The sequence below is a fragment of the Caproicibacterium sp. XB2 genome (assembly GCF_044880635.1).
In the GTDB taxonomy this organism is placed as follows: Bacteria; Bacillota; Clostridia; order Oscillospirales; family Acutalibacteraceae; genus Caproicibacterium; species Caproicibacterium lactatifermentans.
This window is the reverse complement of sequence record NZ_CP173227.1, coordinates 1268236-1325625: the sequence shown is the minus strand read 5'-3', so window position 1 is coordinate 1325625 and position 57390 is coordinate 1268236. Positions and strand designations below refer to the sequence as shown.

Annotated in this window: 55 protein-coding genes and 6 tRNA genes (1 of these 61 only partly in view); 44 read left to right on the top strand and 17 right to left on the bottom strand. The window is 48.1% G+C overall.

What is annotated here, in order from left to right; genetic code table 11:
* From ACIHKT_RS06685 to ACIHKT_RS06660, 6 genes are all read left to right on the top strand, one after another.
* Nucleotides 1-24, top strand: the final stretch of a protein-coding gene (locus ACIHKT_RS06685; protein WP_086036060.1) for a DUF5320 domain-containing protein. 180 nt of this gene lie to the left of the window's left edge; the window shows 24 of its 204 coding nt (coding positions 181-204); its start codon lies beyond the left edge, outside the window; it ends in the stop codon at nt 22-24.
* Nucleotides 25-82: 58 nt separating this feature from the next.
* On the top strand, nt 83-460 hold the full coding sequence (locus ACIHKT_RS06680) for a DUF134 domain-containing protein (RefSeq protein ID WP_086036059.1): 378 nt from the start codon (nt 83-85) through the stop codon (nt 458-460).
* A complete protein-coding gene (locus ACIHKT_RS06675; RefSeq protein ID WP_086036058.1) occupies nt 457-819 on the top strand; it encodes a NifB/NifX family molybdenum-iron cluster-binding protein in 363 nt (120 codons plus the stop codon). The genes ACIHKT_RS06680 and ACIHKT_RS06675 overlap by 4 nt, the downstream gene beginning before the upstream one ends.
* Entirely contained in the window at nt 816-1655 is an 840-nt protein-coding gene (locus tag ACIHKT_RS06670) for a 4Fe-4S dicluster domain-containing protein (protein ID WP_086036057.1), read from the top strand. The genes ACIHKT_RS06675 and ACIHKT_RS06670 overlap by 4 nt, the downstream gene beginning before the upstream one ends.
* Complete coding sequence (locus ACIHKT_RS06665) at nt 1652-2539, top strand: ATP-binding protein (protein ID WP_086036056.1); 888 nt, start codon at nt 1652-1654, stop codon at nt 2537-2539. Before ACIHKT_RS06670 ends, ACIHKT_RS06665 begins: the two co-directional genes overlap by 4 nt.
* A 240-nt stretch (nt 2540-2779) precedes the next feature.
* Nucleotides 2780-3154: a NifB/NifX family molybdenum-iron cluster-binding protein gene (locus ACIHKT_RS06660; protein ID WP_086036055.1), complete on the top strand. Its 375-nt coding sequence runs from the start codon at nt 2780-2782 to the stop codon at nt 3152-3154.
* A 310-nt stretch (nt 3155-3464) separates the two neighbouring features.
* Here ACIHKT_RS06660 and ACIHKT_RS06655 read toward each other — a convergent pair whose 3' ends face one another.
* Complete coding sequence (locus tag ACIHKT_RS06655; protein ID WP_174192913.1) at nt 3465-4679, bottom strand: YibE/F family protein; 1215 nt, start codon at nt 4677-4679, stop codon at nt 3465-3467.
* Nucleotides 4680-5185: 506 nt separating this feature from the next.
* Between ACIHKT_RS06655 and ACIHKT_RS06650 the strand changes: the two genes are divergently transcribed.
* The 5 genes from ACIHKT_RS06650 to ACIHKT_RS06630 all read left to right on the top strand — a co-directional run bounded on the left by ACIHKT_RS06650 (nt 5186) and on the right by ACIHKT_RS06630 (nt 8443).
* Nucleotides 5186-5398, top strand: a complete 213-nt coding sequence (locus ACIHKT_RS06650) for a ferrous iron transport protein A (protein ID WP_086036053.1) — start codon at nt 5186-5188, stop codon at nt 5396-5398.
* Nucleotides 5399-5409: 11 nt separating this feature from the next.
* On the top strand, nt 5410-5631 hold the full coding sequence (locus ACIHKT_RS06645) for a ferrous iron transport protein A (protein WP_086036052.1): 222 nt from the start codon (nt 5410-5412) through the stop codon (nt 5629-5631).
* A gap of 81 nt (nt 5632-5712) precedes the next feature.
* Nucleotides 5713-7878, top strand: a complete 2166-nt coding sequence (gene feoB / locus ACIHKT_RS06640; RefSeq protein WP_404352159.1) for a ferrous iron transport protein B — start codon at nt 5713-5715, stop codon at nt 7876-7878.
* Nucleotides 7879-7905: 27 nt separating this feature from the next.
* Complete coding sequence (locus ACIHKT_RS06635) at nt 7906-8058, top strand: FeoB-associated Cys-rich membrane protein (protein WP_086036050.1); 153 nt, start codon at nt 7906-7908, stop codon at nt 8056-8058.
* 46 nt (nt 8059-8104) lie between these two features.
* Complete coding sequence (locus ACIHKT_RS06630; protein WP_086036049.1) at nt 8105-8443, top strand: metal-dependent transcriptional regulator; 339 nt, start codon at nt 8105-8107, stop codon at nt 8441-8443.
* Between the two features lie 392 nt (nt 8444-8835).
* On the opposite strand, the gene ACIHKT_RS06625 is transcribed toward ACIHKT_RS06630, so the two are convergent.
* Nucleotides 8836-8922, bottom strand: a tRNA-Ser gene (locus tag ACIHKT_RS06625).
* A gap of 205 nt (nt 8923-9127) precedes the next feature.
* On the opposite strand from ACIHKT_RS06625, the gene asnS reads away from it, so the two are divergent.
* The 4 genes from asnS (at nt 9128) to secF (ending at nt 14617) form a co-directional block, all read left to right on the top strand.
* Complete coding sequence (asnS, locus tag ACIHKT_RS06620) at nt 9128-10522, top strand: asparagine--tRNA ligase (protein ID WP_086036048.1); 1395 nt, start codon at nt 9128-9130, stop codon at nt 10520-10522.
* A gap of 219 nt (nt 10523-10741) precedes the next feature.
* The gene (locus ACIHKT_RS06615) at nt 10742-12019 is read left to right on the top strand and encodes an aminotransferase class I/II-fold pyridoxal phosphate-dependent enzyme (RefSeq protein ID WP_086036047.1); all 1278 of its coding nucleotides are present in this window, start codon (nt 10742-10744) and stop codon (nt 12017-12019) included.
* 170 nt (nt 12020-12189) lie between these two features.
* A complete protein-coding gene (secD, locus tag ACIHKT_RS06610; protein WP_086036046.1) occupies nt 12190-13635 on the top strand; it encodes a preprotein translocase subunit SecD in 1446 nt (481 codons plus the stop codon).
* Nucleotides 13622-14617 carry a protein translocase subunit SecF gene (secF, locus tag ACIHKT_RS06605; RefSeq protein WP_174192917.1) on the top strand — a complete coding sequence of 332 codons (996 nt, stop codon included), beginning with the start codon at nt 13622-13624 and terminating at the stop codon, nt 14615-14617. The genes secD and secF overlap by 14 nt, the downstream gene beginning before the upstream one ends.
* Before the next feature lie 116 nt (nt 14618-14733).
* Here the strand turns inward: secF and ACIHKT_RS06600 are convergent, their stop codons facing one another.
* Together ACIHKT_RS06600 and ACIHKT_RS06595 are read right to left on the bottom strand one after the other, a co-directional pair.
* The gene (locus tag ACIHKT_RS06600) at nt 14734-15792 is read right to left on the bottom strand and encodes an aldose epimerase family protein (protein ID WP_086036044.1); all 1059 of its coding nucleotides are present in this window, start codon (nt 15790-15792) and stop codon (nt 14734-14736) included.
* A gap of 33 nt (nt 15793-15825) precedes the next feature.
* Nucleotides 15826-16785 (bottom strand): ROK family protein, encoded by a 960-nt coding sequence (locus tag ACIHKT_RS06595; RefSeq protein ID WP_086036043.1) that lies wholly within the window; start codon nt 16783-16785, stop codon nt 15826-15828.
* A gap of 224 nt (nt 16786-17009) precedes the next feature.
* On the opposite strand from ACIHKT_RS06595, the gene ACIHKT_RS06590 reads away from it, so the two are divergent.
* The 5 genes from ACIHKT_RS06590 (at nt 17010) to ACIHKT_RS06570 (ending at nt 20184) form a co-directional block, all read left to right on the top strand.
* Nucleotides 17010-17687, top strand: a complete 678-nt coding sequence (locus ACIHKT_RS06590; RefSeq protein WP_236858919.1) for a sugar transferase — start codon at nt 17010-17012, stop codon at nt 17685-17687.
* Between the two features lie 56 nt (nt 17688-17743).
* On the top strand, nt 17744-18553 hold the full coding sequence (locus ACIHKT_RS06585; protein ID WP_174192919.1) for a polysaccharide deacetylase family protein: 810 nt from the start codon (nt 17744-17746) through the stop codon (nt 18551-18553).
* A gap of 69 nt (nt 18554-18622) precedes the next feature.
* Nucleotides 18623-18709, top strand: a tRNA-Leu gene (locus tag ACIHKT_RS06580).
* 158 nt (nt 18710-18867) lie between these two features.
* Complete coding sequence (locus ACIHKT_RS06575; RefSeq protein WP_236858917.1) at nt 18868-19440, top strand: TetR/AcrR family transcriptional regulator; 573 nt, start codon at nt 18868-18870, stop codon at nt 19438-19440.
* Between the two features lie 69 nt (nt 19441-19509).
* The gene (locus ACIHKT_RS06570) at nt 19510-20184 is read left to right on the top strand and encodes a hypothetical protein (RefSeq protein WP_174192921.1); all 675 of its coding nucleotides are present in this window, start codon (nt 19510-19512) and stop codon (nt 20182-20184) included.
* Nucleotides 20185-20377: 193 nt separating this feature from the next.
* On the opposite strand, the gene ACIHKT_RS06565 is transcribed toward ACIHKT_RS06570, so the two are convergent.
* From ACIHKT_RS06565 to ACIHKT_RS06545, 5 genes are all read right to left on the bottom strand, one after another.
* Entirely contained in the window at nt 20378-22726 is a 2349-nt protein-coding gene (locus tag ACIHKT_RS06565) for a hypothetical protein (protein WP_174192923.1), read from the bottom strand.
* A gap of 445 nt (nt 22727-23171) precedes the next feature.
* Nucleotides 23172-24719, bottom strand: a complete 1548-nt coding sequence (locus ACIHKT_RS06560; RefSeq protein WP_404352149.1) for an alpha-amylase family glycosyl hydrolase — start codon at nt 24717-24719, stop codon at nt 23172-23174.
* 48 nt (nt 24720-24767) lie between these two features.
* Nucleotides 24768-25661 (bottom strand): carbohydrate ABC transporter permease, encoded by an 894-nt coding sequence (locus ACIHKT_RS06555; protein WP_174192925.1) that lies wholly within the window; start codon nt 25659-25661, stop codon nt 24768-24770.
* A gap of 18 nt (nt 25662-25679) precedes the next feature.
* Nucleotides 25680-26564 (bottom strand): sugar ABC transporter permease, encoded by an 885-nt coding sequence (locus tag ACIHKT_RS06550; protein WP_236849747.1) that lies wholly within the window; start codon nt 26562-26564, stop codon nt 25680-25682.
* 108 nt (nt 26565-26672) lie between these two features.
* Entirely contained in the window at nt 26673-28382 is a 1710-nt protein-coding gene (locus ACIHKT_RS06545) for an extracellular solute-binding protein (protein WP_174402990.1), read from the bottom strand.
* Nucleotides 28383-28587: 205 nt separating this feature from the next.
* Between ACIHKT_RS06545 and ACIHKT_RS06540 the strand changes: the two genes are divergently transcribed.
* The 3 genes from ACIHKT_RS06540 (at nt 28588) to ACIHKT_RS06530 (ending at nt 32178) form a co-directional block, all read left to right on the top strand.
* A complete protein-coding gene (locus ACIHKT_RS06540; protein ID WP_174192935.1) occupies nt 28588-30108 on the top strand; it encodes a response regulator in 1521 nt (506 codons plus the stop codon).
* Nucleotides 30109-30126: 18 nt separating this feature from the next.
* A complete protein-coding gene (locus ACIHKT_RS06535) occupies nt 30127-31878 on the top strand; it encodes a sensor histidine kinase (protein WP_174402989.1) in 1752 nt (583 codons plus the stop codon).
* Between the two features lie 114 nt (nt 31879-31992).
* Nucleotides 31993-32178: an IS3 family transposase gene (locus tag ACIHKT_RS06530; RefSeq protein WP_086036033.1), complete on the top strand. Its 186-nt coding sequence runs from the start codon at nt 31993-31995 to the stop codon at nt 32176-32178.
* Nucleotides 32179-32327: 149 nt separating this feature from the next.
* On the opposite strand, the gene ACIHKT_RS06525 is transcribed toward ACIHKT_RS06530, so the two are convergent.
* Nucleotides 32328-32404, bottom strand: a tRNA-Arg gene (locus tag ACIHKT_RS06525).
* A gap of 83 nt (nt 32405-32487) precedes the next feature.
* Nucleotides 32488-32904 carry a helix-turn-helix domain-containing protein gene (locus ACIHKT_RS06520; protein ID WP_086036032.1) on the bottom strand — a complete coding sequence of 139 codons (417 nt, stop codon included), beginning with the start codon at nt 32902-32904 and terminating at the stop codon, nt 32488-32490.
* Between the two features lie 189 nt (nt 32905-33093).
* Here ACIHKT_RS06520 and ACIHKT_RS06515 point away from each other — a divergent pair, with 189 nt between their 5' ends.
* The 6 genes from ACIHKT_RS06515 (at nt 33094) to htpG (ending at nt 39212) form a co-directional block, all read left to right on the top strand.
* Entirely contained in the window at nt 33094-34116 is a 1023-nt protein-coding gene (locus ACIHKT_RS06515) for an ABC transporter substrate-binding protein (protein ID WP_174192939.1), read from the top strand.
* Nucleotides 34117-34209: 93 nt separating this feature from the next.
* Complete coding sequence (locus ACIHKT_RS06510; RefSeq protein WP_086036030.1) at nt 34210-35196, top strand: ABC transporter permease; 987 nt, start codon at nt 34210-34212, stop codon at nt 35194-35196.
* 4 nt (nt 35197-35200) lie between these two features.
* Nucleotides 35201-35995, top strand: a complete 795-nt coding sequence (locus ACIHKT_RS06505; protein ID WP_086036029.1) for an ABC transporter ATP-binding protein — start codon at nt 35201-35203, stop codon at nt 35993-35995.
* A 381-nt stretch (nt 35996-36376) separates the two neighbouring features.
* Nucleotides 36377-36520, top strand: coding sequence for a hypothetical protein (locus ACIHKT_RS06500; RefSeq protein ID WP_157658956.1), 144 nt, complete (start codon nt 36377-36379; stop codon nt 36518-36520).
* 16 nt (nt 36521-36536) lie between these two features.
* Nucleotides 36537-37094 (top strand): GNAT family N-acetyltransferase, encoded by a 558-nt coding sequence (locus ACIHKT_RS06495; RefSeq protein ID WP_174192941.1) that lies wholly within the window; start codon nt 36537-36539, stop codon nt 37092-37094.
* 195 nt (nt 37095-37289) lie between these two features.
* The gene (gene htpG, locus ACIHKT_RS06490; RefSeq protein ID WP_086036862.1) at nt 37290-39212 is read left to right on the top strand and encodes a molecular chaperone HtpG; all 1923 of its coding nucleotides are present in this window, start codon (nt 37290-37292) and stop codon (nt 39210-39212) included.
* A 94-nt stretch (nt 39213-39306) separates the two neighbouring features.
* On the opposite strand, the gene ACIHKT_RS06485 is transcribed toward htpG, so the two are convergent.
* Nucleotides 39307-40689: a glycine--tRNA ligase gene (locus ACIHKT_RS06485; protein ID WP_174192943.1), complete on the bottom strand. Its 1383-nt coding sequence runs from the start codon at nt 40687-40689 to the stop codon at nt 39307-39309.
* 26 nt (nt 40690-40715) lie between these two features.
* Nucleotides 40716-41150 (bottom strand): GtrA family protein, encoded by a 435-nt coding sequence (locus ACIHKT_RS06480; RefSeq protein WP_157658954.1) that lies wholly within the window; start codon nt 41148-41150, stop codon nt 40716-40718.
* 174 nt (nt 41151-41324) lie between these two features.
* Between ACIHKT_RS06480 and ACIHKT_RS06475 the strand changes: the two genes are divergently transcribed.
* Nucleotides 41325-41400 (top strand) — tRNA-Pro (locus ACIHKT_RS06475).
* 193 nt (nt 41401-41593) lie between these two features.
* Nucleotides 41594-42004 (top strand): peptide deformylase, encoded by a 411-nt coding sequence (locus ACIHKT_RS06470; RefSeq protein ID WP_174192945.1) that lies wholly within the window; start codon nt 41594-41596, stop codon nt 42002-42004.
* Nucleotides 42005-42031: 27 nt separating this feature from the next.
* Here ACIHKT_RS06470 and ACIHKT_RS06465 read toward each other — a convergent pair whose 3' ends face one another.
* Nucleotides 42032-42598: a chromate transporter gene (locus ACIHKT_RS06465; RefSeq protein ID WP_086036024.1), complete on the bottom strand. Its 567-nt coding sequence runs from the start codon at nt 42596-42598 to the stop codon at nt 42032-42034.
* Nucleotides 42595-43170 (bottom strand): chromate transporter, encoded by a 576-nt coding sequence (locus tag ACIHKT_RS06460; RefSeq protein WP_086036023.1) that lies wholly within the window; start codon nt 43168-43170, stop codon nt 42595-42597. The genes ACIHKT_RS06465 and ACIHKT_RS06460 overlap by 4 nt, the downstream gene beginning before the upstream one ends.
* Nucleotides 43171-43446: 276 nt before the next feature.
* Here ACIHKT_RS06460 and ACIHKT_RS06455 point away from each other — a divergent pair.
* From ACIHKT_RS06455 to ACIHKT_RS06445, 3 genes are all read left to right on the top strand, one after another.
* Nucleotides 43447-43535 (top strand) — tRNA-Ser (locus tag ACIHKT_RS06455).
* A 48-nt stretch (nt 43536-43583) separates the two neighbouring features.
* Nucleotides 43584-43673, top strand: a tRNA-Ser gene (locus ACIHKT_RS06450).
* A gap of 104 nt (nt 43674-43777) precedes the next feature.
* The gene (locus tag ACIHKT_RS06445) at nt 43778-44884 is read left to right on the top strand and encodes a DUF362 domain-containing protein (RefSeq protein ID WP_086036022.1); all 1107 of its coding nucleotides are present in this window, start codon (nt 43778-43780) and stop codon (nt 44882-44884) included.
* Nucleotides 44885-44898: 14 nt separating this feature from the next.
* On the opposite strand, the gene gluQRS is transcribed toward ACIHKT_RS06445, so the two are convergent.
* Entirely contained in the window at nt 44899-45894 is a 996-nt protein-coding gene (gene gluQRS, locus ACIHKT_RS06440; RefSeq protein ID WP_086036021.1) for a tRNA glutamyl-Q(34) synthetase GluQRS, read from the bottom strand.
* A 184-nt stretch (nt 45895-46078) separates the two neighbouring features.
* Here gluQRS and ACIHKT_RS06435 point away from each other — a divergent pair, with 184 nt between their 5' ends.
* The 5 genes from ACIHKT_RS06435 to ACIHKT_RS06415 all read left to right on the top strand — a co-directional run bounded on the left by ACIHKT_RS06435 (nt 46079) and on the right by ACIHKT_RS06415 (nt 50950).
* Nucleotides 46079-47215 carry an aldo/keto reductase gene (locus ACIHKT_RS06435; RefSeq protein ID WP_086036020.1) on the top strand — a complete coding sequence of 379 codons (1137 nt, stop codon included), beginning with the start codon at nt 46079-46081 and terminating at the stop codon, nt 47213-47215.
* Between the two features lie 29 nt (nt 47216-47244).
* Entirely contained in the window at nt 47245-48735 is a 1491-nt protein-coding gene (locus tag ACIHKT_RS06430) for an NAD(P)/FAD-dependent oxidoreductase (RefSeq protein WP_174192951.1), read from the top strand.
* A 45-nt stretch (nt 48736-48780) separates the two neighbouring features.
* Complete coding sequence (locus ACIHKT_RS06425) at nt 48781-49356, top strand: nitroreductase family protein (protein WP_086036018.1); 576 nt, start codon at nt 48781-48783, stop codon at nt 49354-49356.
* Between the two features lie 290 nt (nt 49357-49646).
* Complete coding sequence (locus ACIHKT_RS06420; RefSeq protein ID WP_174402987.1) at nt 49647-50057, top strand: Hsp20/alpha crystallin family protein; 411 nt, start codon at nt 49647-49649, stop codon at nt 50055-50057.
* Nucleotides 50058-50182: 125 nt separating this feature from the next.
* Nucleotides 50183-50950 (top strand): glycerophosphodiester phosphodiesterase, encoded by a 768-nt coding sequence (locus ACIHKT_RS06415; protein ID WP_086036016.1) that lies wholly within the window; start codon nt 50183-50185, stop codon nt 50948-50950.
* Nucleotides 50951-51011: 61 nt separating this feature from the next.
* Here ACIHKT_RS06415 and rbsD read toward each other — a convergent pair whose 3' ends face one another.
* On the bottom strand, nt 51012-51407 hold the full coding sequence (rbsD, locus tag ACIHKT_RS06410; RefSeq protein WP_086036015.1) for a D-ribose pyranase: 396 nt from the start codon (nt 51405-51407) through the stop codon (nt 51012-51014).
* Nucleotides 51408-51724: 317 nt separating this feature from the next.
* Here rbsD and ACIHKT_RS06405 point away from each other — a divergent pair, with 317 nt between their 5' ends.
* From ACIHKT_RS06405 to ACIHKT_RS06385, 5 genes are read left to right on the top strand one after another with little or no spacing between them, the layout of a single operon-like run.
* Nucleotides 51725-52765 (top strand): LacI family DNA-binding transcriptional regulator, encoded by a 1041-nt coding sequence (locus tag ACIHKT_RS06405; RefSeq protein WP_174192960.1) that lies wholly within the window; start codon nt 51725-51727, stop codon nt 52763-52765.
* 19 nt (nt 52766-52784) lie between these two features.
* Entirely contained in the window at nt 52785-53684 is a 900-nt protein-coding gene (locus ACIHKT_RS06400) for a ribokinase (RefSeq protein ID WP_404352132.1), read from the top strand.
* A gap of 17 nt (nt 53685-53701) precedes the next feature.
* The gene (locus ACIHKT_RS06395) at nt 53702-55216 is read left to right on the top strand and encodes a sugar ABC transporter ATP-binding protein (protein ID WP_086036012.1); all 1515 of its coding nucleotides are present in this window, start codon (nt 53702-53704) and stop codon (nt 55214-55216) included.
* The gene (locus ACIHKT_RS06390) at nt 55213-56163 is read left to right on the top strand and encodes an ABC transporter permease (RefSeq protein WP_174192962.1); all 951 of its coding nucleotides are present in this window, start codon (nt 55213-55215) and stop codon (nt 56161-56163) included. The genes ACIHKT_RS06395 and ACIHKT_RS06390 overlap by 4 nt, the downstream gene beginning before the upstream one ends.
* Nucleotides 56164-56223: 60 nt before the next feature.
* Nucleotides 56224-57165 (top strand): substrate-binding domain-containing protein, encoded by a 942-nt coding sequence (locus ACIHKT_RS06385; protein ID WP_086036011.1) that lies wholly within the window; start codon nt 56224-56226, stop codon nt 57163-57165.
* The last annotated feature ends 225 nt before the right edge of the window (nt 57166-57390 follow it).

The following is a 57390-nucleotide window of genomic DNA, read 5'->3' as shown; positions in this document are numbered from 1 at the left end:
GAAGAACAATTATCAAAGATGTAAGGCAAGCTGGAGGTTTACAAGGATGTTTCTTCGTCCTTGGTTAGCAAGGAGGTAGACAATGCCAAGACCTAAAAAGTGGCGAAAAGTTTGCTGTATGCCACGTAACACTGAGTTTGTGCCGGTTGGAATGAACTTTCAATCTGACGATACGGTAGTGATGACAGTGGATGAATATGAGACAATACGTCTCATTGACCATGAAAACTTTACCCAAGAGGAATGTGCTGGGTATATGAAGATTGCCCGCACCACAGTACAGCAGATTTACAATCATGCCAGACAGAAGCTATCCGTCTTACTAGTAGAGGGCAAGCCACTTGTAATTAGAGGTGGCGAATATCAACTTTGTGATGGTAACGAGCCCTATTGTAGATGTGGCGGTTGCCAACGTAGCCGTCGTGGTTGTAGACAAACGGAGGAAGGAGATAATTCATGAAAATAGCAATTCCTGTAGATGAAAATAAAGCGGAAACATCTGTTTGTGTTTCCTTTGGAAGAGCACCGTATTTTATGCTTTATGATACTGACAATAATCAAATGGACTATATCATTAATACTGCCACCGAGGCACAGGGCGGTGCGGGACTGAAAGCTGCTCAACTATTGGTGGACAACGGTGCCGATATTCTGCTCACTGTTCGTTGTGGACAAAATGCAGCCGATGTACTGAAGGCAGCGAATGTGAAAATTTATAAGACCGAATACTCCGGCTTAAATGAAAATCTTGCTGCATTTTGGGAGGGAAAGCTTACGCTCATGACGCAGTTTCACGCGGGCTTTCATGGAAACCAATGAAGGTAGCAGTTCTGAGTGGGAAAGGCGGTACGGGCAAAACCTTTGTGTCTGTGAATCTAGCAGCAGTAGCGGGTAAATCCACCTATATCGACTGCGATGTTGAGGAACCAAACGGGCGACTGTTTTTTAAGCCGGAGAATGTGACAACGCAAACCGTTAACATTCGGTTGCCCGCTTTTAGTGGTTCAAAATGTACCGGTTGCCGGAAATGTGTGGAATTCTGTCACTTCAATGCGCTGGCCTTCGTAAAGAACAAACCCCTGTTGTTTTCTGAGGTCTGTCATTCCTGTGGCGGATGTGCATTAATATGCCCCGCTAAAGCCATCACTGAAATGGAAAAGTCAGTGGGTATTGTGGAGTGCGGAGAATTCGGCGATATTCACGTAGTTACCGGTTGTATGAATTTGGGTGAAGCATCCGGTATTCCAATTATCAAAGCTGCACTTACCCATGTTGGGGAAATGGACGAGTTGACCGTAATTGACTGTCCTCCGGGCAGTGCTTGCTCGGTTATGGAGAGCGTACAAAATGCTGACTATTGCTTAATCGTTGCAGAGCCAACAGCTTTTGGATTGCACAATTTTAAAATGGTCTACGAGCTTGTACAGCTGCTTCATAAACCCTGCGGAATGGTTATTAACAAGGTGGACAACGAGTTCAATAGGTTGGATGAATTTTGTGCACAAAATGGTATTCCGGTGCTGTGTCGCATTCCATACAGTAAGACGCTTGCGGAGCTTAGTGCTAAGGGAAAGATTGCCTCTTTGCACAGCGATGAAATCGCCACACAGTTTCACACTCTTCTTGCTGATGTGAGGGAGGTGGCTAAGCTATGAAAAAACTGCTGATTCTTAGTGGAAAGGGTGGTACGGGGAAAACTACCGTTACTGCCGCTTTCATCGACTTCCTTCATGTTGCCGCGTTTGCGGATTGTGACGTAGACGCGCCAAACCTGCATCTGGTGACAGGTGTAACTGGAATTCCGGAATGTAAGGATTACTATGGTTCTCAAAAAGCATCTATTGATCAACAAAAATGTATTGGCTGCGGAGCCTGTCGTGCCAAATGTCGCTTTGATGCTATTTCACTCAATAACGGTAAATATAGAATAAGTGAGTATGCCTGTGAGGGCTGTGGAGTTTGCCAGTATGTTTGTCCAGAAAATGCCGTAATAATGAGCAACGACATTGCCGGAGAGCAGATGCTATATCGGGATAATCGCGTTTTTTCCACGGCAAAACTGAAAATGGGTAGGGGAAATTCTGGCAAGCTGGTGACTGAAGTCAAAATGGCACTTTCAAAATCTGCGCATGATGTCGATCTTGCCGTCATAGACGGTTCCCCTGGTATCGGATGTCCAGTAATTGCCTCGGTCAGTGGTGTGGACCTAGTCCTCATCGTAGCGGAACCCTCTATTTCTGGTATCCACGATATGAAGCGTATTTTGAAAACAACGGCCGCACTCCGAGCAAAGACTGCAGTGTGCGTCAATAAATATGATACTTGCCATGAAAACGCAAATGTGATTGAGCAGTATTGCATAGAAAATTCAGTGCCTTTTGTGGGGCGTATTCCATACGACGAGCGTGCATCTGTAGCCATTAATGCAGGACACAGTCTTGCGTCCGTAGATTGCCCGGCAAGAGAGGCATTGAAAAACATGTGCAGGGATGTTATGGCTTTAATGAATTTAGAAAGCTTTGATGAGAAACATACTTGACAGACCTGACGCGTTGCCAAAACATGGTTCGTGGCAGGCTTCGGAGCGGGCACTAAGCGAATTCTCAAATGCTGGAGTATTGGGTGAAATAGGCAAGGCGATTTATGATGATTATGCCCATGGCAATTCCATTTATGACAAGGATATGTCATAAGAGAAGCATAGAGGACAACATACTGCCATTTTATAAAAATTAAAGCCGCAATTCGCGGCACAAATAACATTAATTAAGGAGAATGTATTATGAAAATCGCTGTAGCAAGTATGGGTAACATGGTAGCAGGTCACTTTGGCCACTGCGAAAATTTCAACATCTACGAAAGCACAAACGGTTCAATCACAAAGGTACAAAGCATTCCAAATCCCGGCCACAAGCCCGGATATTTGCCGAATTTCCTTGGAGACATGAATGTAGAGGTCATTATTGCCGGTGGTATGGGCGGTGGTGCCGTTGAAATCTTTAATGAACGCAATATTGAAGTCATTGTTGGTGCAGAGGGGGACGCAAAGGACGCTGCGGTGCGTTATCTGCGAGGCGAGTTGAAATCTACTGGTTCTATTTGCCATGAACATGAGTACGCAGACGAGTGCGGAGAGCATCAATCACAGAAATAAATCGACACTCAAAATTTAGGAAAATATCTCATTAAACTACTGAAAAGGCTTACTGTTTGTAAATTGCAAATGGTAAGCCTTTTTGTTTTGTCATCTACATGACTCTGAAAAGTATTTCCAAGAGGTTACTTTGTTTTAAAACTTACACAATACATATAAATATTGAAATCTGTAATATTGTAATATTTCCATTTATAATGTTGAATATCTAAAATTTCAGTAGTGATTTTATAACAGAAGCCAGTAAGGTTAGAAATCTTCAATGAATGCAATATTGAGATTTTCGTTACCCTGGAGAGGGAGGCTGATTTTACTTATTTATTATTTTTATGGTGGAAATGATATGTGATTTGTTTGGCTTTTCATCTGTGCTTAACTGTGTCTGCAAGTGTTCCTTTTTTTCTAGGTGATTCCCATTAGATGATTTGAATAAGTAAGCCGATATTACGGTTGTAAATGGAATCGTAAACAGCATACCGAGACTTCCAATTAAAGACTGAAGAATCTCTACGATAATTTCTTCTTTATTAAGTAGTTGAAGAATAGGATAATTGGATACGGCATAAATCAATACGGTGATTAAACTGCTGCCAATATACGCAAGAATCAATGTGTTTGTCATCGTTCCCATGATATCTTTGCCAATTGTAAGTCCAGATTGAATTATTTGAATTTTTGTCATGCCAGCTTTATTATTTTGTATTTCTTCCAGTGAAGATGCAATTGACATCGCAACATCCATTGTTGCGCCTAGGGCACCAATGGTAACCATTGCGAAAACGATGGCTTTTAAATCCAATGGACATTCCATAAATGTTTGCTTTAAACGGGAGGTCTGATCATTATAATATCCGGTTAATTTCATAATTCTTTCCATGATGATATAAATGGTTGCTGAGAATGCAACACCACCGGAGCAACCAATGATAGAAGCTAAACTTTTTTTGTTAATACCACCTGTAAGTATGTATGAAACGATTATAATATAAATGCAAATTACAATTGGTGAACAGTAAATATTAAATCCAGCCATAATACATGGAATGAACACCAAAAAGATGGCAAGGCAGGTTAGTGCGAGAGAAAGGATTGTCATTAATCCTTTTTTTCCTCCAAAGATAACAATCAGGCCAACAAAGGCGATTAATAGCCAAATAATTTGTTCCAATCTGTCATAATTTTCAAATGCATATTCAGTAGAACTGCCTGCAGATAGTTTGCCAAGAACTACTTTATCATTTTGATGAACCTGTGGGGGCATTGTATCATTGTGTTTATAAGCGTACTGAGTTGCATGGACAGAAGTTCCTTTACCTTTTCCAGAGGTAATAACACACGTGAATTTTACAACATTGGTGCTGGAATCTGTTTGATTTGGTGTGATAGAATCAAGCTTTATGACTTTTGCAAAGACCTGATCCTTTATCTCTGATTCAGAGTCTGATACGGTGATGTTCAGTGCATGCGAGGTTGCAAATTTGTTACCAATACATAAAAAAAGTATGGAAAATACAGAACAATCCACATCACTTTACTTTGACTAACCTTCATTTTCGTCACATCCTTTTCGTGTAATCCTATGCTTGTACGAAAGGGGATATGCAGTACCAAATTTAAGTCATGATCGGGTTTGCGTATGAAAATGATAAAGCAAGGAGTAGTAACGGTGTAAATCAACGATCACTCGGTTTTGTAACACGTTGTACACGCAGACAAATGGCAGTAGGTAGCACAGACGTTTTCTTGCATATGTCATACTATGACGAATTTGTCGACAAACTTTTAAAAATTGATTTTATGTAGATTTAAAACATCTATGCCAGAAATTTTAGGAAGGAAGAGATTTCCTTTATAAAAGCAGCTTATATTCAAATTAGCATAAACCCGAAATCTTTTAAAAAATTCCAATAAAGTCTTGACAATTTCAGTTAGCGGTGGAAAACTGTTGATGTTCAACGGTTAGTGTACGATAATCTTTATTTTTGATATTCAAGTTAGCTAACGCTAATTTCATAGGGAGGTGTGGTAATAATGATGCCATTATCCATGGCAAAGCCGGGCGAACCGGTGACAATCCGCCGGATTGGCGGCAAAGACGAGGTGCGTCAGCATTTGGCGGAGCTTGGTTTTGTGGTGGGCGGAGAAGTGATGGTGGTTAATGAGCTTGGCGGTAATCTGATTTTACAGGTAAAGGACAGCCGCATTGCGCTGGACAAAACCATGGCAAATCGAATTCAGTTTTAGGGGGTAGAAAAATGAAAACACTAAAAGATGTTAAGGTAGGAGAATCCGCAACTGTGCAAAAACTGCATGGTGAGGGTGCTGTAAAACGTCGCATTATGGACATGGGGCTTACCAAGGGTACGCAGCTGACGGTTCGTAAGGTTGCGCCGCTTGGTGATCCTATGGAACTGCACGTGCGTGGCTATGAGCTTTCCGTACGGAAAGCAGACGCAGAGATGATTGAAGTCGAGTAAAGCATTGTAAAAACAGCGATACGAGTTAGCAAAAGCTAATAAAGCTAGCCTATGCTAAAATATTTTTGAGGAGGAAAGTAAATGGCAGTTACAATTGCGCTGGCAGGCAACCCGAACTGTGGCAAAACAACGCTTTTTAATGACCTGACAGGCTCCAATCAGTATGTCGGCAACTGGCCGGGTGTAACAGTGGAAAAGAAAGAAGGGCACCTAAAAGGGCATAAAGATGTAGTCATTCAGGATTTACCAGGTATCTATTCGCTTTCACCGTACACGTTGGAAGAAGTGGTGGCACGTTTTTACTTGGTCAATGAAAAGCCAAATGTCATTCTCAACATCATTGACGGAACCAACATTGAGCGCAACCTGTACCTGACGACGCAGCTGCTGGAGCTGGGAATTCCGGTGCTGATTGCAGTCAACATGATGGATTTGGTGGAGAAAAGGGGCGACACCATTGATACAGATAAGCTTGGCGCGGAGCTTGGGTGTGAAGTAGTCGAAATCAGCGCGCTGAAAGGCCGCGGCGGAGAAGAAGCCGCTGAAAAAGCAGCTTTCCTGGCACTGAAGAAAGCGGATTTCAACAAAAGACCGCACGTCTTTACCGGCAGCGTGGAACACGCGATTGCACATATTGAGGAATCGATACAGAGCATGGTAAATGACCAGAATCTGCGCTGGTACGCCATCAAAGTTTTTGAACGTGACGAAAAAGTGCTGGCGGAAATGAAATTTGATGGAGAGTTGAAACAGCATCTGGAACAGCACATCAAAGACTGTGAAACGGAAATGGACGATGACTCTGAAAGCATCATTACAAACCAAAGATATGCTTACATAAAAGGCGTTATTGAAAAGTCGGTAAAGAAAAAACCAGTCAAAGGTAACCTAACCATTTCAGATAAAATCGATAAAATCGTTACGAACCGTGTGCTTGGCATTCCGATATTCCTTGGCATCATGCTTCTTGTTTATACCATTTCGATGGGTACCGTCGGCAAGCTAGTTACTGACTGGACAAATGATACCCTGTTTGGCACAATCATTCCTCCAGCGGTGCAGGGATGGCTTACCTCCATTGGCTGTGCTGATTGGTTGAACAGTTTAATTGTTGACGGCATTATTGGTGGTGTTGGTGCGGTGCTTGGCTTTGTTCCGCAAATGCTGATTTTATTCTTAATGCTTGCCATTCTTGAGGATATTGGATATATGTCTCGCGTTGCATTCATTATGGACCGCATTTTCCGCAAGTTTGGTTTAAGCGGAAAAAGCTTTATCCCGATGCTGATTGCTTCCGGCTGTGGTGTGCCGGGTATCATGTCCAGCCGCACCATTGAAAATGACCGTGACCGTAAAATGACCATTATGACGACTACCTTCATTCCGTGTGGCGCAAAAATGCCAATTGTGGGCCTGTTCGCTGGCGCACTGTTTGGCGGCAATCCATTCATTGCCATGTCCGCGTACTTAATTGGTGTTGCTGCAGTTGTCATTTCCGGTATTCTGCTGAAAAAGACAAAGCCCTTCGCGGGCGACCCGGCACCATTTGTTATGGAACTGCCTGCCTACCATGTACCGAGTGCCAAAAACGTTTTGCACGCCATGTGGGAGCGCGGCTGGAGTTTTATCAAGCGTGCCGGTACGGTCATTTTTGCAGCCTCCATTGTGCTTTGGTTCCTGCAGGGTTTTGGCTTCACAAACGGTCAGTTCGGCTTGGTCGAGGACAACAATACTTCTCTGCTGGCTTTAATCGGTCAGGCAATCGCATTTATTTTTGCACCGCTTGGCTTTGATTCCTGGAAAGCGACCGTTGCTACCTTCACGGGCCTGATTGCAAAGGAAGAGGTTGTGGGTACATTCGGGGTTCTGTATGGTGGCATTGACGTCGAAAATGGTACCCAGCCCATTTGGGGTGCGTTAGCTCACGATTTCACGCAGCTTTCTGCGTACAGCTTCCTAATTTTTAACCTGCTGTGCGCGCCGTGCTTTGCAGCGATGGGTGCCATTAAACGTGAAATGAATTCCGCTAAATGGACCATGGGCGCAATCGGTTATATGTGCGGCTTTGCCTATGCCATTTCCTTGATTGTGTATCAGCTTGGGATGTTGTTCTCTGGCGCAGGGTTCTCGGTTGGTACAGTTGCAGCCATTGCTATCCTAGTATTTTTGGTTTATATGGTTGCACGTAAAAATAAATATAATGATAACGTTTTAACAATGAGTTCTGTGGCTGCTGCCGCAAAGTAAGACAACAGAACAAAGGAGGGAGTTTGTATGAATCTTCCTACACTAATCGGGATTCTAATCATCGTGGCGGTGGTTGCTGCCATTGTCGCCAAAGGTGTTTGGAACAAAAAACATCATAAAGGCGGTTGTGGCTGCGGTTGTGACCACTGTCCAAACGGTGGTGCTTGTCACACAAAATAACCAAAGCGGGCTTATGCCCGCTTTCTTTTTAGGAGAGAACTGATTTATGGAAGAACTGACCAGTACTCATCTGCGGTATCTGCTGGCAATTTATCAGATTGCTAAGTTGGAGCGGGATGTCTGTTCCACAAGCATTTCACAGTTTTTAAATGTCAGTGGTCCCTCGGTCTCTCGAATGCTGGGGGTGCTGACACAGAAGAAACTGATTGCAAAAATGCGGTACAGCAAAATTTATCTGACAGACAAAGGCTTTCTGCTGGCGCGTGAATTGGACAAAAAAGTAACCTTGCTCAAGGAACGTATTCCACGAATGGGCATTCCAATGACAGAAGAAGAAATTGAGCAGGTGGCATTTGCACTGGCGGAGCTTATCGCCAACAGATGAGCGCAGACCAGTGCCGTCAGGAAATCCTTAAAAATACGGGCATTATGTATGATCCATCTAATGAATCAAAATAAGTTGAAATGCATAGAGAATAGCTTTGTTTCTCTGATTCATTGACAACTTTATGACATGTAAATTAACTTTAAATGACTAACACTCTGATCAAACAAAAAGCTAGGGAACCCGCAAGTTTCTTAGCTTTTCCTGCTTTTATTATACTATGAATAGAATAAGACGAAACAAATAGATAAAAGCCCTGCGAGTTGATGTGGTTGCTACCGTGATTCAAAAGAGTGGTCTTACTCATACTATCTCTTGCTATCTCTTATTAATAAAAAAATCCAAAACCACTATTCCGTTCGGCAAAAACAAAATAGGGTTTTGGATATGAGTGGCGGAGAGGATGCGACTCGAACGCACAATGCCTTGCGGCACACCACATTTCCAATGTGGCTCCTTACCAATTAGAATACCTCTCCAAGTGGTAAAAATGTTGCTTTTTATCAGTGACTCAATTATTATAGCATACATTTTAAAGAATGCAAGACTTTTTCCGTGGAAAAACAGATTTTTTCTTTTTTTATGTGAAAACTTGCACCGGAGCGCCGCCTGCGGTAAACTGTTTTGTGTAGAAACTAGATTTTATATGCCTGCCTTTTTGGCCGGTACAGGAGGAAACACAAATTGGAACGAGTAAAAACAGCACAACTCTATCAGAATGCGGAGGCGTTCAGCGGCAAGGCCATCACTGTCTGCGGTTGGGTGCGCTCTGTACGGGACAGCAAAACACTTGGTTTTATCGACCTGAATGACGGCAGCTGCTTTAAAGGACTGCAGGTTGTATTTGAAGCGGACAAAGTGGACAACTTTGCGGAAATAGCGAAATTCAATGTTGGCTCGGCGGTCTGTGTGACCGGCCAGCTGCTTTTAACGCCGCAGGCGCGACAGCCTTTTGAGGTGCACGCATCATCGGTTCGGCTGGAGGGTGCCTCCACACCGGAGTATCCGCTGCAGAAAAAGCGCCACAGCGTAGAGTACCTGCGTACAATTGCGCATTTGCGCCCACGTACCAATTTGTTCTCGGCGGCATTTCGCGTGCGTTCCGCTGCCGCGTATGGCATTCACCGCTTTTTCCAGGAGCGTGGATTTGTATATGTGAACACACCGCTGATTACAGCCAGTGACGCAGAGGGTGCGGGTGAAATGTTCCGTGTCACAACACTGGACCAGACCAACCCGCCGCGCACACCGGACGGCAAAATCGACTTCAGCAAGGACTTTTTCGGCACACCGGCTTCTCTGACCGTTTCAGGGCAGCTGGAGGCGGAGTGCATGGCCATGGCGTTTGGTCAGGTTTATACGTTCGGTCCGACTTTCCGTGCGGAAAAATCCTACACACAGCGCCATGCCGCCGAGTTTTGGATGATTGAACCGGAAATTGCTTTTGCCGATTTGGAAGATGTCATGCAGTTGGCAGAAGCCATGATGAAGTATGTCATTCGCTATGTCATGGATACCTGCCCGCAGGACCTTGATTTCTGTAATAAATTTGTAGACAAGGGTCTGCTGGACCGTCTGCAGAATGTACTGGACCATGACTTTGCGCATGTTTCCTACACCGATGCGGTGGAACTGCTGAAAAAGAACAACGACCACTTCGACTACAAAGTAGAGTGGGGCTGTGATCTGCAGACTGAACACGAGCGCTATCTGACCGAAAAAGTTTTTCAGCGTCCGGTCTTTGTCACGGATTATCCGGCGGGCATTAAAGCTTTTTATATGCGCGCAAATCCGGATGGCAAGACAGTGGCGGCTGTGGACCTGCTGGTGCCGGGCATTGGTGAAATCATCGGCGGCAGTCAGCGTGAAGAACGGCTGGACGTGCTGCAGGAGAAGATGCAGGAGCTCGGTATGAACGAGAAGGAATATTGGTGGTATTTGGACCTGCGCCGGTATGGCAGTGCCTGCCACGGCGGCTTCGGCCTTGGTTTCGAGCGCCTGATCATGTACTTGACCGGCATCCAGAATATTCGGGACGTTCTGCCTTTCCCGCGTACACCCGGCAGTGCGGAATTTTAACGGAAAACTTTTTAAGGACCGCTTCGGCGGTCCTTTTTGCTGCCAAGATTTGCATAAATGACAGGCAATATGACCAAAATTGCCGGTTGTACATCCGAACTTTTCCCACCGTTGTGCAGGAATTTGGATTAAGACTTGCATTTTTATTTCGTTTTCGCTACAATAGGAAAGGTTTATGTACCTTTTGCGATAGCTTGTAATGTAGGGAGTGCATTTTGCGTGGAATTTGGGAAATTGTCAAAAACAGAACTGAAGACTTTGCAGGCACAGCTTGCAAAGAAGTTTGATGCCTGTAAGGCGATGGGGCTCAAACTGAACATGGCGCGCGGCAAGCCGAGCGCAGAGCAGCTGGACCTTTCGCTGGATATGCTGGACCAGATTACCTCACGGTCCAATGTGGTGCTGCCGGACGGCACCGACTGCCGAAATTACGGCCTTGCGGATGGCCTGCCGGAAATGCGCGGTATGCTGGGCAAAATGATGGGACTGCCGGCGGAGAACGTGATTGTCGGCGGGAACTCCAGCCTGAACATGATGTTCGACGCGATTTCCTGCTGCATGACGCATGGCCTGCCCGGCGGTAAGCCGTGGTGCCTAGAGGAACACCGGAAGTTCCTTTGCCCCTCTCCGGGATATGACCGTCACTTCGGCGTAACCGAATATTTCGGCTTTGAACTGATTACAGTTCCTATGCTGCCGACCGGGCCGGACATGGATGTTGTGGAAAAGTTGGTTTTCTCGGACCCTGACATCAAGGGTATTTGGTGTGTGCCGAAGTATTCCAACCCAACGGGCATTACTTATTCAGATGAAACCGTACGCCGCTTTGCCGCTTTAAAGCCGGCGGCGCCGGACTTCCGTATTTTCTGGGACAATGCCTACTGTGTGCATGACCTGACCGATACGCCGGATCATCTGCTGAACCTATGGGACGAGTGCCAAAAGGCCGGCAATCCTGACTTGCCTGTCTTCTTTGCATCCACCAGCAAAATTACATTCCCCGGCGCGGGCGTAGCAGCCATGGGCGCCAGTGACAACAACCTGCAGGTCTTTCGGAAACACTATAAATATCAGACGATTGGTCCAGATAAGCTGAACCAACTGCGGCATCTGCTTTTCTTAAAGAAGGTTGGCGGCATTCCGGCACAGATGTGCCGCCAGCGTGCGATTATTGCGCCGAAGTTCGAGGCAGTCGAACAGATTTTTGAGCAGGAGCTTGCGGGCAAGGGCGTTGCCGCGTGGACAAAACCGAACGGCGGCTACTTTATTAGTGTGGATGTCACGCCCGGCTGCGCAAAGCGCACGGTGGCACTGTGCAAAGAGGCGGGCGTCACCCTGACCGGTGCGGGCGCAACGTTCCCGTACCACAAGGACCCACAGGACAGCAATATTCGTGTGGCACCTACTTATCCGCCGCTGGAAGAAGTCAAACAGGCGGCAAAGCTGTTCTGCTTGTGTGCACAAATGGCGGTTTGTGAAAAGCTGCTGGAATCCTGAAATTTTTCTTTCTCCTCATTTTCGGGCCGCTCCGCTGGAGCGGCCCCTTTTGTAGATGGGTATTTTATACTGAAAACGTTGACTTTCCCATATAAAATTACTATAATAAATTTGCTACGTCTGTGAAACTGGCTTTTTCGCAGAAAAAAAGCAAATTGGAGGACTTGCGCATGAAGCGAGCACGAAAACCCATTTTTTTCATCGTCGCAATCCTCATCTTGGCCTTTACGTTCGTTTCCATTTCGGGCGTTTATTCGTACAAAGGCGATACCAAAACGACCTACGTTAAGGGCGTTGGGGATATCAGATGGGGTATTGACATACGGGGCGGTGTAGAAGCAACTTTCGCCCCTGAGTCCAACGGAAAAGCGGTGACGAAGGACCAGATGGATTCTGCAAAATCCGTTATTGAAACACGTATGGTGCAGAACAACATTACGGACTATGAACTGTACGCCGACTACAGTCAAAACCGCATCATTACCCGATTCCCATGGCAGAGCGAAGAAAAGAACTTTGACCCGGAATCGGCACTAAAAGAACTTTCCGCTACTTCGGTTTTGACTTTCCGTGAGGGTAGTGAGTACACAAATACCGCAACCGGCAGTGACGGCAAGGCGGTTTACACAACGCCGAAAGGAACGACTGCAAAAAACATCTTCCTAAAAGGCAGTGATGTCAAGTCCGCCCGGGCGGGCGTGACACAGGACTCCACTTCCGGCCAGTCCTCCTATGTGGTGGAGCTGGAGCTTACCAGCGACGGCGCCAAAAAATTTGCGGACGCGACCAAAAAGGTCGCTAATGAAGAAAGCACTTTGTCTATCTGGATGGACGATACCATGATTTCTTCCGCTTCTGTGGACAAGGCCAAGTTCGGCGCAACCGGTATTACCGGCGGCAAGGCGGAGATTTCCGGCAACTTCACTTCGGAAAGCGCCACTAAGCTGGCAAATCAGATTAACTCCGGTGCGCTTCCCTTTAAGCTGACGGTCAACAGCTTCAGCAGCATCAGCCCAACACTGGGTACCTCTTCGCTGTATGCGATGGCACTGGCAGGCGTTATCGGTTTCCTGCTGGTGGCTCTGTTTATGATTCTGGTATTCCGTCTGCCCGGTTTTGTGGCCGTCATTTCCTTGTGCGGCCAGATGGCACTATGCTTTGCCGCGGTGTCCGGCTTCTTCCCATTTATGAAGAGCTTTACCATGACACTGCCCGGTATTGCCGGTATGATTCTTTCCATCGGCATGGGCGTGGATGCCAACATCATTACGGCAACCCGTATTAAGGAGGAGCTGTACGCTGGCAAGTCGCTGGACGGCGCCATTACCGCCGGCGACAAAAACAGCTTCTGGGCTATTTTCGATGGCAACATTACCACCATTCTGGTCGCTGTCATACTTATGCTGGTGTTTGGACCGACGAATATTTTGTCTGGTTTGTTTGGCGCCAGCACCACCGGTTCCATTTACTCCTTCGGCTATACGCTGCTGATTGGCAATATCGGCAACTTCATCTTCGGCGTGTATACCAGCCGCGCAATGACACGGTCGCTTTCCGCATTCAAACCCCTGCGCAAAAAGTGGCTTTACGGAGGTGCGATGCATGAAGCAGTTTAAGATTCATTTCAGTAAAAACCGCCGGATTTATTACGGCATTTCCATCGGCGTTATCCTGCTGGGTATTATCTGCAACTGCATTTTTGGTGCCCAGCTGGACATTGAGTTCCGCGGCGGTACACAGCTGAAGTATTCCTACACGGATACTTCAGGCGCGGCGCAGCAGGCGGCGGTGGAGAAGGTTGTAAAGGATACGGTCAAGCAGGACGCTTCCGTTCTGCTGAATAAGAATGTAAAGGATTCTTCCGGTACCGGAACAACCAACAATATCACCATTGAGCTTGCCGGCACAAAGGCGATTTCCGTAGAGATGCAGCAGCAGATTGCAAAGAACCTGCAAAGCAAATTTACAAACAGTAAGTTTGCTTTGGTAGAGTCCAGTTCCATTAACCCCTCCATGGGACAAAAATTCTTTGTCAAATGTTTGGTGGCGGTTGCCATTACCATGGCGCTGTTGCTGCTGTACATTACCATTCGGTTTAAAAAGATTGGTGGTACATCAGCCGGTGTTATGGCCATCATTGCGCTGCTGCACGATGTATGTATGGTGTACTTCACCTTTATTTTCTTCCAGATGCCGATTAACGGCAACTTTATCGCCGTTGTGCTGCTGATTCTCGGTTACTCACTGAATGATACGATTATTGTCTACGATCGTATCCGTGAAAATCGCAGCGAAATGCCGGCTAAGACGCCGATTGGCGAACTAGTGGACCTCAGCATTAACCAAACGTTGACGCGCTCCATCTTCACGGCACTGTGCACGGTAATGGTTATCGCATGCCTGTGCGTGGTCGCTGCCTATTATCAGCTGGCCAGCGTCACAACACTTGCACTGCCGATGATGATTGGTGTTATTTCCGGCTGTTATTCCTCCGTGTGCATTGCCGGTCCGCTGTATGTCGGCTGGAATGAGCATAAGGACAAAAAACGGAAAAAAGAGAACGCTGCCAAGGCACAGGCTGCCAAAGCAGAAGAATAAAGAAGCACAGCAACGCATTTTTGCCGTGTATCTCAAAAATCCCGCTGAACAGAAAAGCATCTGTTCGGCGGGATTTTTATATCTCTCTATGTAAAATCATTTAGGGAAAAGCAGTTTTATTTGATAAGTTCAAACTTATAAATGGTACGGCTGCGAAATGTCTTTCCGACCGACAGCAGCGTGGAGGGGAACTCCGGATAATGCGGACTGTCCGGAAAATGCTGTGTTTCCAGACAGAAAGCGGTATGCGGAAGCATTGGCGAGCCGTCGCGGTTCAGCGAACCTTCGTTAAAGCAGTTGGCAGTAAAAAGCTGCATACCGGGCTGATCAGTAAAGACAAGCATACGGTGACCGGAAGAAGTATCGGTGGCCTCGGCGACTCTGCGGAAACCAGTGCCGTTCAGCACAAAGCAGTGGTCGTAGCCGCCGCAGGAACGCAGCTGCGGCTCCTCTCGGTTTATATCCTGCCCGATTGCTTTCCCGCCACGAAAATCCTCTGCGGTGTCCTCTATGGGCAATAACTGACCGGTAGGGAGCAGGTCCTTGTCCACTTCCAGACAAGTGTCAGCGTCTATGATAAGGTCGGTTTTCAGTACATCTTTTTGGCAGCTGCCGCTGAGGTTAAAGTAGCTGTGGTTTGTCAGATTCAGATAAGTAGCACGGCTGCTTTCCGCACGGTAATCAATCATAACGGCGTTGTCGGTTGTCAGACAGTAGGTGACACGGACGTTGCAGGTGCCCGGAAATCCCTGCTCACCGTCGCGACTTTCGTAAGTCAGTGTAATGGAAGGTGCGTCGTCATTCGCTTCTTTGCGGCGGCAGCGCCATACACGGGTTGAAAATCCCTGTGGACCACCGTGCAGCGTTGTGCTGCCCTCATTTTGCGCCAAACGGCTGGCTTTTCCAGCAATGGTAAAGGAGCCGTCCGCAATGCGGTTAGCATAGCGGCCCATCACAGCACCCAGGTAGTCACCGGGCTGTGTGTATTCCTCCAGTGTGCGGTGACCAAGCACCATTTCTTCCGCGTCACCGTTGCGTCCCGGCATTTGCAGGGACTGAATGCGTGCACCATAGGTGAGTACAGTCAAAGAAGCGCCGGATGTATTTTTTAGGGTATAGGCTTTTACCGGTGTATGGTCTGGCAGCACGCCGAAAGGCATATCTGTAATACTCATTTTTAAGATTTCATCCTTTCGCTGCACTGTCTGTCAGGCAGTCCCAAGCAGAGCAGCACCGATAATACCGGCATCGTTACCTAGTTGTGCAATGCACAACTGGGTGTGAGGGCCGTTTGGCACCAGGAAAGTTTCTTTGTTCACAAATGCCTGCAGGGGCTTCAGCAGGTAGTCTTTTTCGTTGCAGATACCGCCGCCGATGCAGACACGGTCCGGCTGAAAAATATTGATGCAGTTGACAAGACCGGTGCCAAGGTCACGGATAAAGCAGTCAACAGCTTTCTGGCCCAGCGGGTCGCCTGCGCGCATGGCGTCAAAGGCGGTGCGGCCGCTTACTTTGTTTAGGTCATTTCCGGCCAGCTGCCAGATAGGGGAGGAGTGGTCGGAAGAAGTCTGCATGATTTCCTGTGTCGTGCGGATAAGACCAGTGGCAGAGGCGTAGGTTTCCCAGCAGCCATGCCGCCCGCAGGTGCAGGACCGGCCATCGGCTTTGATGACTTGGTGGCCAAGTTCACCGGCTGCACCATTGCAGCCAGAGTAAATTTTTCCATCGATCAAAATACCGCCGCCGATGCCGGTGCCCAGCGTGATGGCCAGCGCATTTGCGGCATTCTGCAGTGCGCCCGCTTTATATTCGCCGAAAGCCGCCGCATTGGCGTCGTTTTCCAGCAGGACACGGCGGCCGTTCAGCCGTTGACTGAGCTGGTTTGCCAGTGGGTAGTTGTGCAGGTTCAGATTGCCGGAGAAACCGACAATTCCGTGCATACTGTCAATGCTTCCGGGAGAGCCAACGCCAATCCACGGTACATCTTCCAGCGTCAGGTGTGCGGCCCGCAGGGCCTGCAGCGCTGTGTTGGCCAACTGCTCCGTTAGTTCTTCTTCCGGACAGGGGACACGTGTGTGGCTTTTGGCACTGGCTACCATTTTGTAGTTTTCATCAATGATGCCGACGGCGATATTTGTACCGCCTAGGTCGATTCCCAGATAATACATAAAAAAGTATCCTCCTTACAGCCATGTCATATTCTGCGGCGGGCTGTATTTACTGCCGCGTACTTTACACTAGTATAGTCCGTTGGCGAATGAAAGTAAATATCTATCAGAAAAGCAGCAGAAAAATTGAATCACTGCGGCGCAGTGTGCTATAATATTTTAATGTCTTATTTTTGAGATGATATGGCCAGAGAAAGTAATACTGAACGAAATGAGGGGTTCCTTTGCGCTTTGAAGACCTGCCTGCATGGATGCAGAACGCGGACACAAAAGCCTGTTTTGAAAAGCTGCGGCAGCACCGCGGAACGCTTGCAGCTAAGCGTTTATTTGATATTGTGGTTTCTTTTTTGATACTGGTGATTTTGTCACCGCTGCTGTTGATAACGGCCGCTGCGGTAAAATTGGACTCCAAAGGACCGGTGTTCTATCGGCAGGAGCGTGTTGGCCGCTATGGAAAACCGTTCCGTATCTATAAGTTTCGTACCATGGTGCAGGACGCGGATAAAAAAGGATTGCAGATAACTGTTGGACAGGACCCGCGCATTACGCGCGTTGGCCGCGTTATCCGTAAATGCCGTCTGGACGAGTTTGCACAGGTGCTGAATGTGCTGGACGGCACGATGAGTTTGGTCGGTCCCCGTCCGGAAGTACCGAAGTATGTAAAGGCATATCAGCCGGCCTATCTGTCCACACTGCTGGTACGGCCGGGCGTGACGGCACCCAGCAGCATTCACTTCCGCAATGAAGACGAGATTTTGGCGGAGTCGCCGTTGGACCCCGAAACGACTTATATTGAGAAGATTCTGCCGACCAAAATGCAGCTGAACCTGCAGTATATGGATTCCATTTCGGTAGGAAATGATATTAAAGTCATGGTTCAGACAGTGCGCGCTGTTTTTTGAGTGCATATTTTCTGCTTCCCCCGCATAGAGTTCCTGTATAAAAGGGAGGAGTGGGCGTGTATTTCATCTGGAAAAAGCGAAACATTGTGATTGCCCTGCTTGCGGTTGCGGCAGCAGCTGGCCTGCTTTTTACATGGTACGGCCGGCAGGTCAGCGTGGCCGCAGCGGCAAAGACAAAAACGGTCAATCCCAACTGGGGCCTGTCCTTTCCGCAGCCGGGAAAGCAGCCCGTGGGGAATGCCTCTCCGCAGTTTTTGCGGCAGTATCAGGCTTATTTTCTTGGAAATGACAAGGATAAAACACTGTATCTGACGTTTGACGCAGGGTACGAAGCTGGTTATACGCCAAAAATTTTGGATGCCCTGAAAAAGCATCATGTGCACGCTACTTTTTTCGTTGTGGGAAACTACCTGCAAACGCGGCCGGACCTTGTGAAGCGTATGGCGGCGGAAGGACATACGGTCGGCAATCATACGTGGCACCACTATGATATGTCGAAAATTTCTGACACGGCTGTCTTTGAAAAAGAACTGCGTTCTGTGGAGGAAAAGTATAAAGAGATTACCGGAAAGCCCATGCAGCGCGTGTATCGGCCGCCGCAGGGCCGCTACAGCGTTGCAAACCTGCAGCAGGCGCAGAAGCTCGGCTATAAAACGTTTTTCTGGAGCCTTGCCTATGTAGATTGGTACAAAGATAAACAGCCAACCAAAGAAGAAGCCTTTAAGCGAATTTTGCCGCGGACTCATCCGGGAGCGGTTGTTTTACTGCACCTCACCTCCAAAACAAATGCGGATATTTTAGATGAACTCCTTACCAAATGGGAACAGATGGGGTATCACTTTGGCATGGTTACAGACCTGCACTAAAGTATAGAAATGCTGCCATGAAAAACTTGCGTTTGCTGCTGTTCTGTGATAAAATAAAAATGTTGTTTTGCCGCTGTGGCGGAATTGGCAGACGCAAGGGACTTAAAATCCCTCGATGGAAACATCGTACCGGTTCAACCCCGGTCAGCGGCACCACCCCGAAAAGCTAGTTATTTTAAGGCTTTCCGGGGATTTTTTATGCCGCGGACATGGTGAATTGCGGAAGATAAAAAAGGATTTATTGTTTATCTAAAGAGAAGCAAATTGACAAACGGCGGGCAGTCTATTATAATGAACATTGTTCAAGTTGGGAGGTGCATACAATCAATATCGCTGTAACATCCAAGTCCGCCATTCTCAAAGTCTGTAGGGACATGGTTTCGGAAAAGGGGCTGTCAGCGCTGAATATGCGCTCGGTTGCACAGGCCTGTCATGTGGCGCTGGGGTCACTTTACAACTATTTTTCCAGTAAAGATGATTTGGTTATCGCAACGATTGAGAGTGTCTGGCAGGATATTTTCCACATGGACCATAAATGCACAATGAATTTGCCGTTTCCCGAATACGTCGGCTGGATTTTTGAGAGCGTTCGGCGCGGCAGCAAAGAATACCCAAATTTTTTAACGGCACATTCGCTCAGCTTTGCAAGCACGGGGAAGAACAAGGCGAAGGATACCATGCAGCATTATTTTTCCCACATCAAAATGGGAATGACGGAAGCATTAAATGCGGATACTGCCATTAGAAAAGACGCCTTTACGCCTGCCTTTACCGAATCTGACTTTATTGATTTTGTGCTTACCAATGTTTTAACAATGCTTATGCAGAAAAAAGGTGACTGCGGTGTGCTGCTTGCAATCATTCGCCGCACCATTTATGCTGACTGAGTGCCCGCCAAACGGCGGGCTTTTATACAAACAAATATGAACATCGTTCAAATTGAAAGGAATGGTACCATGCAGGCTATTTTTGAAACACTTTTTGATATTGCTTATTTAACTACTGTTATTATCCTGGGAGTTCTGATGATTCGGGGAAGCGCGGGGAAAAAGCAGTTCTTGCTTTTCGGAATTATGGCGATAACGCTCGGCTGCGGCGATGCCTTCCATTTGGTGCCGCGTGCCATTGCGCTCTGCACCACCGGTCTTGCAAGTTACACGGCTGCGCTGGGCATTGGAAAGCTCATTACTTCCATCACGATGACCATTTTTTATGTTCTGCTCTATTATGTATGGCGTGCACGGTATCAGGTATCCGGCAAAGGCGGGATTACAACGGCGGTTTGGATGCTAGCGCTTTCCCGCATTCTTCTCTGCCTGATGCCGCAAAACGCATGGACAAGCGCCCGTGCGCCGCTTTCTTGGGGGATTTACCGCAACATTCCTTTTGCGCTGTTGGGGGCACTGATTGTTGTGCTGTTCTACCGCAGTGCAAAAGAACAGCGGGACCGTCCATTTCGTTTTTTATGGTTCACTGTGGTGCTGAGCTTTGCCTGCTACATTCCGGTCGTGTTGTTTGCAGATGCGGTTCCGGCTATTGGTGCCCTTATGATTCCGAAAACCTGCGCCTACGTTTGGACAGTTCTTATTGGTTATGAGGCAATGAAAGGGAGTAAAATAGAAAAAATTTAAATTTCTTTGGATTATGCAGTTGCTGCTATGGTGGGCGGCGTGTTTTACCGGCGCGATGGTACTTAGCAAAGTACACATGCACCTGTTTTTGATATCTCTGAAGAATACGGCGAAAGATTGGCACAGACAAAAAAGGGAGCGTAAATCCAGAACTTGGATTTACGCTCCCTTTGGATTATTCAAAATAGATAATTTACTGAACGGTTGTAGAGTATAGGCAGAATTTTGTTCCCACTATGTTTGCGTACAGCCCGGTACGGCCCTGCCTTGCGGCTGTAAAGCCGTAATAATAAATATCTGTTTTGCCGTCTTTACTGACGGTGGGTGCGCCGCCATTTTTTGCCCGTGTCAAGGCAACAGCGCCGTTTCCGGCAGCATAGCCGCCGACCTCGGTGCCGTGTGGAACCGTCAGCTTGGCAAAATAGGTTTGGCCGGATTCTTTCACAACGTCCGAACCGGTGTCACAGGTAAACGGACGATTGAAATCCAGCTTGACCGTGAACAACAGACTGGCGGTCCCGTTTTCTCTGACATAAATGCCGGTTTTATCGCCCGCGTGGTTTTGGCTGTAGGGAATGTACAAACTTTGCTCGGCGGTCTGCGTGTCTGCGGACCACCTTACAAAGGGTGCATTTACGCTGGCGGTTTTGCCGTTTCCCTGCACAATCTGCTGCAGAGGAAATGTACTGAAGGTGCGGAAATTTATAATCTGTCCGGGCCAAACGCTCACGGTTCCCGTGAGGTCCGAGGAAGGGACGGCGGAAACCTTTGCCTCGGAAATGAAAAACTGCCCAAGGGAGGAGGTGCAGAAAGTAAGCTTTCCGTTTTGGATGCGGACATTCTGTATTTGCTGTGCGGTGCCGTCTTCTGCAATGCGCCAGCAGAGTGTCCGCAGCGGCGAAATGCCGGACGGAATCGGAAGGGAGAGGACAGCCGTGTCACCATTTAGGCTTTCCTGTGCGCCGTCTTTTATCATCGAAACGTCGTAACAGACAGCACTGGAGGAAACCGCCTGTGCAGACAGAGAGGAGGGAAAAGTATCCACGGCGGAAGACACATTGGTCTGCAGGACGGAGTGGGCCGCTAAGGACTTCCAAACCATGCTTACACCGGTCTTTTTGTCCGACATGGTGACGGTACCCTGCAGCTGATAGATTCGGCTGCTGCTTTGGCCGTCCTCCTCGTCCGCCCATGTAATTTTCCCGTCATAAAGAATGGGCTGTGAACCGCCGTGGTACATATTGGATGCGCTGCCCGGCCTGCCGATGGAAGACGCCGGTGCAAGCTGCTTTCCACTGGAGTTTATGAGCATATATTTTGTGGTATAAGACGGACTGCCGCCGGAATTTTGTACTTCTGTATACAGAATGAGAAACAGATCGTCGTTGATTTTGACAAGCCGCGGGTCGTCAATGTCTAAACCGGATGCTTTGGGGTTGTTGTTCGTGAGCCATTGGAATGTGGACTGCGTGCCGTCCTTGGAAACTTTAATCAGGTACAGGTTCTGATTTGTTACGCCACTTTTGGACCAGCCGATCACGCCGCAGACAGCCTGATTATGCGGAACTGAGGTGCCGACAATCAGGTCATTATTCCTGCCAAGTTCAAAACCGTTTACCTGTGTATCGGTGCGGCTGATGCTGGTATCGCCCAGAAAAGTAAAAGGTTTTGTAGAGGAGTAGTAGATGGGCTGGCTGGTGGTATTGTTCCAGCGCAGTGCTTCTGTACAGATCGCGCGGGGGGAAGCGTCACCATGGCTGACGAATTTCAGCATGCCATTTGTCTTGTCGTACTGAACAAACTGATTAAAAGAATGGCTGTTGTATGGCTGCTCGGACTGACAGGCTTTCATAGTATTGGTGTCCAGATAGAAAGTAAGGTCACTTTGCTGATGTTCCCCTTCTACAGTGAACATCTCTCCGCTCATATATACTACCAGTGTATGGCTGCCCGCTTTGGTCATTCGGCAGTTTCCTTCGTTGAAGGGCGTGCGGATACCTTGGAAAATATTAGCGAATGAAGCCGGAATTTTCGCGGACGAGAGCAGCTTCCAACTGCTGTTGTATTTATCCACTTCCACCGCTGTGATGGCCTGTGATTCGGAGGAGTTGCTTTGTCCGGTTACAACATACAAGTCACCAGTATCCTCATCATGGTAGAAACCGCCAAAAAGGGGAAGGGGCAAACTGACGAATTCCCGGCTGATTTGCTGACAGGCGGAATTGCAGGTGCGAATATCCAGCTGGGGATTTCCAGTTGCCGGGTCATGTGTATTGATGACAATGCGCAGCTGTCCTGCAGGGTCCGCATAGTAATACACCTGGTCCGAATTTGCGTAATACCCGTAATAAGAGGAGCCGTCCAATCCGGCCGTCCGGACAAGCGGCGTAGAAGAAAGAGAGAGATTAGAGGAAACACTCTGCTCGGTTTGGGAAGTGTCTGTATCTGCGGCACTTGCGGGTACAGCGATACATAAAGACGTTATGACTGTCAGTGCAAGCACGACTGAAAAAATTCGCTGCACGGTTTGTTTTTTCGCCATTGCGTATTTCTCCTTTCGGCGGAACTCTGCCTGTAAAAATGCGGAAACATAGGGAGCCGGTGATGCCGCTGTATATGCCGATACACGGAACCGGACCGGCTGACTGGCAGGACCACATAGGACCGTTTGCAGAAAGTATGAGTTCCCGCAGAATTTCTATTCGCCCTCATTATACTGCTTTTTTGACAAAAAAGAAACATGGATTTCATTGGAGCAGCATGGGAAAGGAGACTATCATGCTGTGCAGAGCGGGGTTGTTTGGGGGACATCCATGGGAGGTGTTCCCCGTTTTTATGTCTTTATGAAACGAGCCTTAGAGAGGGGAACAGGCGGAGGGAGCGCGTGTTTCGGTTGTGCCTACAGCATAAAAGCCGGAAGATGACCATTCTCATGGAAATCTTCCGGCTTTTTTATGCTATGTAGATTTTTGTTTGCAACAGTTCTGTCAAATTGAATTCATATGAAATATTGAAAAAGACTGACCTTTCATAGAAAGGTTACCGTTTTCTAATGTGCTGTGACCAAGCTGGAATATCGATTCACCAAGCAGCTTCATCGGTATTGATACCGACCGCCACGACGGATTGACCGCTATTAAAAACTGACCGCGGCGGAACACAAATGGATATTTTCCTTTTTCTGCATAAACGACTTCAAAATTCGGCTGTGCCTGCAAATCTGGATTTTCGTGGCGTAGTTTTAGAACTTTTCGAACCGTATTCAGCAGAGAATTGGTATCCTTGTTCTGGCTTTCCACTGTCGGTGCACAATCTCTTTCATCCACCGGCAAATACAGTTTTTCTTTTTCTGCGGTGGAAAACCCAAGATTCTTTCCATTTGTCCACTGCATGGGCGTACGCGTCCCGGTACGATGATACCCGCCTTCAACACTGTTAAGCCGAAAATACTGTATGCCGATTTCATCACCGTAGTAAATGAAAGGAACCCCCGGCATGGTCAATAGAAAAGCATAGGCAATTTTACATTCCAATTCATCAAAGCCAAGTGTCATGCGGGGGGTATCATGGTTGCAGGTTATCATACTGACGTAACCTGCTGATTCCTCCACATGATATCGCGGCAGATAATCATCCAGAAACTCCATAATATCGCCATTGCCCTGCTTGCTGAAAAAGTTCTGTTGGCTGCCGTCGCTGCCTGTCTTGCGGAATAGTGCATGGTATCCATTTTCCTGATGGTCCAAATAAAAGTCCATATCAAACTGGGCTTTTCCAATCGCCTTAGCAGGGTCTGACCATTCTGATACCATGGCAGCTTCCGGATACTCCCGGTTAAGCATCCCACGGATGTTTCTCCATACTTCGCAGGTTGCCTCTTTATTATCATCGTTTTTTACCAACGAATCCGCCATATCCACTCGGAAACCGTCGCAGCCCGCATCCAGCCAAAAGCGCATTACATCTTTCAGGGCTTCCCGTGTTGCAACGCAGTCAGGCTGGGTGTAATGCATTTGCCATGGTGCGGTTATTTTATTGAACCCATAGTTGAGCGCCGGCTGGGACGAAAAGAAATTCAGCAAATAGCAGCCGTCCTTTTCGCTGACCCCGCACATACTGTTGAATCCGGCGGGGCGGTTCCACACGGAGTCAGTCCAAATATACCGGTTTGTATATTCATTTTGGCATGCTTTCTGGCTTTCCCGAAACCACTGGTGTTTATCAGAGGTGTGACCGGGCACCAAATCAAGCAGGATATGCATTCCACGTTTGTGTGCTTCGTTAAAGCAGTGCTTTAAGTCATCGTTTGTGCCGTAACGCGGGGCAACCTTTTTATAATCACTTATATCATAGCCCGCGTCCATAAAGGGGGATTCAAAGCAGGGGTTAATCCAGATTGCATTGCATCCCAAAGATTTGATATAATCGAGCTTTTCTGTTATGCCGTTTATATCTCCAATACCATCACCATTTGTGTCATAAAAACTTTGCGGATAAATTTCATAAAATACTGCGTCATTCAGCCATTTGGGCATTGAGATTCCTCCATTTGTTCTTTCAATCACTTAATTACTTCTATAAATTTATTCCTTTACAGCTCCAACTACAATGCCGGTAACAAAATATTTTTGCAGGAAAGGATAAATTACAATGAGCGGAATTGTGGACACTACAATTTTTGCAGCATTCAAATTTTTATTGGTCAGTTCAGCAATATTTGTAAGGGTACTTGAACTGGCTCCGGCTTTTAACAAGTCGGCAATATTGACATTCAAAGACTGAATATATGTCATTAGCGGGAAATTGTTTACTTTGGTGATATAAATCAAACCACTGAAAAAGTCATTCCAGCTTCCAACAATGCTGAACAGCGCAATCGTTGCAAGCACTGGCACTGAACAGGGGAGATAGACTTTCCACAAGACCTGCATAGGATTTGCGCCGTCCATCACCGCGGCTTCCTCCAGCGATTTCGGTACACCGGCAAAGAAGTTCATGACCAGTATTACATTGAAAATCGGAACCGCGCCTGGTAAAACCAGAGCCCAAATCGTATTCAGAAGTCCTAAATCTTTTACAAGGAGATAAGTGGGGATCATGCCGCCGTTAAACAGCATTGCAAAAATCAGAAGTTTCATATATGTACCACGTGCATGGAATTCACGCTTTGATTTAGAAAGTGGATAAGCCATCAGCACAATCAGCACCATATTTAACGCAAGCTGCAGGACAACGCGAACGGCTGAGATGAGAAAAGAACGCCAAAACTGGGAATCAGCCAGCATTTTTTGGTAGGGGGCAAGCGTAAAGTCCACCGGAATGAATCCAACCTGATTTCCTGTAACAGCCGCACTGCCGCTAAAGGAAATTGCCACGATATTAAGCAAAGGCAGCAAGCAGGTAAGTCCCATTAAAATAATAATTACATAAATGATTATTTTTCCTGCTTTTGCCCATCCATTGTTGCATTGTTTCATATACCATTTTCCTCCCTTCTAGAAAATACGGGCATCTGTAAACTTCTTGGAAAGTCCATTGACGAAAAGCATCAAGAACATGCCTACGAAAGACTTGAAAAGGCCGACTGCTGTTGAAAAACTGTATTGATGGTTCAGCAGGCCCATCCTATAAACGTAAGTATCGATAATGTCGCCCGTTTCATAGACCATTGGGCTGTACAAGTTATATACTTGGTCAAAACCCGCATTGAGCACATTGGCAATATTCATTACCGAAATCAGCAGAATAATGCTCAGCATACCGGGCAATGTGACGTGCCACGTCTTTTGCCACCAGTTGGCTCCATCAATCGCAGCTGCCTCATAAAGCCCTGGGTCAATCGAGGTGATAGCTGCCAGAAAAACAATAGAGGAATAGCCGAATTCTTTCCAAACATCGGTCATAATCAGCAGTGGCTGAAACAGCGTATTGCTGCCTAAAAAGTTCATTGAACCGATACCGATTTTATTAAGAATCTGATTTACGGATCCGTCAAGGTTGAACATATTGACCACAACTGTCGCAAGAATAACCCATGAAAGGAAATGTGGGAGGTAAACAACGGTTTGTATGGTTTTCTTCATCCAATTTACGCGAATCTCATTGAGCAGTATAGCAAATATAATGGCAAGCAGTGTGGTAAGAAGCATTTTGCCGATAGCGATACACAGCGTATTTCGAATGATTACCCAAATATCCGGCAGTGAAAACATATACTGAAAGTGTTTTAATCCCACAAACGGCGATCCGAAAATTCCCTTGGCTGCAGTGAAATTTTCAAACGCCATGATGATGCCTACCATAGGAATATAACTGAAAACAATCAGGAATATCATACCTGGCAGCATCATGAAGTGAAACATCGCATTCTGCGAGCGCATTCTGCCGGAAACAGCATTCTGCACTTTGGTTTTATGAAGCAATTCCATCGATATCCTCCTTAATAAAATGGGACCGTGTTTTTTAATGACACAGCCCCACCACTTTTCTTATTTCCCAGAAGCTTGGGATTCTACTTCGCTCGTTATTTGACTGCCGCCCTGTGCCTTCCAGTCGCTAACAAACTTATCAAAGGAGTTTGGCTGAGCTGCTCCTGTTATAATCTTTATAACATTTTCGCTCTCCAGTTTATCCAGATTTGTCCACATGGATTCCATGGAATCGGTTGTTCCTGTAAAGCCCGGCACCTGCCAGTTAAACAGGTTTTTCTCAGTAAGTTTATAGTACAGTCCTAAACCGAACATTCGAGAGGTATAATGTGACCAGTCTTCCACCGGCGCGGACTTCTTGTTTTTGTTATACTCGTTAATCTCGGTGACAATCATACGGTCTTCCGCCATATCAATATCGTTGACTTTGGAGGGATCTTTTACAGCTGCCGAAATCTGTTCGTAACTGCGAAGATTCAATTTTGCGTCCAATATTTCCATATTGACTGGTTTTGTGGCATTGTCCATCTGCATGGCTTTGGATATATTTGGCATGGCTTTGGCTGCATCTTTTCCATTCAGAGTATCATAGAACAAGTTCAAGATTTTCATAACAGCCTCAGGATGCTGATACCCTTTGCGTACCACTAAATACTTGTCCGACGGTGAAACGTGCATAAAATTAACTTTACCGTTTTTGTCGGCGATTGCATAGCATCTGAATTCTGCGTTCGGGTCTTTCTCTTTTACCAGGTTGAAGCACCAGTCGGGCATATGCCATGGTCCAAAAGCGATACCAGACTGATTGTTTACCAAAAGGCCCTGGCAGTCATTCCATGTGCGCGTGCCGGTTTGTGGATCAAGGATTCCTTCCTTAAACCAACTTGCCATGGTAGTAAGGAACTCCTTTGTCTCATTGGTAAGGGAGCCATACACAATTTTCCCATCCTTATCTTTCTGCCAATGTTTCGGGAAAGCATTAAAGGAATTGGCTATGCCGGTTAGAGTGAAGGAACCGCCGTCATTGGAGCCATCAGTCGGGAATTGCTGTACGGGAATGCCAACTGGTTTCCCAGTTTTACCGGGATCCTTCGCAATGAACTGCTTTGCTACATTTTTCAGTTCATCCGGTGTGAGGCACCCATCCCCGTCTGGATCCAACTTAATACCAAGTTTGTCGGCCCAATCTTGACGAATCCAAGCCGCATTGGAACCCGCATCGCCGCCTACGTCCGGCATTGCCATGATTTTTCCGTCAAAAGTGCATTTTTTAAAGGCACCGCCATCGTAAACATCTTTGAACGAATTATAAATTTCTTTTATTTTATCAGAGGCATATTGGTTATAGACATCTGACAAGTCCATAATCTGGTCATTGTCTACCATTTCTTTTAGGTCATTGTGATTAACCAGCATCATGTCCGGCAAGGAACTGCTTGCTACCGCCAGTGAAACCTGACGGTCATAATCCGCACCGTTTGCCTCAAATGCATCTTTAATTACAATATTCAACTTTTCTTTTAAAATCCGTGTGTATTCGTTATTTTCATAAGTATCGCCCTTTGGCAACCGTGCATTGGTAGCCGTTTGCCGTCCCGTGTTGACTACGATTGGTTGATCATACTTAGCCATTGGGTTTGTTACCTTAGATGCGGTAGCTGGCTTAGATGAGGCGCTTGGAGTGGAACCGCCGCAGGCGGATAACCCAACCGCAAGTGATGCTGCCAAAGCAAAAGCTACAGAGCGTTTGACAATATGTTTTCTTTTCATTACTGAACCTCCCATTTGTTTTTGCGTTCCCTAATATTCACAATCTCAGTGAATTTTAAACGCAAATTTAGTATAATCTATCTATACAGTTGCTGTAAATAGCAAAGAATCCAGATATCTGTACAAATATCCTGAATTTTATTGAAAGCATCAAATAAAACAATTATACTTAATTTGACCTTGAATTCTAAGTGGAGGTGCCCTTATGTACCGGATTCTGATTGCGGATGACGAAAAGGATGAGCGGGAAGCAGTAAAATTTCTTTTGAAGAAATATAAATTCGAACTGGACATTGTGGAGTCCGAAAATGGCCATGACGCCCTACAAAAAGCAAAAAAACAAGGAACTGACATCTTGCTTACGGACGTACGAATGCCTTTTTTGTTGGGAACAGAACTTGCATCTCAAACGCGGGAATTGTATCCGAATGTACAAATTATATTTTTCAGTGGCTATAATGACTTTCCCTATGTTAAAAAAGCACTTACTTTGGGGGCTGTCGATTACATACTGAAACCCATTAACCCTGAGGAACTGAGAAAAGTGTTGGAAAAAGCAATTCAAAAACTGAATGCACGAAAGCAAATCATTATGCAGAAGCAATTTGCCGCTGCTTATCTGCAGAATCATGTTTTGTCCCGGCTGCTGTACGGGGCCAAGGCAGAAATGCTTTGCAGTGAATATAGAGATATTGACCTCGCTTTTTTAGAAAAATTCAAACAGCTGCTTCTGCTTCAATTTGATAATCCTATTTTTGGAAGTATCCCTCAGGACCATTTCGAAAAATCCATTGCAGGCGTGCTGAGAGGATGGCCGCATCACTTCCTCAATCTGAACACTTATCAAAGTGTTTTATTCCTGCAAGATACAGAAACAGATTCATCAGTTGCTGCAATGGCACAAATTCTTCAAAAACAAATTTCTGCGGATGCGGGTGAGCCTTGTTACATTTCCATCAGCAGCCCACTAACAGGAGCAGATTCCATTGCAGCGGCATATGCACAGGCAGAAAAAGCACTGGATGACCGATTCTTTTTTAGAAACTGCTATGTATATCCGATTCCTGATAAAATTTCAACCAGCTTGGAATCTTATGAGGATGATGATGCCTTGCTTCGTTCCGCCGCGGATGCCATTCGGTTCAAGGACAGCTACAGTTTGCAGAAAAGCGTTAATATGCTTTTGACAAAGTATCAGCACAAACGCAACCAGTCGCACATCAATGTGAGCTATATCCTGTCTCAGCTGGCTACTATTTTATACAGTGCACTGCCTGCTGACAAAGAAGACCTGCAGGTAGTGATTGAGCGCCTGTATTTCTGTCAGTACTTTGAGGAAAGCAAAGCTCTTATATTGGACGTCACGAAAAGAGTTGTTGCAACTCTTGCCGCTGATACCGAATCCACAGGGCATACGATTCGTATGCTTAAGCAATTTATTCAAAATCATTATGGCGAGGAATTAAGCCTTTCCCGGCTTGCAAAACAGTTTTACCTATCCCCGCATTATTTAAGTGATTTGTTTATTAGTGAAACCGGCTGTGGAATTAATAAGTACATAAAAACCATGCGCATGGAAAAAGCGAAAGAACAATTATTAAATACAAATGAAAAAATCCAGGATATCTGCAAAAGCGTCGGCTACACAAACTTTTCGTACTTCTGCAGAAGTTTTCGGGAAACTTTCGGGCAAACGCCGGAATCCTACCGGCAGTCAGCACACTAGGCCAAAAGGAGAATACCTATGCGGCAGTTAAAGCAAGTTCTATTAAAATGGTATCGTAATATAAATTTTCGTCAAAAAATTTATATGGTATGTATTTTAGCCGGACTGATTCCGGTTCTTGTACTTGGTGTCTTCTGCTACCTACAAATTGATAATCTACTGGTGAACCGTGAAAAACAGGCAGAGCAGGACACCCTCAAACAGGCCGCTATTGTTTTTCAAAACAAACTCGACACATACCGAAACACAGTTTCAAATGTTGCATGGAACAACAGTATCAGACAAGCAGTAACGCGCAATTACACCAATAATTACGAAATGTATCTTGCCTATAGAGATGAAGTTGACCCGCCTTTAGCAGCCATATCTATGCTGAATGGCGACATCAGTTCTGAAACACTGTATATTTCCCGCAATTTATATCCGCATGGAAACACAGTCAAAACCCTGGAAGACGCCAAAAAAGAACCTTGGTATCAGACAGCGGTGCATGCCAGAAAACCATCTTTTTATATCTCAAGGGAAAAAGAAGACATGGCTGTGTGCTGTCCGATTTTTTCCTCATCCTTAAAATCAGAGAATTATATTGCTTTTGACCTTAACTATAAGGGGATTTTCTCACAGTTCAACACGTTATTTGACAATAATTTCGGTGTTTTACTGTTGGACAAGCACGGCACGATTCTGTATTCTTATCAAAACTTCAGAAATCAGATACCGGAGAAACAAATTCAAGCCTTTGCAAAAGACAAAAAGCTGCCGAAAAACTATATCAGCATGGGAAATGTTCTGACAGAGGAAGGCTGGACTTTATTCTTATATCGCCCTATGAGTACCATATGGAAAAACATAGCACCCATTTTGCTGATGGTTGTGTTAGTAGTTCTTGGCTGCGCGTTCCTACTGAACCTGCTCACACGAAATTTATCCTATGTAATTGTACGTCCATTGGAAACACTGACACGCAATATGAAGCTGATTGGGAGCAAGGGACTTTTTGTGGATTTACCGCCGGACGAACCCTGCAATGATGAAATAGGCGTACTGGCCAAGCAGTTCCGCATAATGGTCCGAAAGCTGCAGCGGCTGGTCGATGAAATTTATAAAACCAACATTGAAAAGCAAAAATATGAAATTAAGGCCCTGCAGGCTCAAATAAATCCGCACTTCTTTTATAACAGCCTCTCACTAATCAACAGCAAAGCACTTGTTTCAGGGCAGGAAGATATCAGCGAAATGGCACAGCTGCTTTCCACTTATTATCGTACTACACTAAATCGGGGGAATTCTGAAATATCTGTAGAGGACGAATGGAAAAACACAGTTTCTTACATTAAAATACAAATAATGATGCATAGCCGGTCATTCCAGTTTGTTGAAACTTTGGATCCTTCTGTTTTAAATTATAAAATGCCAAATCTCATTTTGCAGCCTTTAGCGGAAAATGCCATTATTCATGGGATAGACCAGCGGACGATGCCCGGCCCCGGGTTGCTGGAAATTTCTTGTAAAGTAATAAATGACCAGATAGAATTTATAGTTAAGGATAATGGATGCGGAATTGCACCGGATAAGCTCAAAAATATTTTGACTGCTAAGAGCAATGGATATGGCATAAAAAACATACAGCGCCGTATTCAGCTCTATTTTGGAAAAAGTTTCGGCCTGACATTTGCAAGCACTGAAAATAAAGGAACAACCGTAACACTGCGAATCCCTGCACAAGAAACATTAACGAATATTTCTGGCTTTGAACAAATTTCACCTTGAGAAGAATGCTGGATTGTTAAATGAAGTTTCGCATTCAAAACGGAAGTACATGATGAATGTACGGGCGCATACCGGAATTATAGTTGGAAATAAAGCTTTTCACGACTTGGCACTTTGGGAGGTAGTGCCTGGGGTGGAAGCTTTTTTCTATTCTCAAAAAAGAAAATTGTCCACTGGCATGTCTATCCTACGAGAGAAGCTGCCCGCCAAGCCATATTTGAATATATTGAGGTCTTTTACAACCGCCGTCGAGTTCAAAAACGTTTGGGCTATCTTTCCCCAGTTCAATTTTTCTGTTGACGCCCCTTGTTTCCAGGGAACGGTCTTTGCGGCTGCCTGCTGGGGGCATTTTATTTGAAAAGTAGTCAAACTGTAGTCAAACCGCATTATGGGCAAAAAAGCCCGCATGGTCAAACCATAAAAATGGCTTAACCATGCGGGTTTCGTTTTGGTGCGCCTGCCCGGATTCGAACCGGGGGCCTTTGGAGTCGGAGTCCAACGCTCTATCCAGCTGAGCTACAAGCGCATAAAAAAGTTTTCAACAGAGGAATGAAACCTCTGCCAGAACAGCTTTTTTATTATAGCACAAGTTTTAAGCAGTGACAAGTCTTAAATTAAGTCGATTGTGTCACAGTGCAGTACAGCGGCAATTTTTCCAAGAGCCGCTGTGCTCGGCTCCACTTCGTGGTGCTCCATTCTGTAAATATCGTATTGGGTCAGCCCCACCTGGTCCGCCAGCTGCAGGCGTGTCAGGCCGGCGGCTTTGCGCCGCTGCTCCATTTTTCGCTCCTGCTCCAGCAGGAAAGCAAGCTTGTTTGCGTTGTCCACCAGAAGCGGTGCACCGTTATGCATCTGCAGGTAGCAGGTGCTGCCGTTGGGTGCGGAAAACTGGCCTTCCTGCAGCGTGTAGCCCTTCGGCAGGGTGTAGTCACGGCCGCCATCGTCAGCGCCGCTTGGTTCGGGAGTCAGAGAGCACACCGGTTCGTTCTGTCCCTGTGTATCGTAAATATAAATTCTGGCAGTCATAAGCAAGGCACTCCTTATTTTTACGGTATTTTCGGTAATTCTGTTTCTATTATATCGGTATTCCGGCAAAAAAGCAAAGTACCTATGCTTGACATTCTGTGGAATGTTGTGTAATATGTAAATGACTTTATGCCATTGAAACGTTAAAGCGCCTGAAAACGCGGCCAGCAGAAAACTGGAGGTATCATGATGAAAAAGAGAAGAAAAGTTCTTGCGGCCATTTTGGCGGCCGCAGTGCTGACAGGCATGACAGCCTGCGGTGGAAGCAGCTCCGCATCCGGCAGCACGGCAGCATCTGGCAGCACCGCAAAACAGTATACCATTGGTGTGGCACAGTACATGACCCATCCGGCGATGGACGCTTCCCTGAAAGGCTTTAAAGAGGGCATGGAGGCTGCTGGTTTTAAAGAGGGCAGCAACGTTATATATGATGTACAGAACGCACAGGGGGACCAGCCCAACTGCGTTACCGTGGCAAATACCCTGTCCAGCAAGAAACCGGACCTTATCCTCGCCATCGCAACACCGATTGCACAGGCTGTCGCTAAGGCTGTTACAGATACACCGGTTGTTGTCACTGCTGTTACGAACCCAGCAGAGGCCAAATTGGTGGACAGCAACGAAAAGCCCGGCGGCAATATCACCGGCACCAGCGATAAAACGCCGGTTAATGAGCAGATTAAACTGATGAAGCAGGTTGTTCCGAAGGTGCAGACCGTCGGCATTATGTACTGCTCCAGTGAAACCAACTCCAAGCTGCAGGCGGATTGGGCAGAAGCCGCCTGTAAGGCAAATGGTCTGCAGTATAAGGAATTCACTGTTTCTGCGGCGAATGAAATCCAGCAGGTGGCACAGTCCATGGCTGGCAAGGTGCAGGCGGTGTATATTCCGACTGATAATATGCTGGCTTCCGGTATGAAAGTGGTCACCGGCGTAACAACACAGGCTAAGCTGCCGGTCTTCGTTGGAGAAAGCGGCATGGTTTCCAACGGCGGCCTGATGACGATTGGCATTAACTATGAAGCGCTGGGCAAGCAGACCGGTGCCATGGCGGCCAAAATCCTGAAAGGCGAAAGCAAGCCGGCGGATATGCCGATTGAATACCTGAAAAACTATGATATTTCTTATAATTCCGCTGTTGCAAAACAGCTGAATATTACTCTGCCGGACAGCGTGATGAAAACCGGCAAGGACGTAAGCAGCGCTGCATAACTTAGAAAGTCACATAGGGGTGCCCCGCGGCTGCGGCTGCGGGGTATTTCCATTGCCATACAGGAATTTTTACAAAATGAGGAGACCAGTTTTATGGATATTGCAAATTTCTTCGGTGCACTGCACGGCGCAGTGGCGCAGGGCGTCATATGGAGCATTATGACGCTGGGCGTATACATTACCTTCCGAATTCTGGATTTTCCGGATATGACCGTTGACGGCAGCTTCGCCACAGGCGGTTCCGTGGCGGCCATGCTGGTCGGGCTGCATGGTGTCAACCCATTTGTGGCACTGCTGGCGGCGATGGGTGCCGGTATGCTGTGCGGCTTTATTACAGGCTTTTTAACAACAAAAATGAAAATACCGGGCATTCTTGCCGGTATCCTGACAATGACAGCGTTGTATTCCATCAATATCCGCGTTATGGGCGGTGCCATGGTTCCGCTGAACGGTGTAGATACGGTGGATACCATTGTGCGGCACTGGATTCCCAGCCTAAGCCCCAAAAACTGCCAGCTGCTTCTGGGCGGCATTCTGGCGGCAGCCATTATTGTGCTTCTGTACTGGTTCTTCGGTACGGAGCTGGGCAGTTCCATCCGTGCAACGGGCAACAACCCCTACATGGTGCGCTCTCTGGGTGTTAACACTGACAGTATGACGATGATTGCGCTGGTTATCAGCAACGGACTGGTGGCGCTTTCCGGCGGCCTGTTCGCACAGGTACAGGGTTCCGCTTCTGTGGATATGGGCGTTGGCACCATCGTTATCGGCTTGGCGTCCGTCATTATCGGCGAAGTGGTGCTGGGGCGCCGCGTCAGTTTTATGCTGCGGCTGATCTGTATGGTGCTGGGCTCGATTATTTACCGTGCGGTGATTGCCATTGTTCTGTTCTTTGGTCTGCGCAGCACGGACATGAAGCTGATTACCGCTATCATTGTAGCAGTGGCACTGTTTGTGCCGAAAGTGAAAAAGGACGTTACCCGCTGGAATGCTATCCGCAGGGAAAAGCAGGAACCGGTACCCGTGCCGGACGGCACAGACGGCCTGTACAAAGCGAACAAACCGGACGAAAGGGAGTGAGAAGATGCTGCAGCTGACAAATGTATGCAAGACATTTAACAAAGGGACTGTCAATGAAAAGCGTGCGCTTACAAATATTACCCTGCACCTGCAGCCCGGCGATTTTGTGACCATTATTGGCGGCAACGGCGCTGGAAAAAGTACGCTGCTGAACTTAATTGCAGGTGCTTTCCCATGCGACAGCGGCAGCATCGTGCTGGACAGCGTCGATGTTACCCGCCTGCCGGAGCACAAGCGTGCAAAGTATTTGGGGCGCGTGTTCCAGGACCCTATGCGCGGTACAGCCGGAGATATGAATATTGAAGAGAATTTGGCAATGGCCTACCGCCGTGGAAAATCCCGCACCCTGCGCTGGGGCATTACCAGTGAAGAACGCACTTTGTATAAAGAAAGACTGAAAGTTTTGGACCTCGGACTAGAGAATCGCCTAACCAGTAAAGTTGGACTGCTTTCCGGCGGCCAGCGGCAGGCACTGACACTGTTGATGGCAACACTGCAGAAGCCGCAGCTGCTGCTATTGGATGAACACACTGCGGCACTGGACCCGAAAACGGCGGATACGGTGTTGCAGCAGACCAAAAAAATTGTAGAAGAACAGAATTTAACAGCGATGATGGTGACGCACAATATGCGGCAGGCCATTGAACTGGGAAACCGTATCATCATGATGGGCAGCGGACATATTCTGTTCGATATTGGCGGGGAAGAGAAAAAGCATCTGAAAGTGGATGACCTTCTTAAACGCTTTCAGACAGCAGAAGGCCATGAGCTGGACAACGACCGCATGCTGCTTTCCTGATTTTTCTTTCTTGTCTTGTATAGAAAAGGCCGCTGTGACGAGGGAAAAAGTCACAGCGGCCTTTTTTTCTGCGCTGACATCACACATATCATGGGCAGAAAGAAAGTTCCTTTTGGAAATGACTGTGCTGCAGAAGATGCAAAACGAAGCAGACAGTAAAAATGCATTTGTCACCGCCTAACCGGCCGCTGCTACGACCCGGAACTGCCACCGTCCGCACATCGCGTCTTTTAATTCCTATAAGACAATTAAGTAAAAGGTACGAAAGGGGAAATGCTATGAGAGGGGAATTTCCACCAAAATGGCGGTGCGATGCAGACTGTTTGACCTCGGCGATGCGGCCGGCTGACGCGGATAACAACCAATGACAACCTCCATGCCATGTGCTTTTATCAAAAGCGCGGCTTTGACATGGTGCAGATTTTCCGCAATGCCGTGCAGGCATCATGCCGGTTAAAGCCGTCTATTCCACTGACCGGCGACTTTGATATTCCCATTCGTCACGAAATTGAAAAGGTCCTGTAAGAGAGGAGAAATGCCATTGCGGTACAAAAAGGAAATTACTTTAAAAGACGGACAGGACTGCCTTCTGCGCAGCGCTGTTGCAGAAGATGCACAGGAGATTTTAGAGCATCAGCGTATTACTTCCGCAGAAACAGACTTTATGGCGCGTTATCCGGACGAGATATGCGATACACCGGAAAAGGAAGCATACCTTCTGCAAGCCGTGGAGGCAGACCCGCACAGCATTATGCTGTCTGCTTTTGTCAGCGGAAATCTGGCGGGCAGTGCGAGTGTTTTTACGGATAAAGTGCATTCCCGCTGTGGTCACCGCGGTGATTTCGGCATTTCCGTAAAACAGAAATACTGGAATGAGGGCATTGGCTCCGCGCTGCTGCAGGCGTGTTTGGAGGCAGCCCAGAGAGCCGGACTGGAACAGGTGGAGCTGGGTGTGGTGGATACTAACCTGCGCGCTTTTCACCTGTACCGCAGGTTTGGGTTCCAAATTTATGGGATGCTGCCCAATGCATTTCGCTATCGGGACGGCAGCTATGCCGGTGAATATGAGATGGTATGCAAATTTTCCGAACAGAAATAAAATAACAAGGGAACGCTGGTGCGTTTTGTGTTCCGCAGAATGTTCGCGCCGCAGCAAAATGCAGCGGCATAAAAAGGCAAAAATCGTTTTTGACGAAGTATTCACAATTTGTTTATTGAAATTTTCCAGCGAATGGTTTACAATGGATTTAGCACTTGACGAAGCAGAGTGCTAAAAACAAGAATCAGAGGCGGTATTGCAATGAAACAGTTTAAGGCAGAGTCAAAACGTCTTTTGGACTTGATGATTAACTCTATTTACACGCACAAGGAAATCTTCATGCGCGAACTAATCAGCAACGCAAGTGATGCGATAGATAAGATGTATTATCGGTCCCTGCAGGAAAACGACACGGGCCTTTCCCGTGACGATTTCAAAATTCACATTGCACTGGACAAACCGGGCCGCAAAATTATTATTGAGGATAACGGCTGCGGCATGACAAAGGACGACATGGAAAAGGACCTCGGCACTATCGCCAAGTCCGGCTCCCTCGCCTTTAAGCAGGAAAACAAAGACAAAAAGAACGATAATAACATCGATATCATCGGTCAGTTCGGTGTTGGCTTTTATGCGGCCTTTATGGTGGCAAAGCAGGTTACAGTGGAAAGCAAAGCCTACGGCAGCGATGAAGCATGGTGCTGGCAGAGCAGCGGTGCGGAGGGATACACTGTGGACCCCTGTGAAAAAGCAGAGCGCGGCACAAAAATCACACTGGACCTGAAGGACAATACAGACGACGACAATTACGACACATACCTTGACCAGTACACGATTAAGAACCTCATTAAGAAATACAGCGACTATATCCGCTATCCTATTCGCATGGATATGCAGAAGAGCCGCCAAAAACCAAAGCCGGAAAATGCTCCTAAGGACTATAAGCCGGAGTATGAGGACTATACCGAAGTGGAAACACTGAACTCCATGGTCCCCTTATGGCGGAAGAACAAAAACGAGGTAAAGCCGGAAGAGTACAACAGCTTCTATAAAAACAAGTTCGGCGACTATGAGGACCCGCTTAAGGTGATTCACAGCTACAACGAAGGTGTAGCTACTTACACAGCACTGCTGTTTATTCCGGCACGCGCCAGCTATGACTACTACACCCGTGACTATGAAAAGGGATTGCAGCTGTACAGCAACGGCGTGCTCATTATGGACAAATGTTCCGACCTGCTGCCGGACTGCTTCAGCTTTGTACGCGGCCTTGTCGACAGCCAGGACCTGAGCCTCAACATTTCCCGTGAAACGCTGCAGCATGACCACCAGCTGCATATTATTGAGGGCCGTCTGGAAAAGAAGATTAAGTCTGAACTGCTGAATATGCTGAAAAACGACCGCGAAAAGTACGAGCAGTTCTATAAAGCCTTTGGTCTGCAGCTGAAGTACGGTGTTTACAGCGACTTCGGTCAGCACAAAGAACTGCTGCAGGACTTGCTGCTGTTCTACTCCAGCAGTGAAAAGAAACTGGTTACCCTGCAGGAGTATGTGGACCGTATGAAGCCGGACCAGAAGAACATTTACTATGCCTGCGGTGAAACGACCGCCAAAGTGGATATGCTGCCGCAGACCGAGGCGGTTAAGGACAAGGGGTACGAGATTCTGTACCTGACCAGCCCCGTGGACGAGTTTGCTCTGCGTGCTCTGATGAAGTACGACGACAAAGAGTTCAAGTCTGTTTCAGACGATGACCTTGACCTGCAGACCGAAGAGGAAAAAGCGGCCGCTAAGAAGAAAGTGGAAGAAAACAAGGATATGCTTAACTTCATGAAGGACGCCCTGAATGGTGAAGTGAAGGAAGTTATCCTTTCCACAAAGCTCAAGAGCCACCCTGTCTGCCTGTCCACAAATGGTGCCCTGTCCATGGGGATGGAAAAGGTGCTGAATCAGATGCCGAACAATGGTGGGGAAAAGGTCAAGGCACAGCGGGTGCTGGAAATCAACGCAAATCATCCGGTTTTCCAGAAGCTCACAGCGCTGTACAAGCTGGACCAGAATACGCTGAAAAAGTATACGAAGCTGCTGTATACACAGGCACTACTGATTGAGGGCGTACAGATTGAGGACCCGGTTTCTTTCAGCAATGACATCTGCGATTTGATGGTTAAAGCATAAATCGTTCTTATAAAACAGACAGTATGATAAAAGAGGTCGCCGTATCACATTTTGTGGTACAGCGGCCTCTCTGCTTTCTTATTTATGTTGTATTTTAGAAATCAATCTTTTCCTGCAGCCAGTCGGTCAGTTTGTCGATAGAAATGCGCTCCTGATTCATGGAGTCACGGTCACGGATAGTGACGCAGCCGTCATCGCCGCTATCAAAGTCATAGGTAATGCAGTACGGCGTGCCAATTTCGTCCTGACGGCGGTAGCGCTTGCCGATGGAGCCAGTCTCGTCGTAATCCATCATGAAGTGCTTGGACAGGTCCGCATAAATCTTTTGTGCGGGTTCCTTCAGCTTCTTGGAAAGCGGCAGCACAGCAGCTTTAAAGGGGGCCAGTGCCGGGTGCAGATGCAGAACAACACGGGTGTCCTTCTTTTCTGCGTTGACAACTTCTTCGTCGTAGGCGTCGCACAGGAAAGCAAGCGCTACACGGTCCGCACCCAGAGAAGGCTCAATGACATAGGGGATATAGTGCTCATTTGTTTCCGCGTCAAAATAGGTCAGGTCTTTGCCACTATGGTCCTGATGACGAGTCAGGTCATAGTTTGTGCGGTCGGCAACCCCCCACAGTTCGCCCCAGCCGAATGGGAACAGATACTCAATATCGGTCGTTGCCTTGGAGTAGAAGGAGAGTTCTTCTTTCTCATGGTCGCGCAGACGCAGGTTCTCTTTGGTCAGGCCGAGAGAATGCAGCCAGTTTTCGCAGAAGTCTTTCCAGTACTTGAACCATTCGAGATCCGTGTCCGGCTTGCAGAAGAATTCACATTCCATCTGCTCAAATTCACGGGTGCGGAACGTGAAGTTGCCGGGGGTAATTTCGTTGCGGAAGCTCTTGCCAATCTGGCATACGCCGAAAGGCAGCTTTTTGCGTGTGGTGCGCTGAATGTTGGAAAAGTTCACAAAGATACCTTGCGCGGTTTCCGGACGCAGATAAACGGTGTTCTTTGCGTCCTCTGTGACGCCCTGAAAGGTTTTGAACATCAGGTTAAACTGACGAATGTCCGTGAAGTTTTCACTGCCGCAGTTGGGGCATTTGATGTGGTTTTCCTTGATGAACTGCATCATCTTTTCGTTGCTCCAGCCATCGGCCGGCTTGCCGGTGAAGTCCTCAATCAGTTTGTCCGCACGGTGGCGTGTTTTGCAGTCTTTGCAGTCCATCAGCGGGTCGGAAAATCCGCCCACATGGCCGGTAGCCACCCAAACTTCCGGATTCATCAGAATAGCGGAGTCGAGGCCGACATTGTAAGGGCTTTCCTGTACAAATTTTTTCAGCCATGCCTTTTTCACGTTGTTTTTGAATTCCACACCCAGCGGACCGTAGTCCCAGGTGTTGGATAGGCCTCCGTAAATTTCGCTGCCCGGATAGATAAAACCGCGGTTTTTGCACAGGGACACAATTGTGTCCATTGTTTTTTCTGTTGCTTTCATAATGTTCTTATCCTCCAAACCGGACCTCAGTCCGTTTTTTTTCGAAAAGTAATTAGTTTGCTTATCAGCCAGTTACCGGCAATCTCAATAACATTGGTAATCAGTTTCCAAATTAAATTGGACTGTCCCATTTGTTTGACGAAAACGGTGATGAGGATTTCGCCGATTGCGAAAGTGAGGAGCCGCCCGCCGGTAAAGGTGCCCAATTCGTACAGAACGGCCTTCAGCTTCCTTGCTTTGCTTTCAAAGACAAACTTTTTGTTCGTAACAAAGGCAAAGAGCATGGCGATCAGCCACGCGAAAAAGTAGGCCAGTGACTTGTCCATTAGGACAATGTCCGTCAGCACAAAGTAAATGGCAAGGTTCAGTGCGGTTGTTATTAACCCAAAAACGATATACAAAATCATTTCCCGGGAAGTAAGATATTTCCAGACAACCCGGATTTTTTCTTTGGTTGCCATAAGCACAGCATTCCTTTCCCCAATACGTTGAATACAGACGTACAATATTAGTTTACCATTCCAGTGAACACCTTTCAAGAAGTTTATAAGTTTTCGCATGAAAAGTGTGTGAAGAATTTTATATCTTGACATTTGTCTGTTTTTTTTCTATAATAGATATCGTTGTTGTTATATCGAGGTGTAGCGCAGTTGGTAGCGCGCATGGTTTGGGACCATGATGTCGCAGGTTCGAGTCCTGTCACCTCGACCAACAGAAGCCCCGGAATCATGCGATTCCGGGGCTTTCCTATTGTCTGATTCCAAGAAGATTCTTGCCGTTTGGGGCGGTGTGAGATAGAATAGATTTATCCGGCAGGGGAGTTGCGCTGTGCGGACTTAGCAATATTGTGAAAGCGACAAGCTGCCTTTTTGTTGGCAGCCCTACAGCAGATGGGAGAAAACAAATGATTCGGGAAATTATGAAGGACGAAGCGTTTTTGACACAAAGGGCAGAACCGGCCGCGGTAGATGATTTGGGTGTGGCAGCAGATTTACTGGAAACGTTGGAAGCCCATAAGGACATCTGTGTCGGTATGGCGGCCAACATGATTGGAGTGAATAAGCGCATTATTGCCTTCGATAATGGCGGTACATATATGGTGATGTTCAATCCGAAGATTATCAAAAAATCCGAACCATATAAAACCGAGGAAGGCTGTCTGTCCCTTACCGGCATACGCACAACTAAGCGCTGGAAGTCCATTAAGGTACAGTATCAGACTGCGGAGTTCCAGACGCGCTATAAGACCTTTACCGGATGGACGGCGCAAATCATTCAGCATGAAATCAACCACTGCGAGGGAATTTTGATATAATTTTTCACTTTGTGCTGTCAAGTGTGCTTATTTCCACAGATAAAGCAGAACACCAGCTGCACCGGTAGCCAGCATGATGTACACAGGGTTCGGCTTCCACTTGCGCAGAACAAACAGAGAGGCGGCAAAAAGGATGACTGCCCGCCAGTCAATATGCGAAAAAGCGCCGAGAGACAGCGTGCTGGTTCCCAGCAGTGCAAGGAACAAAATGGCCAGCCCGGAGGAAGCGATGAGCGACACGACGGCCGGCCGCAGCCCACTGAATATTCCCTGCACCAGCGTTAGACTGCGGTATTTATAGTAGTAATGGCCGACAATCAGTGCGAGCACGGCAGTGGGGAAGATACACCCAAATGTTGCAAGAATGGCCCCCAAAACGCCGGCCATACGCATACCGACGAAAGTAGAGGCGTTTAGCGCGATAGGTCCCGGCGTCATTTGCGAAATGGTGATGACGTCCGTAAATTCCTGCATCGTAAGCCAGTGGTTCTCTGTAACCACCTGCTGCTGAATGACCGGCAAAATGCCATAGCCGCCGCCAAAGCTAAACAACCCCACCTGCAAAAAACTCCATAAAAGTTTCCAATAAATCATGCCTTTGGCGCCTTCTTCCGTTTCATCTGTACCATGGCCAAAATGCCGCCGAGAGCACCGCACGCGAGAATTACCCAGATAACATTTATGTTTAAGAAATAGATGGCAATAAAAGAGGCCGCCATAATCAGAATGGAAAGTGTCTCTTTGGACCGAGCCGTTTTCACTGCACCGGAAATGACAACATCTGCAATGACTGCGGCGATGCCTGCCTGCATTCCTTTCAAAACCGCGTTCACAATTCGGTTGGACTTAAATGCCTGATAGAACAGGGAAACAACTGACAAAATCACCAGCGGCGGCAGGGCAGTTGCCAGCAGCGCGGTCAGCGCGCCGGGAATTCCAGCCAGCCGATAACCGACCAGCGCGGAGGCATCTACCGCCATTGGCCCGGGCAGTGACTGCGAAATAGCGACGATGTCCAGCATTTCATCTTCGTCAATCCAGTGTAGTGTATCACAGAACTTTTGCTTCATCAGCGGCACAATCACATATCCGCCGCCAAATGTAAAGGCGCTTACGGAAAAAGTGGCCGCAAACAGTTGCCTGTAAAAATGAAAGTCCCTTTTCAAAACAATTCCTCCCGTTGTTTTCTTCACTCACAGCATAACACAAAACAATTATATTGAAAACATCTAATTCATGAGTTATCTATGTGACATTTATATCAATTGAGAGTCTGCAGTGACTTTGTTGAGCTGTACAAAGAATTGACCTTTTGATGGCACCGTTTTTCTGTGGAGGAAATGGCAAAGTACTTCTTTCAGTCTTTTACGGAAAAAAACGAAAAAAGGCTTGACAGAAACCTATGTGATATGGTATTATTTATTACGCACTTGTGATGTTATGGAGAGGTGTCCGAGTGGTTTATGGAGCTGGTCTTGAAAACCAGTGATCCCGCAAGGGACCAAGAGTTCGAATCTCTTCCTCTCCGCCATAGAATTCTTCTGTTATAAATTGAACAGTTTTTAGTGTTTTCACCCATGGAGAAATACCCAAGTGGTGAAGGGGCTCCCCTGCTAAGGGAGTAGGTCGGGAAACTGGCGCGAGGGTTCAAATCCCTCTTTCTCCGCCAAAGTAAAACCCGCATAAGACCGGCTATTTGCCGATTTTATGCGGGCCTTTTTGTACATAAAAATAATATAAAGATGCTTTGAAAAGGAAAGGAGCTTTTGCACCATGGAAAAATCAAAAGTCTATTTTACGGATATGCGCGTAACACTGAGGGAAAATCTGCCGCAGAAGCTGCACCGGCTGCTGAAAACGGCCGGCATTGGAAATATCGACTTTGAAAAGCGGTTTGCCGCGATTAAAATTCACTTTGGCGAGCCCGGAAATTTGGCTTTCCTGCGGCCAAACTATGCAAAAGTGGTGGCCGACACCGTGCGGGAACTGGGCGGCAAGCCTTTTTTAACTGACTGCAATACCCTGTATGTTGGCGGCCGGAAAAATGCGCTGGACCATTTGGACTCGGCCAATGAAAACGGATTTTCCCCAATGACGACTGGCTGCCAGTTAATCATTGCGGATGGCCTGAAGGGAACGGATGAAGAGTTGGTGCCGGTAGAGGGTGGCGAATATGTCAAAGAGGCAAAAATCGGCCGCGCGGTCATGGATGCAGACGTGGTGATTTCACTGTCACACTTCAAGGTACATGAAGCTACCGGCATTGGCGGCGCACTGAAAAATATCGGCATGGGCTGCGGTTCACGCGCGGGAAAAATGGAGATGCACAGCAGCGGCAAGCCCCATGTAGACCAAAGCCTGTGTGTCGGCTGCGGTTCCTGCCAGCGGAACTGCGCACACAGTGCCATTACCATTGCGGACCGCAAGGCGTCCATCGACCACAGCAAATGTGTTGGCTGTGGTCGATGCATTGGTGCCTGCCCGCGGGACGCGGTTCTGCCGGCTTCAGACGAATCCAATGATATTCTAAATAAGAAAATTGTAGAATATTCATGGGCCGTGCTGCACAACCGCCCGCAGTTCCATATCAGTCTGGTTGTGGACGTTTCGCCGAACTGCGATTGTCATGCGGAAAATGACCTGCCTATCGTGCCAAATGTGGGTATGTTTGCATCATTCGACCCGGTGGCGCTGGACCTCGCCTGTGCCCGCGCGGTCAACAGTCAGCCAGTTATCCCCGGCAGCCTGCTGGACCAGAGTGACCGTTCCTGCGGCGATTACTTTACGGCGCTGCACCCCACAACCAACTGGAAAGTGATGATTCAGCATGGCGTAAAAATGGGGCTCGGCAGCAGTGACTATGAACTAATTCGTGTATAAAGAATAAAGATGTACTAACGATTTCGCAGTGCAGAAATGTTCCAGTTTTGCGGCGGCGTCTGGTACCACTGCGCTGGAATACGGATATTTTCCTTTGGTACGTTGTCCCAGCAAAACAGCGGTAGCAGTTCCCGCGGAGAAATTGGCTCCGGCCGGGGCAGCTGACCGCACAAAAAAGCCAGCAGTCCGATGAGCGGGCGAGCGTCCGGCAGACTTTGGCGCAGCACTTCCAAACTCAAATCGTGGTCACGTTTGGAAAGCCGCCGTCCGTCCGGCGCAAGCAGTAGTGGAATATGACGGTAGTGCGGCGGCGGGAATCCCAGCAGTTCAAACAGGTATATCTGCCGTGCCGTGGAAGAGAGCAGATCTTTTCCACGCACGACTTCCGTAACACCCATTCGTGCATCGTCCGCCACCACTGCCAGCTGATAGGCGAATACACCGTCTGAACGCCGCACCAGAAAATCGCCGCATTCCAGCGGCAGGCTTTCGGTGTAAGGCCCCTGACAGCCGTCCACAAAGGTAATGGTTCGGTCCGGTACCCGCAGACGGTCGGCCGGCCGGCGGATTTTGGACAGTTGCGCGGCTTCTTCGGCGGAAAGGGAACGGCAGTGTCCGTTATAAAGAACCTGTCCGTCTGAAAGATGGGGAGCACTGGCCGCGTGCAGCTGTGCACGAGAACAGAAGCAGGGGTACAGCAGCCCTTTTTCCCGCAGCTTTTGCAGCGCTTTTTCATACAGCGGTGCACATTCACTCTGATAATAGGGGCCACGCGGTCCGCCTTTGCTCCCACCCTCGTCCCAGTCAATCCCCAGCCAGAGGATGTCTTCTTCCAGCAAGTCGGCGTACTGCCTGGGACAGCGCATGGCGTCTAAGTCTTCTATGCGCAGCACCATGCGCCCGCCCTGCTGCCGAACAGAAAGCCATGCCAGCAGGGCACACAGCACATTGCCAAGGTGCATTCGTCCGCTGGGGGTAGGGGCAAAACGCCCGCAGATATTTTTTGACAAAATCGTTCACTCCTGTATCTCTAATATTCCTGCTCATTATTATAATGCGGCTGCTTAAAAAAGCAAAGGATTCCGCTTGCAAACAGGGCGGGTGAGCGATACAATACAGTTAAATGGCAGCAAAAGAATGTGGCAGGCACATCAGTCGGCCGCTGTCTGTTCTTGAAGAGAACGGAGGAATTGTATGATTTCCAGAGGATACCGAAATACGGACGCACACCCGTCACTGCTGGGTTTTGGCACTATGCGCCTACCCCGTTTGCAGTCCGACAAACCGGAGATTGACGTGCCGCGTGCACAGGAATTGATTGACTACGCCTATGCCCACGGTGTCAATTATTATGATACGGCTTATATGTACCACGACGGCTTGTCGGAGGAATTTATCGGGCAGGCCCTGCGCAAATACCCGCGGGAAAGCTACTTTCTGGCGGACAAAATGCCCGCATGGAGTATGACGGACCAGTCACAGGTAGACAAAATTTTTCAGACACAGCTTGTGCGCTGCGGCGTCAGCTACTTTGATTTTTACCTTTGTCATGGGTTGGACCGGCATATGCTGGAAAAGTTTCGTAAATTTCATATTCTGGACTATTTGAAGCAGAAAAAGGCGGAGGGTACTATCCGGCAGCTGGGATTTTCTTTTCACGATACGCCGGAGGTATTGGAGCAGATTCTGGAGGCCTACGACTGGGATTTTGCCCAGATACAGCTCAACTATTTTGACTGGATAGCACAGAACGCGGAAAAGCAGTATCGTCTGTTGGCCGAGCGCGGCATTCCTGTGGTCGTTATGGAGCCGGTGCGCGGCGGTGCGCTGGCTGCGCTGTGTCCGGCGGCGGAAAAACTGCTGAAAGCGGCGGAACCGCAGGCGAGCCTGGCTTCCTGGGCAATTCGCTTTGTGGCTTCTCTGCCGGGCGTGATGACCATGCTGAGCGGCATGAACAGTGCGGAACAGGTTCGGGATAATGTGCAGCTTTTGTCCGATTTTCACCCGCTGACCGCGGACGAGCGCCGCACATTGGGACAGGCGGTGGATTTGTATCGGGCGTATTTGACCATTCCCTGTACGGGCTGCCGATACTGCATGGAATGTCCCTCTGGTGTGGAAATTCCGACACTGTTCCGACTGTACAACGAATATAAAGTTTCTCATCGGGAAACTGATTTTCTGACCGCTTACAAAGCGCTGACAGAAAAACAGCGTGCTTCCGCCTGCATCGGCTGTGGGAACTGTGCGCAGCATTGCCCGCAGCATATTGATATTCCGGCAAAGATGAAGGAAATCTGTGCCACCATTGAAAAAATTCTGAACGACTGACCGTATATGGAGAGAGGGGAGAAGCTCTCTTGCAGGGACAAAAGCGAATCGCAATTATCGGTGGCGGAATCGCGGGCCTTTCCACGGGCATTTATGCCCAGAAGCACGGATTTCGTACAACGATTTATGAGGCGCTACCACAGATTGGCGGCGTGTGTGCACCGCTGCGTACCGCCGGTGTATCGCTGGAACCGACACTGCGTTTTTTGAACGGTGTGCGGGAAGATACGCCGCTGTACCGCTGCTGGCAGGAAACCGGCGGTTTGCAGGATACTTTGCCTGTTACACCGGACAGCTTTTTCACGGCGGAAGAGGCCGGTGCCACCGTGAACTTTTGCGGGGACATCAATGAATTTCTGGAAAGCACAGCGGCATGCAGTCCGGAGGACAGGGAACAGCTGAAGCGGTTTTGTACGGCGGTCGAAAAGGCAGGGGCATTCCGCCCGGCAACGGAGTGCCCGCCGGATCTGCTTTCACCTTTGAAAGCATTGGCTGGTGCGGCCGGCACTGAAAGCGGCCGTCTGCTGCTGCGGCTGCGGACAGTTTCTCTGCAGGACTACGCGCAGCAGTTTCATCATCCGGCACTGCGCTGTGCTTTTCGGGAAGTGCTGCCGCCGGGCAGTACATTGGCACAGCTGGTCTTTTCCTATTCTCGTTTTCTCAGCGGCGATTTGGCCGTGCCGGTGGGAGGCTCCGCGGGTATTGTACACCGTATGGCGAAACGCTATTTGGCAGAGGGCGGACAGCTGCGCTGTAAAGACCCCGTGAAAAAAATCATTGCGGCCAACGGCGCGGCACGCGGCATTGTGCTGGCAGGCGGAGAACATATGCTGACGCATTGGGTGATTGCGGCGTGTGACCCGGCCTATGCCTGCCGTGTCCTGCTGCAGGACCGGTACGGTATGGAGAAAAAGCTGCAGGACCGATACTGCATGCCGGAAAAATATACAACCTGCTCCCTGGTGCGCCTATTCTTTTCCGCGCCGGAGGAGTCCCTGCCGATAGAACGGACGCTGTCGTTTCCAACCGATGTCATTCCGGCGGAGGGGGACGGCATCAGCCGCCTGAGGGTGACACAGTTCAGCAATGACCCGACTTTTGTATTCAACGGCCGGGCAGAACTGGCGGTTGATTTCCCCATTGCGGGACGGCAGGCATTCCGCCGTTGGGAGGCACTGGCTGGCCAGCAGGCGGCTTATCGGGAAGAAATCCGCCTGCTGGCAGACAGTACACGGCAGGCGCTGGAAAAACATTTTCCGCAAATGCAGGGGCTGGTACAGTTCCTCGGCTGCCATACACCGGCAGACTATGCCCGGCGGTTCCACAATTTTCACGGCTCCTGTACGGCATTTATTCCAACTGCACAGGCACGTCCAGCACCGCTGACCGGCCGCCTGCCGGGACTTTCTCACCTGCTGCTGACGGGCCAGTGGCTTGGACCAACAGCCGGTATGCATACAGCGCTGCTGCAGGGCAAATTTACCGTACAGCGCATTTGTCGGGACGAACATATACCATGAGAATCCATTTAAGATAATCTATCCAAATAGACAGGAGGAAGCACCATGATTCGAGATTTGGTTGAAAAAAGCAGAAGCTACCGCGGCTATGACCAGAGCCGCCGTGTTTCTCGGGACGAGCTGCTGCAGCTGGTAGACTGCGCCCGGCTGACTCCTTCCAGTGTCAACCGTCAGCCGCTGCGCTATTATCTTGCCTGTACACCAGAGCAGACGGCAAAGATTCAGCCGCTGACGCACTGGGCACGCGCACTGCAGCCCATACAGCTGCCACATCCCGGTCACTGCCCGCCGGCATTTATTATCATTTGTCAGGATACAAATGTTGACAGTTCTCTGCAGCGGTATCAGCGGGATGTCGGAATCGTTGCGCAGACTATGCTGCTGGTGGCTGTGGAAAAGGGACTGGGCGGCTGTATGATTGGCAACTTCAGCCCCGCAGAAGTTGCCAAAGCACTGGACCTCAAACCCAATTTGGTTCCTATGCTGGTTGTTGCCATTGGCAAGCCGGACGAAACGATTATTCTTACCGAAGTCAAGAACGATGACACCAATTATTATCGGGATGAAAACGACGTGCATTACGTCCCGAAGCGCCGCTTAGAGGACCTCATTATCAACTGACTTTACAAAGAAGACTTAAAAACAAACCGGACATACCGCAGAATGTATGTCCGGCTTGTTTTATGCCTTTTTCAATTCGGTCCGGCAGACCCGCAGAAAAGTCGCAAAATATTAGCACTCGTAAATGATGACTGCTAATATTTACAATCGGTTCATAAAATAGAGAAAAAAACTTCACAGTTTCTGCGTATTATAGAAGTTGTCAAAGGGAAAGACCCAAAAGACAAAACAAAATCACTTGTGTCGCCCGCCAGACCGGGCAGACAGAGCAAAAACTGGAGGTTTTCATCATGTTTGACTTAATTCCTTTCGAGCAGCAGTTCTTCCGTCCTTTCGATGACGACTTCTTTGGCGTCCACGCAAACAGCGTCCTGCCGTGCCGCACGGATATCCGTGACGAGGGTAGCCAGTATGTTCTGGAAGCGGAACTGCCTGGTTTCCGCAAGGACGAAATCAAGGTCAACGTCAAGGATAACTGCATGACACTGACCGCACAGCACAAAGAAGAAAATGAACAGAAAAACAACGAGGGCCAGTATGTGCGCCGTGAGCGCCGTGTGACCAGTATGGGCCGTTCGTTCGATGTTTCTGACGTACAGGCAGATAAAATTTCCGCACGCTTTGAGAACGGCGTCTTGACACTGACCATGCCGAAGAAAGAAGCGGCAAAGCCGCTGCCGACCGAAATCACCATTGAATAAACCTGTTTTTCAGCCATGACAGATAGATAAAAGACTCCGCCGCCGAGGGTAACAACAGCCCTTAGCGGCGGTCTTTTTTACCAATTCGTGTTATAATAAAATGAAACGGATAAGGAGGGACAAATTTGGCAGTACAGATTTTTGCACACCGAGGTGCTTCCTTTGCGGCACCGGAGAATACTTTGCCAGCGTTTGAAAAGGCCGCTGCTCTTCACGTGGACGGCGTGGAGCTGGATGTACACTTGACCACCGATGGCCGCTTGGTGGTCATTCACGACGATACTGTGGACCGTACAACCAACGGGCAAGGCAGGGTGAACCGAATGACGCTGGAACAGCTGCGCGCACTGGACGCTTCCGCGGGGCGGCAGGGATATGGTGGTGTACGCATTCCGACACTGGCGGAAGTATACCGTCTGCTGGAGCCTACCCATTTGTTGGTGAATGTGGAGCTGAAAGAAAATCGACGCAGCCGCGACGGCTATGCGGTTATCCCAAAAGTGCTTGCACTGGAGGAATCTGCCGGTATGAGCGGACGCGTCTTCTATTCCTCTTTTAATCCGTTTCTTCTGCGGGAGCTGAAGCGCCGTTCCCCACAGAGCAAAACAGCGTTGCTTTATAAAGTGCCGCTTGCACGCGTCTGGAAGCTGGCCGCACGGCTGGTGGCAGATGCCATTCACCCCAAAGACAGTTTGCTGCGGGATACGGCTTTGGTGTCGCAGTGCCATACCCGCGGTTTGGCGGTGCGCCCATGGACGGCGGATGAACCGGCGGTGATGGAGGAGTTGTTTCGGCAGCAGGTCGATGCGGTTATCACAAACTGTCCGGAACAGGCACTGCATTTGCGTATAGATACGGTTCCCATGGCCGCCTCACATGCCTATTCAAAGTAAATACGGAAATAAAAAATCTCAGCAGTTGTGTAAAATCCGCTGAGATTTTTTGTGTTGTATTTTAGAAATTGACGCCGCAGACAAGAATGACATTGGCAAAAGAAGTAGTTTCTCCCGTGCGAACAACCGCTTTTGCGCGGCGCAGCAGCTGTTTCAGCTCCTCATGCGGAACGTATTTGTGCGGCAGCCCCTGCAAAACGGAGCAGGTTTCGTCGTGCAGCCGAGGGCTGATATTTTTCATTTCTTCCGCCAGTATGTAGGATTCCACAACCAGTTCTCCGGAAACGGCTTTTAAAGTGTCCAGAAAAGAGGGAACGCCGCGCACCAGCGACAGGTCGATGACATTTATGCCTTCCGGAATGGGCAGACCAGGGTCAGCAATCACGAAATAGTCAGTATGTCCGGCACCAGCAATCGCCGAACAAAGCTGTGGGTTTAAAATACCGTTTTTTGTCATGAGAATGAAAACTTTCCTTTCAACAAACAAGATAAAACGTTTTAATAATAAATTTACACCATTATACAGCATTTTCAGCCAAAGGAATATAGGGCATAGATAACAAATTTTCGACTTCAATGTTTTACATAGTGCATAAAAGTACAAACTTCCACAGAAAAATTTATAAAAGATGTTGACAAAACAGCTTGTACGCTGTATTCTTAATTCAAACGTATTACCAAATATATTTTCCGCTGTATTTTAAAATTGTGTAAGTTGGACAGTCGGATATGTCTGCATGGCTGTCTGCTTTGAACAGAGGTGAAACAACGGGTATGCGTGTTACAATTCGGGATATTGCCCGAAAAACGGGGCTGTCGCCCTCTACAGTTTCACTGGTCCTAAACAATAAGTGTGAGCGAATCTCACAGAAAACGCGTGACCTTGTTTTGAAAGTTGCGGCAGAGATGAACTATCACCCCAATCAAATGGCAGTTGGGCTGATTACTCGGCGAACAAAGACGCTGGGGCTGATTATACCGGACATTACCAATACGTTTTTTGCTGAGATTGCCAAAGGTGCCGAGGAGGCATGCCAAAAAAGCGGATACAGTCTGATGCTGTGCAACACTAACGATAACCCACAGAAAGATGCGGATTACATCAATGTGCTGGCCAGCCGCGGCGTGGATGGCATTCTGTTTACCATGTCGGTCAGCTCACAGGTAAGCAAAGACACACAGTGCTTTCGGATTTTGCAGCAGGTAGAAAAGCCGTTTGTGCTGGTTGACCGCACGGTGGAAGCACCTGAGGGCGGTTCTGCCGCTCCAAGTGTGTTGGTGGACAACGAACTGGGCGGCTATTTGGCTACTCGGCACCTGCTGGAACTTGGGCATCGGAGAATCGGCTTTATTTCCGGCCCAATGGGGGAACTTTCCTCACAAAAGCGTCTGTTTGGCTATATCCGTGCTTTGCAGGAGTATGGTATAACGTTTGACCCTATGCTGATGAAAGTGGGCGACTACCATACCTCTACAGGCTATCAGCTTGCGAAGGCACTGTTGGAACAGCATGTAACCGGTATTTTTGCCTGCAACGATATGATGGCGTACGGTGTCTTTCAGCAGGCAGACCAACAGGGCATTCAAATTCCGCGGCAGCTTTCAGTTGTTGGCTTTGATGACCTGCAGTTTTCACAGCTTATGCGGGTGCCGCTGACCACCATGAAACAGCCGGCCTATGATATTGGCGCGGGTGCTGTACAAAAACTCATTCAGATGCTTGATCATCCGGACCAGCCACAAGACAACCTGATTTTTAAACCAGAACTGGTTGTCCGCAGCAGTACGGGTCCGGCACCGAAAGAAAGCACATAAGGGAGGAAATGAGTCGAATATGCGAAAAATACTGAATTTTGGTTCCCTGAATATCGACCATGTTTACCAAGTAGACCATTTCGTTCAGCCGGGCGAAACACTGGCGGCCAAACACTTGGACCTGCTGCCGGGCGGCAAGGGACTGAATCAGTCCGTGGCACTTGCAAGGGCCGGTGCACAGGTCTATCAGGCCGGCAAAATTGGTCCGGACGGTGGGCGGCTTGTGGAACTGCTGGAAAAGGACAGCATACATACGGACTATATTGACCGCACCGGTACAGCAACCGGCATGGCCATGATTCAGGTGAACCCCTCCGGACAGAACTGCATCCTTATCAGTCATGGCGCGAACGGGGAACTGACGGATGCATTTATTGACTCTGTTTTCAGTCATTTTGGTCAAGATGACATCCTTTTGCTGCAGAACGAAACCAATGCTGTTTCACACATCATTGATAAAGCGTTTGAACAAAAAATGAAAATTGCGTTGAATCCTTCTCCGATTGATAATGCTGTTTTGCAGGCACCACTGAACAAAGTCGATTACTTTATTTTGAATGAAATTGAAGGCGGATGTCTTACCGGCGAAAAGGAACCGGAAAAGATAACCGGTGCGCTGCTGAAAAAGTATCCGCGGGCAAAAATCGTTCTGACATTGGGCAAAGGCGGTGCCCTGTATCAGGACCACCAGAAAGCGGTCAAACACAGTGTTTATAAGGTCCCTGTTGTGGATACCACAGGAGCGGGGGACACCTTCACGGGCTTTTTCCTGGCGTGCGTGACCGGCGGCTGTCCAGTGGAAGAATCGCTGCGGCTGGCTTCCGTGGCTTCCTCCATAGCGGTTTCCCGTAAGGGTGCGGCGGTTGCCATACCAACCATCGAAGAAGTCCAGCATACCCGTCTTGCGCTGCAGCGGTAAGGATTTGAGGTGATATTGTGCATATTACAATGACAGGCATCAACAAAAGTTTTTCCGGCAATCAGGTCCTGAAAAATGCAGAGATTGATATTGCAGAAGGCGAGATTCACGCCCTGATGGGCGAAAACGGCGCCGGCAAGTCCACGCTGATGAAAATCCTGACCGGTGTTTATACGCGGGACAGCGGTGAAGTGCTGGTGAATGGCACACCAGTGAATTACACGCACCCAAAACAGGCAGAGGAAGCCGGTATTGTTTTTATTTATCAGGAACTGAACTCCGTACCGGACTTGACTGTGCGTGAAAATTTGTTCCTCGGCAAAGAAATACACGGCAAATTCGGTATTTTGGATAAGGCGGCGATGGACAAGAAGGCACGTCAGGTGCTGGACCGCTTGGGTGTCAGCATACCGGTGGACCGGACTATGTCCGAACTCTCCGTTGGACAGCAGCAAATGATTGAAATAGCAAAGGCACTGCTGGTGGACGCGAAAGTCATCATTATGGACGAACCGACTGCAGCTATGACGCTGGAAGAAACACGCGTTTTGTTCCGTGTCCTGCGTGAACTAAAAGAAAAAGGCGTGTCTACCATTTATATTTCCCACCGAATGGAAGAAATCTTTGAAATTTGTGACCGCGTCACAGTCCTGCGGGACGGACAGTTCATCGGCACCAAAAAAGTCAGCGAAACCGATATGGACAGCTTGATTAAAATGATGATTGGCCGCGAAATCGGCGAGCGGTATCCGGCAAGGCACAGCAAAATTGGCGACACCATGCTGGAGGTCAAGGACTTCACAAAAAAAGGCGTGTTTCAAAACGTTTCCTTCTCGGTCCGAGCCGGAGAGGTGCTGGGCGTTTCCGGCTTGATTGGCGCGGGCCGTACGGAGATTATGCAGTCCATTTTCGGTTATCTGCCGCGGGACGGCGGTACCTTGCTGATAAGAGGCAAAGAGGTTTCCGTACATTCGCCGGAGCAGGCTATTTCTTACGGAATCGGATTCATTACAGAGGACCGTAAAACCGAAGGACTGATGCTGGAAAAAAGCATTCGTGAAAACGTGTCGCTTACAAACCTTGGGCGTATTTCCGACCACAGCGTGATTGACAAGAAAAAGGATATGGAACTTGCCCGCAAAGCTGTGCAGGAACTGACCATTCGCTGTTCCGGTCCGGAGGAGAGCTGTGACAGCCTTTCCGGCGGCAATCAGCAGAAAGTCATTTTTTCCAAATGGATTTTTACAGAACCCAAAATTCTTATTTTGGATGAACCCACCCGCGGCGTAGATGTGGGTGCCAAAAAGGAAATTTACAATATCATTAATACCCTTGCTGAAAAGGGAGTCGCTGTCATTATGGTTTCCTCGGAGCTTTCGGAGATTCTCGGCATGAGCGACCGTGTTATGGTCATTCATGAGGGACATATGGCTGGAATCTTGAACAACAGACCGGAAACAGCTGCTGCCGGCGAAAAAATGGCATCGCAGGAAAATATCATGACACTGGCGACGGGAGGAAAGTTAAAATGAATACAAAAACGCTCAGTCGGCCGCGTATCGGCGACATTCTTCAAAACCTCGGCGCAATGATTGCTCTCATCGTTCTGTTCGTCGCGTTCAGTATCATCAGCGCTGATTTCCGCAGTATGAACAACATCCTTTCACTGCTCAAACAGGCATCTACCAACGGCCTGATTGCTTTCGGTATGACAGGCGTTATTCTGACGGGCGGCATTGACCTTTCCGTTGGTTCACTTCTGGCATTGACCACGGTTGTCGGTGCTCTGATGATCCACGCGGGCACGGCACCGGTAATTGCCATGCTGTGCGTGCTGCTGCTGGGTGTTGTCCTTGGTGCGCTCAATGGTATTCTGATTACAAAGGGTCGTTTGCAGCCGTTCATCGCTACTTTGATTACCATGACTGTTTACCGCGGCCTTACATACATCTTTTCAAACGGCATGCCGATTTCCGGCCTCGGCTCCGACCCGCTGCTTTCCGGTGTAGGCCGCGGCACTATGATGTCCATTCCAGTGCCAGTGTGGATTATGGTGGTCCTGTTTGCGCTGTACTTCTTCATACTGAACAAGACAACCTTCGGCCGCAAGGTTTACGCGACCGGCAGCAATGAAAAAGCGGCCCAGCTGGCCGGTGTGAACACACACAAGACCAAAGTCATTCTGTACACCATTTCCGGTTTTCTGGCATCTGCCGCCGGACTGATTCTCCTCTCCCGGCTGGGTTCCGCACAGCCGACCATTGGCGTGGGATATGAAACTGACGCCATCGCGGCAGTTGCACTGGGCGGCACCAGCATGATGGGCGGCCGCGGCAAGATTTACGGTACCCTTATTGGTGTTTTGATTATCGCAGTTCTGAACAACGGCCTGAATATCATGAATGTTTCCTCTTATTATCAGGATGTTGTTAAAGGCATTGTAATCCTGCTGGCGGTGCTTTCGGACCGGAAGCGCTGAAACAAAAAAGCGGATTTACAAAATATTCACTTACATTTTTTGGGAAGGAAGTTGTAAAAAATGAAGTTAAAGAAAGTAATGGCAGTATTACTGTCCTCTGTAATGCTGCTGTCCGCAGCTGCCTGTACGACCGGCGCGGAGCAGACATCTTCCGGCGCAGCCGCCGGAGCCACGGGTGAACAGTCCACAGGCAAGGCAATCGGTCTTTCTGTTTCCACACTGAACAACCCGTTCTTTGTTACCCTGTCCGACGGCGCCAAAGCAGAAGCCAAAAAGCTGGGTGTGCAGGTAACGGTTGCGGATGCAGGAAACGATACGGCAAAGCAGACCAACGATATTGAGGACCTGATTTCCAAAAATATCGGTGTCCTGATTGTCAATCCGGTTGACTCCGATGCAGTGTCCAACGCGGTAAAAGATGCAAAGAGCAAAGGCATTAAGGTCATTTCTGTGGACCGTGTGGTAAACGGCGTCGATGTGGACTGCAAAATTGCTTCCGACAACGTTTCGGGCGCAAAAATGGCAACAGAGTACCTGATGAGCAAAGTGGGCAAGAACGCAAAGATTGCCCAGCTGGAAGGCACAACCGGTGCTTCCGCAACGATTGACCGTGGCAAAGGCTTCCACCAGGCCGCAGATGGCAAGGCACAAATCGTTGCCAGCCAGACCGCAAAGTTTGACCGTGCAACTGCACTGAACGTTTCCGAAAACATTCTGCAGGCACATGGTGATGTGCAGGGCATTTTCGCGCAGAACGATGAAATGGCACTCGGTGCTGTGGAAGCAGTTGCCGCTGCCAAGAAAAATGTCGTGATTGTCGGTTTCGACGCCACAACAGACGGCCAGAGCGCTGTCAAGTCCGGCAAAATGGCCGCTACCGTACAGCAGAAGCCGGACCTGATGGGTGCCACGGCAATCGATAATGCACAAAAACTGCTGAAGGGCGAAAAAGTTGCAGCAAACGTACCGGTTTCTGTTACATTGATTACACACAAAGGCTAATTTTTGAGCCGATAGTTGATATAAATCCTTTCATCAACTGAATCTCTCCGTTTTAGCTCTCCGGGCAGCACCGGAGAGCTTCTTTTTGTCTGTTTTGCAGGACAGCATACAAATTCCTGCCCAAAAGGGGGAAAACGCCTGCAAATCCAACAGGAATTCTCCTTGACAATCTATTTGTATGGGAGTACCATTTCCTCTATGGGGAACGATGAAAATATATTTGAT

Excerpts from the sequence above, each read along its gene's own strand:
- ACIHKT_RS06570 (WP_174192921.1), top strand. The coding sequence starts at position 19,510 with ATGCAGGCTATTTTTGAAACACTTTTTGATATTGCTTATTTAACTACT.
- ACIHKT_RS06425 (WP_086036018.1), top strand. The coding sequence starts at position 48,781 with ATGATTCGAGATTTGGTTGAAAAAAGCAGAAGCTACCGCGGCTATGAC.
- secF (WP_174192917.1), top strand. The coding sequence starts at position 13,622 with ATGAAGCAGTTTAAGATTCATTTCAGTAAAAACCGCCGGATTTATTAC.
- ACIHKT_RS06595 (WP_086036043.1), bottom strand. The coding sequence starts at position 16,785 with ATGTATTATCTGGGAATCGACCTAGGCGGTACAAATATCGCCGTCGGC.
- ACIHKT_RS06405 (WP_174192960.1), top strand. The coding sequence starts at position 51,725 with ATGCGTGTTACAATTCGGGATATTGCCCGAAAAACGGGGCTGTCGCCC.
- ACIHKT_RS06400 (WP_404352132.1), top strand. The coding sequence starts at position 52,785 with ATGCGAAAAATACTGAATTTTGGTTCCCTGAATATCGACCATGTTTAC.
- ACIHKT_RS06650 (WP_086036053.1), top strand. The coding sequence starts at position 5,186 with ATGATGCCATTATCCATGGCAAAGCCGGGCGAACCGGTGACAATCCGC.
- ACIHKT_RS06520 (WP_086036032.1), bottom strand. The coding sequence starts at position 32,904 with ATGACTGCCAGAATTTATATTTACGATACACAGGGACAGAACGAACCG.
- ACIHKT_RS06435 (WP_086036020.1), top strand. The coding sequence starts at position 46,079 with ATGATTTCCAGAGGATACCGAAATACGGACGCACACCCGTCACTGCTG.
- ACIHKT_RS06385 (WP_086036011.1), top strand. The coding sequence starts at position 56,224 with ATGAAGTTAAAGAAAGTAATGGCAGTATTACTGTCCTCTGTAATGCTG.
- ACIHKT_RS06485 (WP_174192943.1), bottom strand. The coding sequence starts at position 40,689 with ATGAAAGCAACAGAAAAAACAATGGACACAATTGTGTCCCTGTGCAAA.
- ACIHKT_RS06565 (WP_174192923.1), bottom strand. The coding sequence starts at position 22,726 with ATGGCGAAAAAACAAACCGTGCAGCGAATTTTTTCAGTCGTGCTTGCA.
- secD (WP_086036046.1), top strand. The coding sequence starts at position 12,190 with ATGAAGCGAGCACGAAAACCCATTTTTTTCATCGTCGCAATCCTCATC.
- ACIHKT_RS06630 (WP_086036049.1), top strand. The coding sequence starts at position 8,105 with ATGGAAGAACTGACCAGTACTCATCTGCGGTATCTGCTGGCAATTTAT.
- ACIHKT_RS06500 (WP_157658956.1), top strand. The coding sequence starts at position 36,377 with ATGTGCTTTTATCAAAAGCGCGGCTTTGACATGGTGCAGATTTTCCGC.
- ACIHKT_RS06550 (WP_236849747.1), bottom strand. The coding sequence starts at position 26,564 with ATGCGCTCGCAGAATGCGATGTTTCACTTCATGATGCTGCCAGGTATG.
- ACIHKT_RS06470 (WP_174192945.1), top strand. The coding sequence starts at position 41,594 with ATGATTCGGGAAATTATGAAGGACGAAGCGTTTTTGACACAAAGGGCA.
- ACIHKT_RS06505 (WP_086036029.1), top strand. The coding sequence starts at position 35,201 with ATGCTGCAGCTGACAAATGTATGCAAGACATTTAACAAAGGGACTGTC.
- ACIHKT_RS06670 (WP_086036057.1), top strand. The coding sequence starts at position 816 with ATGAAGGTAGCAGTTCTGAGTGGGAAAGGCGGTACGGGCAAAACCTTT.
- feoB (WP_404352159.1), top strand. The coding sequence starts at position 5,713 with ATGGCAGTTACAATTGCGCTGGCAGGCAACCCGAACTGTGGCAAAACA.
- ACIHKT_RS06535 (WP_174402989.1), top strand. The coding sequence starts at position 30,127 with ATGCGGCAGTTAAAGCAAGTTCTATTAAAATGGTATCGTAATATAAAT.
- ACIHKT_RS06445 (WP_086036022.1), top strand. The coding sequence starts at position 43,778 with ATGGAAAAATCAAAAGTCTATTTTACGGATATGCGCGTAACACTGAGG.
- ACIHKT_RS06560 (WP_404352149.1), bottom strand. The coding sequence starts at position 24,719 with ATGCCCAAATGGCTGAATGACGCAGTATTTTATGAAATTTATCCGCAA.
- ACIHKT_RS06645 (WP_086036052.1), top strand. The coding sequence starts at position 5,410 with ATGAAAACACTAAAAGATGTTAAGGTAGGAGAATCCGCAACTGTGCAA.
- ACIHKT_RS06680 (WP_086036059.1), top strand. The coding sequence starts at position 83 with ATGCCAAGACCTAAAAAGTGGCGAAAAGTTTGCTGTATGCCACGTAAC.
- ACIHKT_RS06390 (WP_174192962.1), top strand. The coding sequence starts at position 55,213 with ATGAATACAAAAACGCTCAGTCGGCCGCGTATCGGCGACATTCTTCAA.
- ACIHKT_RS06465 (WP_086036024.1), bottom strand. The coding sequence starts at position 42,598 with ATGATTTATTGGAAACTTTTATGGAGTTTTTTGCAGGTGGGGTTGTTT.
- ACIHKT_RS06665 (WP_086036056.1), top strand. The coding sequence starts at position 1,652 with ATGAAAAAACTGCTGATTCTTAGTGGAAAGGGTGGTACGGGGAAAACT.
- ACIHKT_RS06600 (WP_086036044.1), bottom strand. The coding sequence starts at position 15,792 with ATGAGTATTACAGATATGCCTTTCGGCGTGCTGCCAGACCATACACCG.
- ACIHKT_RS06545 (WP_174402990.1), bottom strand. The coding sequence starts at position 28,382 with ATGAAAAGAAAACATATTGTCAAACGCTCTGTAGCTTTTGCTTTGGCA.
- ACIHKT_RS06510 (WP_086036030.1), top strand. The coding sequence starts at position 34,210 with ATGGATATTGCAAATTTCTTCGGTGCACTGCACGGCGCAGTGGCGCAG.
- ACIHKT_RS06555 (WP_174192925.1), bottom strand. The coding sequence starts at position 25,661 with ATGAAACAATGCAACAATGGATGGGCAAAAGCAGGAAAAATAATCATT.
- ACIHKT_RS06480 (WP_157658954.1), bottom strand. The coding sequence starts at position 41,150 with ATGGCAACCAAAGAAAAAATCCGGGTTGTCTGGAAATATCTTACTTCC.
- ACIHKT_RS06515 (WP_174192939.1), top strand. The coding sequence starts at position 33,094 with ATGAAAAAGAGAAGAAAAGTTCTTGCGGCCATTTTGGCGGCCGCAGTG.
- rbsD (WP_086036015.1), bottom strand. The coding sequence starts at position 51,407 with ATGACAAAAAACGGTATTTTAAACCCACAGCTTTGTTCGGCGATTGCT.
- ACIHKT_RS06635 (WP_086036050.1), top strand. The coding sequence starts at position 7,906 with ATGAATCTTCCTACACTAATCGGGATTCTAATCATCGTGGCGGTGGTT.
- ACIHKT_RS06420 (WP_174402987.1), top strand. The coding sequence starts at position 49,647 with ATGTTTGACTTAATTCCTTTCGAGCAGCAGTTCTTCCGTCCTTTCGAT.
- ACIHKT_RS06540 (WP_174192935.1), top strand. The coding sequence starts at position 28,588 with ATGTACCGGATTCTGATTGCGGATGACGAAAAGGATGAGCGGGAAGCA.
- ACIHKT_RS06675 (WP_086036058.1), top strand. The coding sequence starts at position 457 with ATGAAAATAGCAATTCCTGTAGATGAAAATAAAGCGGAAACATCTGTT.